This window comes from Halomonas sp. (assembly GCF_052095695.1).
Taxonomy (GTDB): domain Bacteria; phylum Pseudomonadota; class Gammaproteobacteria; order Pseudomonadales; family Halomonadaceae; genus Vreelandella.
The window spans coordinates 1-57,232 of the sequence record NZ_JBQDLQ010000002.1 but is presented as its reverse complement, the minus strand read 5'-3'; the positions used below and the strand labels follow the sequence as shown (position 1 = coordinate 57,232).

Below are 57,232 nucleotides of genomic sequence, written 5' to 3'. Positions count from 1 at the left end.
ATAAAGAGTCTTACTGCGATGCAACGCCGTTCTATCGCACTAAGGTGAAGCTCAAAAAAGAGATCGTGACGCTAGGCGTGCCGGATATTGACCCCAACGACACCGTCGGCACCTACGTTGAGCCAGAAGACTGGAACGCCGTTATTGCCGACCCGGAAGTGTTGGTGATCGATACGCGCAATGACTATGAAGTGGCCATCGGCAGCTTTGAGCGTGCTATAGACCCGAAAACCACGACTTTTCGGGAATTCCCTGAGTACGTGCGCGAGCACTACGACCCTGAGAAGCATAAAAAAGTGGCCATGTTCTGCACCGGCGGTATTCGCTGCGAAAAAGCCTCGAGCTTTATGCTTAAAGAAGGCTTTGAAGAGGTTTACCACTTAAAGGGCGGCGTGCTGAACTACCTGGAGAAAGTCCCTGAAGAGCAGTCGCTGTGGCGCGGAGAGTGCTTTGTGTTCGATAACCGCGTCACGGTACGCCATGATTTAAGTAAAGGTGAGTTTGAGCAGTGCCACGCCTGCCGTATGCCGATCTCTGCCGACGACATGCAGTCATCCACCTTTGAGCCCGGCATTAGCTGCCCCCACTGTATTGATTCGCTGCCCGAGAAAACCCGCGCCGCTGCGCGCGAACGCCAGCGCCAGATTGAGCTTGCCAAGGCGCGTGGCGAGCCCCACCCCTTAGGGCGCGACACGCGCAAAATGAAGAAGTAGCGACCAATACGCGCACCTTGTGCGCTAGACTGATGGGCCATGTGCTACTCAAATTGGAGTTCATCATGCCCATCATCTCTACCGGCTCATCGTATGCAGGTACCTCTGCCTCCCTTCTGCAACGCAGTGACCATCTAGGCGTCACAACGCTAACCATGCGCGCGCCTGAGCGTTTTAATGCGCTCTCTGAAACCATGCTGCAAGCCTTTCAGCAGGCGTTAGCCGAGATTGCCGACGATAGCAGCGTACGCTGTGTCGTGATCGCCGCAGAAGGCAAGGCCTTTTGTGCCGGGCATGATTTAAAGCAGATGCGCGCCAACCCCAATAAAGCTTACTACCAGGCGCTGTTTGCCCGCTGTAGCGAGGTAATGCAGGCCATTGTTAACCTGCCTGTGCCGGTGATTGCTAAGGTCCAGGGCATTGCCACTGCCGCTGGCTGCCAACTGGTGGCGTGCTGCGATTTGGCGGTCGCTGCGCGCAGCGCTCGTTTTGCCGTGTCGGGCATTAGTGTGGGGCTATTTTGTTCTACGCCCGCCGTGGCTCTGTCGCGCAACGTGGCGCGTAAACGCGCCATGGAAATGCTGCTCACCGGCGATTTTATCAGCGCCGAGCAGGCGGCCGAGTGGGGGCTGATTAACCGAGTGGCCGAAGATGACGCGTTGGATGAAGCTCTTGCGGCATTGACCACGAGCATCTGTGCTAAAAGCGCCGTGGCGGTGCGTACCGGCAAAGCAATGTTTGCTCGCCAGCTTGCCATGCCGCTTGATGAGGCTTATGCGTTTGCGGGTGAAACGATGGCCTGCAATATGCTGGCCGAGGATGTGGGCGAAGGCATTGATGCGTTTATCGGCAAGCGGCCACCGCAATGGCAGCATCGTTAACGTTACGCTGCTGCTTTAGTGGAATTCGTTTCCGTAAACGCGACAGCGGTCGCATTGGCACGTTATCCTGATGCCCTGTTTATGTTTAGAAATAGTATGTGTAGAAATAGTGTTTTCAGGAACGGTATTTTCCGAAATGCTGTTTTCAGGGACGGCGTCTTCAGGAAAGGCGCTTTTAAGATAGTCTTTTAAAATCGTTTTTTAAGAGAGCCTTTTAGGAGAGAGCCCGGTGAGTGAAGCCAAACGCAGGACGGTCGGTCGTCCGGCGAGTACCGCCAAAGCCAGCGGGGGCCATAGCCAGTCGCTAGTACGTGGCTTAACGCTGATGGAGCATCTCGCGGCCAGCCCGCTAGGCTTAGCGCTGTCAGAAGTGGCAGAGATGGCTGAGCTTGCGCCCTCGACGACCCATCGGCTGCTACAGGCGCTACAAAGCCAAGGCTTTGTGACGCAAGAAAATGAGCAAGGTCTATGGCGGATCGATGTCAAAACCTTCCGTATCGGCAACAGCTTTTTGGAAGCGCGCGACGTAGTAGCGACCAGCCGACCATTTTTGCGTCGGCTAACGGCTGAAACGGCCGAAACCGCTAACGTGGGCATTCGCGATGGGGCAACGGCCGTATTTCTTGCCCAGCACGAGTCGCCTCAGATGATGCGCATGATTACTCGTCTGGGCTCGCGTGCGCCGCTGCACGCCTCGGGTGTGGGTAAAGCGCTGCTGGCGTGGATGCCCGATGATGAGCGCCTGCAACTGCTGGAACAAGGCGAGCTTGTACGAGTGACAACGAATACGCTCTATCAGCCCGACACGCTGCAAGCCGAGATGGCGAAAATTCGCGCGCAGGGCTTTGCCTGTGACCGCGAGGAGCATGCCATTGGCCTGCACTGTGTGGCTGCCTGTGTGTTTGATGAACACGGCACACCGATGGCGGCGATATCCGTTTCAGGCCCGATGGCAAGGATTCCCGAGGCGCGTTTGCTGACCTTGGGCGAGCTAGTTCGTCAAACTGCCGATGAAATTACCCAGCAGTTGGGCGGGCAAGTGCCGCGCTAGCGTAGGCATACCGAGGCTATGATTGTACAACGATGCTGAGCCTATTTTTTGTCGCCTTGGTGAGCGCTACGCTGTTACCGGGTGGGTCTGAGGTGTGGCTAGCACGGCTTTGGTGTGTGGGTGAGCCGCCGCTGGCGCTGTGGTTCGTGGCGACAGCGGGCAATACGCTGGGCAGCATGATCAACGTTGCGATGGGGCGCTATGCTCGCCGGTTTCAAGACCGCCGCTGGTTTCCGGCATCGCCACGTAGCCTGGCCCGCGCCGAGGGTTGGTATCATCGGTTTGGTGAAATGAGCCTACTGGTGTCATGGGCGCCGATTATCGGTGATCCGCTCACGGTTCTCGCCGGCGTGTTTCGGCTGCCCTGGTGGCGGGCGTTAGCATGGATTGTGGTTGCCAAAGGCGCTCGTTACGCACTGGTGCTGCTATTGGCGAATCAATGGCTGGCACCGTACTGTCAGTGAAACACCTTGTTAATCAAGTCGTGTTACCCTGTACAGCTTTATAATCGGCTGAGTTGTTAGTGCCAGCAATATCGGTTGCGTAACACACTGCAGCCGTTAGATTGAAAAGAATACTCACCCAAAAGGAGGTTAAGGTGAAGCCACTTCGTTTATTACCCTGGCTAGGTGTCTGGTTGCTGGCAATGATTGCCTTAATGGCCACCCCAGCAATGGCGCAGAGCACGCCGAATGCATCGGCCAATGCCGATAGTTCAGCCTCATCGGCGCAGGCAGAGCCTACCTCCTACGAGGCGTTGGCGGGTCTCTTAGAGAATGAGCAGTCGCGACAAGAGCTGATTGATATGCTGCGCAATCAGGCCTCAGCGCTACCCGCTGATATTGCCGCTGAACTATCGCCTGAAGCCGCCGCAGAGGGCAGCCAGCTGGCGCCGGAAGATGTATCCCTACCGCGGCAATTGGCTGAACTCACTAGCCGCGTGGTGAGTGATGTGGGTGGGCAGTTTGAGCAAGTGGCAAGCATCTTAGGAGACCTGTTCACGGGGCAAGGGGCCGATAGCGTCTTTGATTTGGCGTCCTTCACCAGTGCAGCGATCAATCTGGGCATCGTGATTGTTGCGACATTTGCAATGTTTATGATTTTCAGGCGGTTAGCGAAGCCACTATTTACTAAGATAAGCGGTTTGTCGCTCAACGGCAGCAACTTAACACCCGTATTGCGCTTAATTGGCTGCGTGGTAATTGCCGCAGTTATCGATTTGCTGCTGATTGTCCTTGCCTATGTGGGTGGCAATTTGTTGGCCACTTTTGCGGTAGGTGAAACCGGTGAACTTTCCACCCGCGCTTCGCTGTTTTTAAATGCTTTCTTAATTATCGAATTACTTAAAGCCGCGGTGCGGATGTTGTTCTCTTCGCGCTATGAAGGGCTGCGCCTGCTGCCTATTTCGGCCCAGGAAGCATCCTACTGGAACCGTTGGCTGGCACGCTTGATTGGCATGGTTGGTTACGGTCTTATGGTCGTGGTGCCGCTGGTGAACTTTTATCTGGCCGCGTCGCTTGGTCAGGCAGTCGGTACGCTGATCATGTTAATGGCGTTCATTTACGCCGTCGGCTTTGTGTTTAAAAACCGTGCGCGCGTGCGTAATAATCTTAACGCGACCGCATCGAGAACAACGATGACGGCCAGCCGCGTCTCACTACAGCTGTTTGCACGCACCTGGCATCTATTCGCACTATTTTACTTCCTGATGGTGTTTGTACTGACGTTAACTCGCCCTGGTGATGCGTTGCCGTTTGTTATGTTCGCCACGTTGAAGACGTTAGCGGCCGTTGTGATCGGGCTATTGGTATCCACTTTCCTTACGCAGACAATTGGCCGCCGCATCACGCTGTCAGACGATCTGCGTCGTAAGCTGCCGCTGCTTGAAACGCGGCTAAATAGCTATGTGCCTAATGCGCTGCGCGTGCTGCGCACGATCATTTTGGTCGTGGTCATCATGCTGGTGCTAAATGCCTGGGGCGCCTTTAATTTAGCCGCTTGGTACGCCTCTGAGCGCGGCGCGAACTTAGTCGGTAACCTAACCGGCGTCGCCGTTATTTTGATTGTTTCACTTATAGTTTGGCTGTGCTTGGCAAGCTTGATTGAGCACAAACTTAACCCGGAAACGGGCATGGGTGAGCCTTCTGCACGGGCGAAAACGCTGCTCAGCCTGTTCCGTAATGCACTGGCCATTGCGATGGTGGCCATTACCGGCATGATTGTGCTGTCGGAAATTGGCATCAACATTGGCCCGCTGATTGCCGGTGCCGGTGTGCTCGGTTTAGCGATTGGTTTTGGCGCACAGAAGCTCGTTCAAGACGTGATTACGGGCGTGTTTATCCAGATCGAAAATGCGATGAATACCGGCGATGTCGTCACCGTGGGTGGCGTTACCGGTACTGCTGAAAAGCTTAGCATTCGCTCTGTAGGGATCCGTGATCTCTCTGGTACGTATCACATTGTGCCGTTCTCAAGCGTCGACACCGTCTCTAACTATATGCGTGAGTTTGGTAATCACGTTGGCGAGTACGGCATTGCGTATCGTGAAAGCATTGACGGCGCCATTGAGCAGCTCCAACTTGCCTTTGAAGATCTCAAAGCCAGCGAAGAGCATAGTCATCAACTGTTGGCCGATATGACGGTGGCAGGCGTAATTGCCTTGGCAGATAGCTCCGTGAACATCCGTGTAGTGATTAAGACCACGCCGGGCGATCAGTGGGGCGTTGGCCGTGCTTACAACCGCTTGGTCAAGCTGCGCTTTGATGAGGCGGGTATCGAGATTCCGTTCCCGCATACGACGCTTTACTTCGGGCAAGATAAAACAGGCTCTGCGCCGCCCGCGAACTTACGGGTTATGCAGCAAGCCTTTACGATTGATGGTAGCCCCGCTGGGCAGCCTAAAGCCGGTGATCTCTCTGCAACGGATGATCGGTTTGACCCTCGCAGCCTTCAATCAGCCCCTGAAACGTTTGAACATGAAAAGCCTGACCATGATGATGTGGGTGAAACCTAAGCCTCTGTTATCTTAACCCTCAGCGAGGCTGCCTAGGGGCGGCCTCGCTGCGTTGCGTAAGCGCGACTATTCCATTCCCTTGCCTCGACTGTTTGTTTTGAACGCTTCAGTGACAGTCACTTAATTCGCCATGCATTCCAATTTGGCATGCATTGAGCGTTTTTTTTCGTTTGTGATCTACCGCTTGAATTTGCTTTGATAAGGATATTAACCCCTGAATAACAGAAGCAATACGTTATCGAGAGCCGTGAAATGACTCAGACCCCTTTTTTAGCCACCAATGACGTACGCGACCGTTTCTCCACTGCTATGTCGGCGATGTATCAAACGGAAGTGCCCCAGTACGGCACGTTGTTGGAACTGGTGGAGCAGGTTAACCAAGAGACGCTGAACCAGCAGCCTGCGCTGCGCCGGCGATTGGAAGCTCAAGGAGAGCTGGCGCGACTGAGCGTAGAGCGTCACGGGGCAATTCGCGTAGGTTCCGCCGATGAATTATCCATGCTGCGCCGCCTGTTTGCGGTGATGGGCATGTACCCAGTCGGCTATTACGATTTGTCCGAAGCAGGCGTGCCGGTGCACTCGACGGCTTTTCGCCCTATCGAAGGTGAAGCGCTGGCGTGCAATCCTTTCCGCGTGTTTACCTCGCTGTTGCGCCTAGAGCTTACTGAAAGCGAGGCGCTGCGCCAGCGTGCTGAAGAGATTCTGACTAAGCGGGATATTTTCACACCTAAAGTGCGCGATTTGATCAAGCGCTTTGAAACACAAGGCGGATTAACTAGCGACGAGGCCGATCAGTTTGTTAACGAAGCTCTAGAAACGTTCCGATGGCACCAGGATGCCACGGTAGATCTAGACACCTACCAGGCGCTTAGCGCTGAACACCGTCTAATTGCCGATGTGGTGTGTTTTCGCGGGCCGCATATCAACCATTTAACGCCGCGCACGTTGGATATCGACGAAGTTCAGCGCCGTATGCCAAGCGTTGGCATGAACCCGAAAGCAGTCATCGAAGGCCCGCCGCGCCGTGAAGCGTCCATCTTGCTGCGCCAGACGAGCTTCAAGGCGCTTGAGGAATCGATCCGCTTTGCAGGCGATGCCCAGGGCACGCATACCGCCCGCTTTGGCGAGGTCGAGCAGCGAGGCATGGCGCTCACACCTAAAGGGCGGGCGCTTTACGATAAGCTGTTAAATGAAGGCCGTAAGGAGACGGCAGGATTGGATAACGATGCCCACCAAGCGGTGATGAATAAAGTATTTACAGCGCTGCCTGACAGCGATGAAGCGATGCGCCGCGAAGGACTCGCTTACTTCCACTATCACCTCACCGATGCTGGAAAAGTCGCTACAGGCAATACCAGTAGCGATATGGATGCCTTAATAGCACAGGGTTTGGTTGAGGCGCAGCCCATTACCTATGAAGACTTCTTACCGGTCAGCGCTGCGGGTATTTTTCAGTCTAATTTGGGCGGCAACGCCAGCGATGCCTATGCTGGCGACGCCAATCGAGAGGCATTTGAAGAAGCACTAGGTGCGCCGGTGACGGACGAGCTGGCGCTTTATGCCGAGCGGGAGCAGGCCTCTCAGCAGCGCATATTGGCAGCGCTAGCGGGCTAATTCGTCTTTCCTTGATGATGTGACCCCCCTCAGGCTGCCTTAAACGTGCGGCCTGAGTTGTTTATAGGCGACTCTCAATGGCTGTGGTCACAGCAGCACTTGCCGCCAGGTACTCGACAAAACGGCGAACTTTAGCCAGCTCGCCTAAATGCTCGGGATAGACCAAATAATACGCGCTTTCGCTATGCAAACGATGTGGCCAGGCCAGCATGAGCCGGTTGGCGGCCAGTTCTTCATCTACCACAAAGTGTGGTACCAACGCGACGCCACCCCCGGCCATGGCGGTACGCACCAGCATCGGGAAAGTTTCAAAGCGGGTGCCGTGATAGCTGCGGTCAGTCGCAATCTCCTGACCGGCAAACCAGTGGTGCCAGGCATCAGGGCGAGTGGAAAGGTGCAGTAGCGGCAGTTGAGCTAAGTCGTTGGCAGCCTCAACGGGATGCTGCGCCAGCAGAGTAGGAGCGGCAACGGCGACCATCTCTTCATCTACCAGTTTATGGCAGGCAAGATTAGGCCAGCTGCCGTGACCGTAAAACAGCGCGATATCGACATCTTGCTGCTCTAGATCAAAGTCCTCCACGCGGTCATGAAACTCCAAACTAATACCCGGGTTTGCGGCTAAAAAGGCCGGCAGTTTGTCGGCTAGCCAGCGGCTGCCAAAGCTTGGCAGCGTCGCAACTTTGAGTACCTCGCTATTGCCGCTATAGGTCATGATGGTATGGGTCGACATCTCAAGCTGGGCAAGCACTTTGCGTACGTCGCTCAGAAAGATAGCGCCTTCTGGCGTGAGCAGAAGGCTGCGTCTAACCCGACGAAAAAGCTTATGTTGCAAGATCGACTCAAGATGCGCGACTTGCTTGCTGACCGCGCTTTGCGTCAGGCTCAGCTCATCGGCTGCCCGGGTAAAGCTCATATGACGCGCCGCAGCCTCAAAACACTGCATGGCGGTAGTTGAAGGAAGATTACGTGATGCCAAGCGAGGAGCTCCTGATAACCTATGAACCGCCCCGATGCCTAAGCGCCGAGGTGATGTAAGGGGGTCATCATAGCTCATGAGGCGAGTGGAGAATTGATTGCCAAACGTCACTGCCCTTATCACCAGCGGCAACTTTGATTAACGGTCAATAATTCCCTGCTCACGCGCCATGGCATACGCCGCCTGCGGGCCATTCCATAGCGATGGCAGTAAGATCAATGACACCGGAATCGAGGTGATAACGATAAACTGCTGCAGCGCGCCAATTTGACCTGCGCCCATATGTAGCAGAACGGCGGCCATCCAGGTGCCGCCGGGCAATGCTTGGGCAACCGTTAACGTGGCAACGTCAAACTGAAAGTTAGTCCGCGCATCGGTTAAATCAAGCACGCCGTTTAGCTGGTAATAAATGCCCGAGCCGCCCAGTAGGGTGAACCACACGGTGGTCGCAATAGGCGCAAGAATCGCCACTGCATCCACCACGCCGGTGCGGTTTCTGCGGTCATGGTTGCCATCGTAAAGAAGTCGCTGATATAGGTGCCCATATCGGAAACATAGCCATTAACTAAAAATAGCGTCGGGCCAAAAACAATAATCACTGCACCAATAGCCAGCGCTAGCAGCACATTAAAGCGGCTAAGAATTTGAATGCCTTTATGGACACCGCTCATTGCAGAGAGCACGTACACGGTGCCAAGCACGGCAAGAATGATTAGCTGACCGGTAGCCCTCGGGCAAGCCGAACAATTCGTGCAGGCCATAGCTGACCTGTGTGGCCAGAAAGCCAATCGGGCCCACCGTACCTGCCACTAAGGCGATCACGCAGCAAGCATCGACTAAGCCGCCGAGCGGGCCACGCATGAGCCGCTCGCCCAGAATGGGATAAGGCTGTGTACGCGGCTGAAGCGGCTGGCCTTTCACGTAATGGGCATGGGCCAATACGACGGCGGTGAGGGAACCCAGCACCGCCCAGGCCATAAACCCCCGGTGCATAAACGACTGGGCCAATGCACCGGTAACGGCGTCGGGCGTGCCCGCTTCGCTATCAAAGGCGGGAGGCGTCACTACAAAGTGATACACCGGCTCACCAGCCGCAAAAAATACGCCACCGCCTGCGAGCAGCGTACACAGAATAATCGAGAGCCACTTAAATGTGCTCATCTCGGGTGTGGCTAGGTTGCCGATTTTAGCTTTGGCGGCCGGGGTCATGGCCAAGCCAATCGCAATAAGGAACATCATTAGCAGCAGTAGTTGAAAGTAGCTACCTAAGACCAGTGCGGTCCATGCAAAGCCTGCACTTATGCTATCGGCGACTAGATCAACGTCGTAAAGCGACGCGCCAGAAAGGCGATGATAAAGACGACGTTGAGGATCAGTACAATAGGATCGCCGAGGGGAGACCGCTTGGCGCCCTCAATGTTAGGGCCAGGTTGGTTAACTACCTTTATGGGGGCCAGGAGGCGGATAAGCCGCTATCAACGCACGTCGCTAAGGGGCTGACGCGTTTAGGTCGTCTGAAATCAGCTCAAAAAAAAGCGCCATTCAATGAATGGCGCGAGGACAGGAAACTGGACACAGTATATCGACAATATAGACCAACGTCGAACTCGTTTTATTTTGGTGCGTAAAAAAATAGCCTGCACGCTTTTGGCTCACCAGTGGTAAAGAAGAGACGCGCTTACGGTGCTGTCGGTACGCTCACTGGCATCGGCAGGCGGCTCGGAGTTGTGCTTGATTTCGTGTGAAAGACGTAGTGAAAGCTTTGAATTGAGTCGTGCGGTAAGCGCTGTTAGCGAGCGGGATGTGACATTTTGCTCGGTATACTCCAATGACATTTCCTGCTGAAGATCCGCATAGTCAGAAAATCCCCAACGGTAGTCGAGTGCGGTATAGGCCACTGCCAGTCGATCGTTATCGTCATCTCGCAAGCGGTCATGTCGGTAGCCCGGGCCTGCTTCTAGCGACAGCGTATGAGCATCGGTCTCAAAAATCTGTCGGCCATAGCCACCAACGACGGAGAGCTGCTGGTCATAGCCCGCGAAGCGGTCTTTTTCCCAGCGGGCGAATCCAAACAAATAGTGTGGGCCCTTTAAGTCATAGCGTTCGCGCCCGGCCACCAAATATTGCTCAGCGCTGGTTTCGTCATCTTTTGTCACGTTGCGGACTTCACCGCGCAGAGAATAGGTAAAGTTACCCGTTAGCCACGTTAACAGTGTTTTGCCAATAAGCGTTTGGCTGTCGGTGTTGCCTGAAAGGCGGGTAAAGCCGAGTTCAGCATCGCCACTGAACACCGGGGCGTCCTCTTTCGGCGCGGGTGGTGCATAGAACGGGCTGGCATAAGCTGCTGTTAGCCACAATGGCCAGCAGACCAGCAAGAGCATCCATCGAGTGATCGCCACAACGTCCCTCCTTGAGTAAGGCATTCAGCCATTATATCAGCGAACGATGACAGAAAGTGGCGACGTTCAACGCCGTTGGCCGACGCGTGTCATAATGACGCTGTCACGTATTTTGAGCGTATCTATGACCATTTCTCGCCCCCGCAACTTAGCTGACCTTCAGCGCTGGCGCCGTACTCGCGCTAGGCGCAGCTGGTATAAACGCAGCTTTCGTCTTCAGGTAATGCTGTTAGTCGGGCTACTGCTAGCTGGCATGCTACTGGCACAGGGTACGTATCTCAATCATCGTAAGGCAGAAATTATTAGCCAACAGATGGGCGAGCGGGCGCTGGCGGTGGCCAAAACGGTGGCGTCGATGCCGCAAATTATCAACGCATTTGCTATTCCTGACCCATCTTTCATTATTCAGCCGCTCGCAGAGCGCATTCGCCATGAAACGGGGGCGCGCTACGTGGTGGTCGGTGATGCGCAAAGCAGGCGCTACTCGCATCCGGTGCAGGAGCGGATTGGCGAGAAAATGGTGGGAGGAGACAACGACCAAGCGCTGATTTATGGTCAATTTTATGTCTCAGAGGCGACAGGCTCTTTGGGTACCGCCATGCGAGGAAAAGCCCCCATTTGGGACGAGGAGGGCAATATCATTGGCGTTGTTTCCGTCGGCTTCATGATGGATCGCGTTGCCATGGATGTGGGCAGATACACCAGCTTCGGCTGGTGGCTGGTCGGGCTAATGATTTGCCTAGGGTTTACCGGGGCTTATTGGCTGTCGCAGCATCTTAAACGAGTGATCTTGGGACTTGAACCCTATGAAATAGCCCGCTTAGCGATGGAAAAAGAGGCCATTTTGCAATCTATTCACGAGGGCGTGCTGGCGGTTAATCGTGAGGGCCATATCACCCTGGTCAATCAGCAGGCGCGGCGCTTTCTTAATCTAGACGATGCGCATGTGCTGCTCGGGCAGCCGATCCGCGGGGTGGTGCCTAATTCTCGGCTCTTAGAAGTCCTCAAGCACGGCGAGCGGGAGTTTGATCAGGAGATGTGGCTAGGCGATCATCCGGTAGTGGTGAACCGCGTGCCGATTCTGCATGAGGGCGAGGTCGAGGGCGCGGTGGCCACGTTTCGTAGTCGTCGCGAGATCATTGATCTGTCTCAAGCATTGACCCAGGCTAGCCGCGACGTGGATATGCTGCGTGCTCAGGCGCATGAGTTTTCCAATAAGCTTTACACTATTTCGGGCTTGCTACAGTTAAAGCGCACTGACGAGGCGCTGGCGCTGATCCACCAAGAAACGGAGCGTACCCAGGCGCAGATGAGCTTTTTAATGCGCCATGTGGCTGACGCCGTGCTTAGTGGCACGCTGCTGGGTAAACTCACCCGAGCGCGGGAGCTTGGCGTGGCGCTGGAAATCGACTCGCAAAGCTCACTTTCTTGCGCGCTTACGCCTACCGGGCAAGAAGTCATGATGAGTGTGGTCGGCAACCTGCTAGATAATGCCTGCCACGCCGCGCTTAATGGGCCGAGTAAGGAGCCTAAAGTGCGCCTGTTTTTCACCGACCTAGGCGAGCAGCTACTGATTGAGGTGGAAGATAACGGCCCAGGCGTGCCCGCTGAACTCGCCGAGTCGATTTTCCAAGATGGCTTTTCAACCAAAAACGGCAAGCATCAGGGCATTGGCTTAGCACTCGTCGCAAGGCTGTGTCGTCAAAACGGAGGAGCGGTGACGCTAGAGGAAAGTGAGCTTGAGGGCGCGTGTTTTATCGCCGTGCTAGATCGCTCGCTGTGCGCCGCTTCCCGCACCGTATGAACGCAGCACTTTGGGTTTAATCGATACAACCGAGCAACACCGGCGCCTGTTACCATCGCCACTACATATTGCCACTACAACAATGATGAAACATTGCTAGGGGAAAATGCATGTCTGCCAAGCAATACGGTATTTTGGTCATCGAAGATGATTTTCGCATTGCCGATATCCATAAAGCCTTTATTGAGCAAAGCGACGGTTTTTACGTCGTCGGTATGGCGCGCAATGGCAGTGAGGCTAAAGCGCTGATGGCCCAGCATGCCGATGATGTTCATCTGGTTTTGCTGGATGCCTACTTACCCGATGTAGAAGGGCTAGAGCTTTTATGGGCAATCCGGCGCGACTATGTGCATGTGGATATCGTGATGGTAACGGCTGCTCGCGAGGTGGAAACGATCAGCAAGGCGCTGCGCGGTGGGGTTTTTGATTACTTGATTAAGCCAATTGAAGCCGCCCGGATGAGTCAGATGCTCATTCGTTTTCGCCATGAGCGCGAAGTGCTGGCCAACTACGCAGAGCTGAGCCAGGATGAATTGGATCACGTACTGGCCCGATTACAACCCAGTAGTGCGGGGCGTTCGGCACAGAAAACACGCATGCTTCCCAAAGGTATTGATCGCCTAACCCTGCGTGCGGTGGTGGCTGCGCTTCAGGCATCATCTCAGCCTCAGGCTGCGATGCAGGTGGCGCGGGAGATGGGCACTAGCCGCTCCACGGCGCGCCGCTATTTAGAGTTTTTGGTCTCGGTGCAACTGGTAAACGCCGAGCTGGGCTACGGCGACGTCGGGAGGCCCGAGCGCCGCTATCGTTTGGTCGGTGACGCCTTGCCTTGGTGCGAAGAGGAGTAGCGTCGTAAGAGAAGATGGAGTCGTGTGAACAAAATGCACACAATGCCCAAAATGAATTTTTTGTTCATTATGTTCATAACGTTGAGAGGCGTTGTGCCAATCCTTTAATGTGCGCTCAGCACGCCAGCTTAGTAATGATTTCTTCACAAGAAGAGCGTCATGATCGTCAGAATCCCTGACATTAAGGCGTTTTAGAGGGTCTGGACTGCCTCAGATGTTCCTGACTGGACCTAGTGTCACCCTGAAGGTGAATGCGTAGGATCCTTCCCATTTCAGCCAATTTCTAACGCTAGTCAATTCCTAGGGCGGGGAGAATACCCCGACTCAGCTATTAGGCAACCAATGCTTGTCGCTATGCCCTCAATGGGGCTGAGCGCGATGCGGTTCGTCGCTAAGTCTATTAAGGTCTAAGGCGAGCGCGTGTTCGCCGTTGCTAGGGATGATTAAGCTTAAGAATTAAAGAAAAGGTTAATGACGAATGAGCTTAAGTGTCATTGGTTTTATCACCATCATCGTTATCGTCGGCCTCCTTATTAGTGGGCGCGTCTCTCCTCTGGTGGCAATGGTTATTCCGCCGGTAATCGCAGCTTTTGCGGCAGGCTTTGATGCGACGGATCTAGGTGAGTTTTTTAGTGCGGGGCTAAGCTCCGTGATGAATGTCGCAGTAATGTTCATTTTCGCTATTATTTTCTTTGGAATCATGCAGGACACGGGGCTGTTTGAGCCGGTGATCAATAAGATGATCGCCCTGTCGAGAGGCAATATTATTACTGTCGCTCTGATTACCGTGCTCATTGCCATGGTGGCTCAGTTAGATGGCTCCGGCGCATCCACATTCCTGATCACTATACCGGCACTGTTGCCGCTCTATCTGCGGCTACGCATGAATCCTTACTTACTATTGCTGCTTATTGCCGGCTCTGCCTCTATCGTGAATATGGTGCCGTGGGGCGGACCATTGGGGCGAGTGGCGTCGGTACTGGATGTAGATGTCACTGAATTATGGTATCCACTGATTCAGATCCAGGCCATCGGCATGGTGTTAATGCTGGCGCTAGCGGTTTTTATGGGAATTCTGGAAAAACGCCGGATTTTAAAAACCTACGGCACGCTTCATCCGGGCCAGGAGCATGACGAAGGCTCACTAACCCAAGGCGTCTTCTCAAACGATGTTGATGTTAGCCTACTGCGACCAAAGCTGATCTGGGTTAATGCCATCATCGCTATTGCCGTCATCACGATTCTGGTTGCCGGTATATTGCCTGCGGGGTTGGCGTTCTTACTGGGTGTTGCTGTGGCGCTGCTGGTGAACTATCGTACCCCAAAAGAGCAAATGGCGCGCATTCAAGCGCATGCGCCGAGTGCCTTAACCATGGCCTCTATCATTATCTCTGCAGGCCTGTTCCTAGGGGTCTTGAACGGTACGGGCATGTTAAATGCCATCGCCAATGATGTGGTGACGGTACTGCCGAGCGCCTTCTCTAACTACCTGCATATCATTATTGGGGTTCTGGGTGTGCCGTTGGACTTGCTGCTTAGCACGGATGCCTACTACTTCGCTCTGTTCCCTGTGGTAGAGCAAATCGGTCTCTCCTTTGATATCGATTCGTATTCGACAGCCTATGCCATGATCATTGGTAACATCGTGGGTACCTTCGTATCTCCCTTGGCTCCCGCCGTGTGGCTGGCGCTAGGTCTCTCCGGTTTAGAGATGCACAAGCACTTGCGCTATTCGTTCTTCTGGATGTGGGGGCTGAGTATCGTGCTATTGATGTGTGCTGTTTTACTCGGCGTGATAACCGTTTGATCCACGGATGCTTCACGGCTAAGCTGAATTGGGGCCGGTAGCAATGGAAGGCGGCGCATTTTGGAAGATGCGCCGCCGCGTTAATGAAGGGTTCATGTTGTGAACAGAATGAATAGAATGAACTTTTTGCCTTTTATGCTCACAAGCTTGTCGGTCAGGGGCACGTTCTTCTAACGTTCGCGGCGTGTCATCACATAATAAGACAACTATTTATACCAATACCCATACAACAACACTGAGATGTGGAGAAACGCCATCATGACCTCGCTTACTCTCAAGCGCTTATCTGTATTTGCTCTACCGCTAGCCGCATTTGCTGGAATGACGACCGCCGCACAGGCGCAAGAGTGGACGCCAAGTCGCTCGATTGAATTCGTCGCGCCAGCTAATCCGGGCGGTGGTTGGGACACGCTTGCTCGCACCATGTCCCGGGTGATCCAGCAAGAGGGGCTGGCCGATGAAAGCTTCGCCGCGATCAACGTACCAGGTGGTGGCGGTGCCGTCGCCTGGGCACAAGTGGCACGCGACACCGGCAATCCGCATAAGCTGTTTGCGACTAGTCCGCCGATGATTCTGGTGCCGCTGGCAGGCGCCTCACGCTATGACCACACCGACTTTACCCCGGTCGCTAGGATTAATACCGACTACTCGATCATTCTGGTCGCGGCGGACTCTGAGTATCAAACCCTTGAAGACCTGTTCAATGCGCTGAAAGAAGACCCTAGCTTGAGCGTTGGCGGTGGTAGTGCACCGGGTTCGATGGATCATATCTCTGTGGCAGGTTTGGCCTCAGCGGCGGGTATGGATGCTGCGGACATCAACTATATTCCGTTTTCGGGCGGCGGCGATGCCATGACCAACCTGATGGGTGGCCATATTGAAGCGGTCATCACCGGTGCTGGCGAGTCAGTCGGCCAATTGGGCGAAGGTAGCCAGCTTCGCGCACTGGGTGTTTCCTCTGAAGAGCGCCTGGGTGGTGGTTTGAGTGAAGTGCCCACCTATCAAGAGCAGGGCTTTGACTACACCTTCGATATCTGGCGCGGCATCATGGGCACGCCGGATATGCCGGAAGAAGCCGTGGCCTACTACGAAGATCTGTTCGCGGAAATGCTTGAAACCGACGCCTGGCGTGACGCGAGTGACCAGCTGGGCTGGATCGACGCCTACCAAAACAGCGAAGAATTTGGTGCCTTCCTGGATCAGCAGCAAGAGCAGTTCAGCGATGTGCTGGGCGAACTTGGTTTGCTGCGCCAGTAATCCTACTCCTGTATAACCCAGCCGCTTCAGTGCGGTTGGGGCGCTACTGCTGTTAACCACTTGTTTTTCAGTACCTGTTTTTAAGAACATGTTTTTAAGCAACTGTTCTTAAAGACCGAGACTAAAGCTGGTTGTTAACGACAGTCGGTGCGTTGGCTCCTTTGGAGAGATTCCTATGACTCGTTTAAATACCAATCAGTGGTTAGCGCTGGTATTGGCGCTATTGGCTGTCGCCTACATCGCGATGGCATGGCAAATCCCGACCTTCCCGCTACCGCGGCCGGTCGATTCGGACCTGTTTCCCAAAGTATTAGGGGTTTCTTTATTGATACTGTCGGCTTTTCTGTTTTTTGAGAAGCCTACGCCGATTGCCGGTGCTGACGAAATTGATCAAGAGGCACAACAAGGGCCGCTGCTATTAACGCCCTGGGCACGAGTCATCGTGACCTCGCTGGCAATTGCTGCCTATGCATTTTTGCTGGTGCCGTTGGGCTTCGTGCTCGCCTCGACACTGCTTTGCGTGGGCTTAACGGCTTACTACGGCTACCGCCGCCATACGGTTAACCTCGCTACGTCGCTGGGGGTAGTGCTAGCGCTCTATCTCACTATGACGCGAGTGATGGACGTCTATCTACCCACAGGCGTGCTGCCTTTCTAAACCAGCCGCTTTAGCCGAAATTAAGCTAGCAGGTCTTTAAGAGAGTAATTCCCATGGATGCCTTCAATAATCTGATGTACGGCTTTGGCATCGCGCTTGAGCCGATCAATATCGCTTACGTGTTTGCTGGCGTATTCGCCGGCACTATTATTGGCATGCTGCCGGGCTTAGGCCCTATTAGCGCACTTGCCCTCATGATTCCTATTACCTTTGCCATGGAGCCTTCGTCAGGTTTAATTTTAATGGCGGGGGTTTATTACGGCGCCATCTTCGGCGGCTCTACGTCTTCGATACTGCTCAACGCCCCGGGCGTGGCGGGTACGGTGGCGACCTCTTTTGATGGCTACCCGATGGCTAAAAAAGGGCAAGCGGGCAAAGCGCTGGCGATTGCCGCCTACGCTTCCTTTATCGGTGGCACTGTTTCCGTTATTTTCTTAATGCTGATCGCACCGCTGTTGTCGAAAGTGGCCGTCAGCTTTGGCCCTTCTGAATACTTTGCACTCATGGTGCTGGGCTTAACCGCCGTAGTCTCGCTGTCGGATAAGTCACTGGTCAAAGGGCTCATTGCCGCCGTGGTTGGGGTGATTATCTCGATTGTGGGTATCGATATGCAGACCGGCACCGAGCGCTATACGTTTGGCTCCATTCAGCTTCTCGATGGCATTGATTTCCTTGTCGTAGCGCTGGGTATTTTCGCGCTTGCCGAGGTGTTTTATATGCTGCTGCGCGGCGGCGGTGGCAAAGAAGTACCGCGTAATGCGATTGGCTCACTGAAGTTGACTCGCAATGAAGTAAAAGAGATTGCTGGCCCTATTAGCCGTAGCTCGGTGCTGGGTTTCTTTACCGGCGTGCTGCCAGGTGCGGGCGCAACTATCGGCTCATTTTTGGGCTACAGCATGGAAAAGCGTATTGCTAAAGATGGCCACACCTTTGGACAGGGCAATATCAAGGGCGTCGCGGCACCAGAGGCGGCCAATAACGCTGCTTGTACCGGCTCCTTTGTACCGCTATTAACGCTCGGGGTACCGGGCTCGGGTACTACTGCGGTTCTACTGGGCGCGCTTTTGGTAATGGGCGTGAACCCTGGCCCCATGATGCTTGAGCAGCGCCCGGACGTATTCTGGGGCGTGGTTGCCAGTATGTATATTGGCAATATCTTCCTGCTGGCGCTTAACCTGCCGCTGATTCCCTACATCGCCAAAATTCTCGATATGCCCCGGCCATTGCTGTTATCACTCATCCTAATCTTCTGCATGATCGGCGTTTACGGCATGAGCTTCAGCGTGTTTGATCTGCTGCTGCTGTTGGGCTTTGGCTTGGTTGGCCTGGGAATGCGCTTGTTTGGTTTCCCGGCGGCGCCGCTAATCCTGGCGCTGATTTTGGGTAATATCATGGAAGAGTCCATGCGCCGTGCGCTGCAAATCTCGGGTGGCGATTGGACAACCTTCATCGACAAACCGATTTCGCTGGGGCTGCTGCTGGTTGCCTTGCTGTCGCTTGGCCTACCGCTGCTGAAAAAACGCCGCAAGAAAAGTGCTGCTGTGTAACTTATTAGCGGTACGTTTTGGATGATTAATAAGGAGCCTTGGGGATATCCAGGCTCCTTTTTTGTATCTCACGCTTTTATCGGCTTTGTAACCAGATAGTGGGCTTAGCGTTGCTGTTGTGTATGGACGTCCGTTAAGTGCCAGATTGGTGCGCAGGGTTTTATTGGTGCATTGATAGCGTGCTTAAGCTCAAGCCTGATGCTTGATTTTGGTGCGCTCGACTAAGCTGTGGGTTTTTATAGTATCAATAAGTCATTGAATAAATGGCTGTAAAAAAGTGTTGTGCCAATCTGGCGCATCCCTTGCAAGTGTTAATGGCTAATGAACGTATTAGGGGGGAGCTAACACAACAGCCCTGAATGCGACGCCAATTAACAAGCCCCACACATAAGGGGTGCAAGGAGGTTAAAGTGATCACATTGCCATACAACACAAGCGCTCGCTCGAGACACCTAAGCGTAATCCGCTCTCCTGGCCGCTTTGCGACCGCCTTGCTCGCCGCTGCCGTCATGGGGGCCAGCGCTCAGGCCGTCGCTCAAGGCGCTGATCAGAGCGAAGACCCGATTAAGGTCGGCATTCTGCACTCGCTCTCCGGCACTATGGCGATCAGTGAAACCGTTCTTAAAGACACCGTCGAAATGTTGATTGAACAGCAGAACGAAGCGGGTGGCCTGCTGGGTCGCCAGCTAGAGGCCGTTGTCGTTGATCCTGCGTCTAACTGGCCGCTGTTTGCTGAACGCGCCCGTGAGCTGCTGGCTCAGGAAGACGTTGACGTTATTTTCGGTAACTGGACCTCTGTTTCCCGTAAAGCGGTGCTGCCCGTCGTGGAAGAGCTCAACGGCCTGCTGTTCTACCCGGTGCAGTACGAAGGTGAAGAGTCCTCAGAAAACGTCTTCTACACCGGTGCGGCGCCTAACCAGCAGGCGATTCCCGCCGTTGAATATCTAATCAACGAAGTGGGTATCGAGCGCTTCGCGCTGATCGGCACCGACTACGTGTATCCGCGCACGACTAACCGGATTCTTGAGGCGTTTCTCAAAGATGAGTATGGCATCGCCGACGAAGACATCATGGTCAACTACACGCCTTTCGGTCATTCCGATTGGCAGAATATTGTGTCTGAGCTGGGCCGTTTTGGCGAAGAGGGTAAGCGCACCGCCGTTATCTCGACGATTAATGGCGATGCCAACGTGCCGTTCTACACCGAGCTTGCTAACCAGGGCATTGATGCCGCCGACATTCCGGTCATCGCCTTCTCCGTGGGCGAACAGGAACTTACCGGTATCGATACGGGGCCGCTGGTGGGGCATTTAGCCGCTTGGAACTACTTCATGAGCGTCGATAATGATGACAATTATGACTTTATCGATGCATGGATCGACTACACCGGCGACGAAGAGGCGGTGACGAATGACCCGATGGAGGCGCACTACATTGGCTTTAATATGTGGGCTGAAGCGGTTCGTAAAGCAGGCACCACCGATGTCGACAGCGTAAAAGATGCGATTATTGGCGTGACGGTGCCGAATCTATCCGGTGGCTATGCGGCGATGATGCCCAACCATCACATCACCAAGCCGGTGCTGATTGGTGAAATTCAGGATAACGGCCAGTTTGATATTGTCTGGCAGACGCCGTCTACCGTGGCAGGCGATGCTTGGTCGGATTACCTACCCGGTTCGCGTGACCTGATTGCCGATTGGCGCAAGCCGCTTGAATGCGGCAACTTTAACGTCGTGAACGGCTCGTGCGGCGGCAGTACCGCCGTAGAAGAGGCCGAAGCGGCCCTCGCAGAATAACGATGATTTCCCTCTACGCCTGACTGAAAAGTGAGGCGTAGAGGAGCACGCTACCTTTCTCTCTCAGATAACCAAAGGAAGAACTCCATGAGGCGTTTCCTTTCCTTAGGGCTACTGTGCCTGCTGTTGTTGAGCATCACAGTCACCTCGCAAGCCCAAACGAGTTCTACAGCTAACGCTGACGCCGCCGCGCTTGAGCTGCTAGAAGCGCTGAACGTTGACTCTTATCCTGCCAAAGGCGACGCCATCACCGCGATTTTGCAAAGCGATGACGAGCGCGCCCGCGATTGGCTGCAGGCGCTATTAGATGGCCGCTTACAGAGTGCTGACGATGGCAGAATAGTGCTGGTGCTCGACAACAGCGGCCGCGAGTGGCCGGTTGCCGATGTACTAACGGGCGAAGCGCTGGGCCAGATGTCGCGCCGCGACTTAGATCGTATCGGCATAAATAACGCGCTGCGCAATCAGCTGCGCAGCGCTATTGCCGTGGTTGATCTTTACTCGCCTAACGTTGAGCGTCGTCGCCGCTCGGCAGAACGGCTACTGGGCGAAGTGGACGAAACGCTGGCCGAGCCGCTCAGTGAACTGATTGCCGACGAGCAGGATAGCCAGGTTGTCCGCAGGCTTTCCCAGGCGTTAGCGATCTACCAAGTGGAAAGCGGTGAGCTGGCGGGCGTTGAAGCGCTGCGTGGCAGTTTGCATCCTCGCGCACGGGTCGCGCTTAGCCGCGCCGTGAACGGGGATGACCCTATTGTGGCAGACGCAGCGGCGAGCGCTTTGGGCAGCATTGAACAAAATCTCAAGATTAATCGTGGCTTGGAAACGCTCTACTTCGGTTTAAGCCTCGGCTCGGTACTAGTGCTGGCAGCCATTGGCCTGGCGATTACCTTTGGCGTTATGGGCGTGATCAATATGGCCCACGGTGAACTGATGATGCTGGGCGCTTATACCACCTGGGGAATGCAGCAGCTGTTGCCCGGCCAGCCAGGGTTGGCGCTGATTCTTGCTATTCCTGCTGGCTTTATGGTCGCAGCGTTAGCGGGCATTGCCATCGAACGCGGCGTTATTCAGTTTTTAAAAGGCCGCCCGCTGGAAACCCTGCTGGCGACCTTTGGTATTAGCCTGATTCTGCAGCAGCTGGTGCGCACCGTTATTTCACCGCTTAACCGCACGGTGATTACGCCGGAGTGGATGAGCGGCTCTCTGGTGATTAATGATGCACTGTCACTCACGCTTAACCGCATGGTAGTGCTGGGGTTTGCGCTGGTAGTGTTTGCGGCGCTGATGCTGATTATGCGCCGCACACGGCTAGGGCTTGATGTGCGCGCCGTGACGCAAAATAGGGCGATGGCCCGCTCGATGGGCATTCGCGCTACCCGTGTCGATATTATGACCTTCGCGCTCGGTTCGGGCGTGGCCGGCTTGGCCGGTGTCGCGCTTTCTCAGTTGACCAACGTTGGCCCTAACCTGGGGCAAAACTACATCATCGACTCCTTTATGGTGGTGGTGTTTGGCGGCGTCGGAAACCTCTGGGGGACGCTGGTGGCGGGCCTATCGCTGGGGATTATTAATCAGGTATTAGAGCCTTGGGCGGGCGCAGTGCTGGCCAAAATTATCGTCTTGGTCTTTATCATCCTATTCATTCAAAAACGCCCGCGTGGACTCTTCCCGCAGAAGGGCCGGGCTGCGGAGGGCTAAGCGATGTCATTGACGACCGAATCATCGACCAATTTTTGGCTAACACGTCCGTTTAGTGAGCGCTCTACGCAGATTTTTTTAGGCGTGCTGGTCGCTGCGCTGGCGTTAGTCACGCTGCTACATGTGGTGATACCACCGGAGAATCCGCTGCATATTGGCGCGTATACGGTCAATCTGTTCGGTAAATATCTAAGCTATGCGCTGCTAGCCGTGGCGGTGGATTTAGTGTGGGGCTATCTGGGGATATTAAGCTTGGGCCACGGTGCGTTTTTTGCTATTGGCGGCTACGCCATGGGCATGTACCTGATGCGCCAGATTGGCGACCGCGGCACTTACGGTCACCCCGTCTTGCCGGACTTTATGGTGTTTTTAAACTGGGACAGCCTGCCGTGGTTCTGGCAGGGCTTCGACATGGCCTGGTTTGCCTTTGCCATGGTGCTCTTGGCCCCCGGGCTGCTGGCGTTAGTTTTTGGCTTCTTGGCGTTTCGCTCGCGAGTGACCGGGGTATATCTGTCGATCATTACCCAGGCGCTAACGTTTGCCTTAATGCTGGCGTTCTTTCGCAATGAGATGGGGTTTGGCGGTAACAATGGCTTAACCGACTTCCGCGAGCTGCTGGGATACAACCTGCGCAGCAACGATACGCGCCTGGGCCTGTTTATCGCCACCGGGGTTGCATTGGGTCTGGGCTATATTCTGTGCCGTGCCATAGTAACCAGCAAACTGGGCCGGGTCAGTATCGCCACGCGTGATGCCGAAGCCCGTACGCGCTTTCTTGGCTACCGAGTCGAGCGCTTTCAGCTGTTTGTATTTGTGGTGTCGGCGATGTTGGCAGGCTTGGCGGGGGCACTTTATGTGCCACAGGTAGGGATCATTAACCCTAGCGAGTTTTCACCGATTTTCTCTATCGAAATTGTGCTGTGGGTGGCCTTAGGCGGTCGCGCCACGCTTTATGGCGCGGTGATTGGCGCTATTTTAGTCAACTACGCCAAAACGTTTTTTACCGGCGTCATGCCGGATGCGTGGCTGTTTGCGCTAGGGGCGATGTTTGTATTGGTCACGGTATTTCTGCCCAAGGGCGTGGCGGGGCTGTTTCGCCATATCAAGCGGCGTAAGCGCGAAGATAATACCGCCAGACCAATCACGCCCAAGGAGGCTTCCGCATGAGCTTGCTGCAATCGCTAACTCAGCGTGATCGGGTATTCGATTTTATGGCGCCGCAGGATTCTCCGGTGGACGTGCGCCATGGTCCTATCCTGTATATGGAGGATGTCACCGTTAGCTTCGATGGCTTTAAAGCGATCAATAACCTCAATTTGACCATTGATGATGGCGAGCTGCGCTGCATTATCGGCCCTAACGGCGCAGGTAAAACCACCATGATGGATATTATTACCGGTAAAACTCGCCCTAATAGCGGCAGCGTTTGGTTTGGCAGCCGCCATAACCTGCTTAATATGAACGAGCCAGATATCGCAAGCTTAGGCATTGGTCGCAAGTTTCAAAAGCCCACGGTGTTTGAAGCGCTGTCGGTATTTGAAAACCTGGAGCTGGCCATGGCCGCCGACAAGCGAATTTTTCCTACGCTTACCGCGCGTATGACCGGCGAAATTAGAGACCGCATCGATGAAGTGTTGGAAACCATCGGCTTAACGGCGCTTCGCCATCAGCCCGCAGGGATTCTTTCCCATGGCCAAAAGCAGTGGCTGGAGATCGGCATGCTGCTAATGCAGCGCCCACGGTTACTGCTGGTAGATGAGCCAGTGGCGGGCATGACCGAGCAGGAGATGGAGCGCACCGCTGAACTGCTCACCGGGCTGGCTGGCAAGCAGTCCGTGGTCGTCGTGGAACATGATATGGGGTTTGTACGCTCGATTGCGCGCCAAGTCACTGTATTGCATCAGGGCAGCGTGCTGGCGGAAGGCACCATGGATCAGGTATCCAGTGATCCTAAGGTCATCGAAGTGTATTTGGGTGCTGATGATGAGGAGGCCGCCTGATGCTAGCCATTGAAAAGCTCAACCAGTTTTATGGCGAAAGCCACACCCTTTGGGATTTAGACCTGGATGTGCCCGCCGGCCAGTGTACTTGCGTGATGGGCCGCAACGGCGTGGGTAAAACCACGTTGTTGAAAGCAGTGATGGGCGAAGTCGCGGTGAAAAGCGGTGCGTTACGCTACACACGCGGAGAGGCGGGTGAGATCGAACTAACCCAAAAAGCCGTGGAAGCGCGTTCGCGACTGGGAATTGGCTATGTGCCCCAGGGGCGGCAGATTTTTCCGCTACTGACCGTGGAAGAAAACCTGCGCACCGGCTTAGCGGCGCGTCGGGACAGGCTGAAGAAAATCCCCGAACGGATATACGAGCTGTTCCCCGTGCTAAAAGAAATGAAACACCGGCGTGGAGGCGATCTTTCCGGTGGCCAACAGCAGCAGCTCGCCATCGGCCGCGCGCTGGTGATTGCACCCCAACTGCTCATTTTGGATGAACCGGGGGAGGGCATTCAGCCCAATATCGTCGCGCAAATTGGCCAGGTGATTCGTCAGTTGATCAATGAGGATGGTTTGACGGTGCTACTGGTTGAACAGAAGCTGCCCTTCGCCCGCAAGTACGCCGACCGTTTCGTGATTATGGATCGTGGTCGACCGGTCGCCAAAGGCGAGATCAGTGAGCTTTCTAACGAGCTTATTAAGCAGCACCTGACGGTCTAAGTTATCCACAGCCGGTTAGTCTTTATCTAGCCAAGCGCCTGTCGGTTGGCGGGCGCTTTCTAGCTGCCTTCTCTTCGTTAACATCTTCTAAGCACTGAAGGCTGATGCATATACAAAGACAAAAAAAGCAGCATATTTTGATAGCAATCTAGTGGGATTCTAGCTCCTGATAGAACGCGGGGTTGTCCTGAATGGTCGCGAGCACTTTAGCCGCTAAACCCGTGGGGTTACGCCGTTTTTTTTCCCAGCTTTTGATTGTATCAATGCTGGTCCCCATCGCCTTGGCGAACTCTGCCTGGGATACATTGAGGGTCGTCCGGATCTGTTTCACATCGGTGACTTCAAAACGCGTCACGCGTGAAGCAGGCGTTTTTTTCTTTTGAATATCCACCGCTTCTTCTAGAGAGTCTTTAAGCTCGTTAAAAATACTCACAGTGCGTGCTCCTCTTTCAACTGCTTTGTTAATTTTTTCAAAACCACCTTTTCTGACTGGGTTAAGCTATCTTTAGCGCTTTTTGGGTAAGCCAGTAGTAAATAGATGGCTTCATGCGTGGCCAAAAAGTAAATGACCCTAGCGCTACCGCTTTTTCCTTGTCTACCTGTGGCCATGCGCATTTTGCGCAGGCCTCCTGTCCCCTGAATCAAATCGCCTTTATCTGGCTGAGCAATCAGTTCTTTTTGAAGCTCCTTCAATTCATCATCAGTGGCCAGTAGCTGTATCTGCTTAGTAAATAGCGCGGTTTCGATGAAATCAATCGCATTACTCACACTGGTTTAGCTCCTCTTTTACATTGGGATTTTGGTGTACTATGTACTCTTTTTCAAGTTTTTTTGGCATTAGTCGCTAAGTTGTGAGGCAGTTTTCGAGAGTTGGTAAAATCAACTTCGATAATATTCAGGCATCACAGATCGCCGTGAGAAATGGACTGGACCTACTGGTGGCGCTATTTCACTACCTTTTAAGACAATCCCCGCTCCATTGGGTGTGGCAGATTGGCGCAATTGGCCACTCTCAATGGATAAATAGGCTTGCAACCGCTAGAGTCATTGTCAACGACGTTAACCTCAATGCGGACTACTGTTAAAAAGCCCACTATGCGTAAAAACCGTCCTTTCATACTGCTTGTCGCCATTCCCCTTATCGCCATCGTCATTTTGGGGGGGCTCATCTTTGGTAGTCAGGCGATGTCTGATCAAAATCAAGAAGGTGATATTCAGCGAGCATTAGCGACGGCGACAGCGCTTGAAACGTCTGATGACGTGGAGCTTCAGTACTTGCAGAGTGTTAACTACGGCTACGGTGTGTGCGGCTTATACAAAACGCCGTCAGCAGAAAAAGGTTTTGCGCCCTTCTTTTATGACACGACTAATCACGACCTCGTACTCGATATTAATTCGCGTCGATATAAGTCGAACTGTAGCCTTGGCTCTCTTTGTTAATAGCGCTTATTGACTAACGCCTGATTAGCCCCATGACAGCGTCAGCTAAGTTGTCGAATAGTGTCTAATCAGGCGGCTAATACCTTGCTGTCCACAACTAAACGTTAACAATCAGGGAAGCTAAAATGCTAAACGTGCGTACTAAAGCAGTGTGGGGGCTCTTAGCGTTAGCGCTGTCGGCAGGCAGCGTGCAGGCTGCTGGACCTGAAGTCACCGATGCGAGGCTGAGTCTACTGCCCGGCGACTTACCCGGTGCCGGCTACTTTAATATTACCAATACAAGTGATGAACCGCTCACCCTGGTGGGCGCAGAAAGCGCGGCGTTTCATATGACCGAAATGCACGTTAGCACCACCGAAAATGATATGGCGCGCATGGAGTCTGTTGAAAAAGTCGACGTCGCTCCTGGTGAGAGTTTTGCCTTTGCTCCCAAAGGTTATCATCTTATGTTCATGCACAGAGCTGAGCCGTTGGAGCAAGGCGACGAAGTGGATGTGCTGCTTCACTTTGAAAATCAGCCAGAGCTGCCGGTTACCTTCACCGTCGTTGCTCCCGGATCAATGTAAGACAGTTCTTGTGGTGGATGTTTAGCTATGATTAAAAGGCTATGTTTGTTTATCGGGCTATTGTTGCTAGTAGGATGTAGCGACGAAAGTTGGCGCACTAACGACGTTGCCGACATGCTGCCGGCACTCGATTTTGATTTAGTCAATGAGGATAGCGAGGCCGTCGATGAAACGGCCTATGCCGATAAAGCCACACTGGTTTACTTTGGCTTTACGAACTGCCCTGATGTTTGCCCTATCATGCTGTCAACCGTTGCATCAGCCATACGGCAATTGGATGAGGGTGATCGGGACAATCTACAGGTGTTGTTTATTTCGGTTGATCCTGAGCGTGACACGCCCAGCGTGCTGCAAACATATACCGATGCGTTTGGGCCCGAGTTTATCGGCCTGACCGGCGATAGAGCTGATATAGACGCGGTCGCTAGCCGGTATCGTATTGCCTACGAATACGGCGAAAAGGATGAGCACGGCAACTATGAGGTCACTCACTCCAGCGCCGTTTTTGCGTTTGATCGCCACGGTAAAGCAAAATTCATGATCCGCGACAGTGATTCGATGACGTCTATTGTTGCTGACCTTAAGAACTTGGCTTCAGACTCCTGATAATGCGTTTTTAACCAGGCGCTGTTGCTAAGAGCAATGTTGAAATACCTTCCGGCCCTTATGCTAGTGATAGCATCAGGGCCGGAGCGTTATTGAGCTTAGGCTAATTGTTTTTCCTGTCTTGGACGCACAATCAGCCAATCAAGCAGCAGCATCACGATTAGCGACGCGCCGACAAGCGGAAATAGCAGGCCACCGACCGCCAAAACGGCAATCAACCCTCGGAAAACGCGTTAATCGAGGGTTGTAACGCTAAGAGCATCTTTTTGGTGCGCCACATTATTTTTTTGAGCGCTATTGGTGCAGTTAGAGCTGATCAAGGATGCATTTTGAGACCTAAGCCTATGTAAGCGCTGCTTTAAGCTGTCTTTCACTATTTTGGCGCATTAATTGCACTTGCTATTGAAACGCCTATTAAAAAGAGAGCAGCCGCGCCTCATGATTTTGTGCGACACCACAACACCGACGCTGCATGCTGACTCCGGGCATCGCTTTGATGCAAGCCGCCGCTGGTCGGCCTCGCTGGCATTAACGTTTGCTCAGCGCGATGGCGCCACGCGCATGGTACAGGCTCGCCATCAGGGGCCGCTGCGAGTGCAGCGGCCTTTTTATCCAGAGGGTCGCTCTATTGAAGGCAAGAGCGGTGCATACGACGGCCCTTGCCATGTCTATGTGTTACATCCGCCCGGCGGGTTAGTGAGCGGTGATGCGTTAACCATTTCGGCCCAGGTCAAAAGCGGTGCCCATGCGCTGCTCACCACTCCCGCGGCCAACAAACTATATAAAGCCGACAGCCAAGGCGTTGCCTGGACTCAACACACTCAGCTAAGCGTGGAAGATAACGCGATTCTGGAATGGCTGCCCCAAGAAACCATCGCCTTTGATGGCTCGAAAGGTGAGCAGCGCATGCATATTGCCCTACACGGCAGCGCTCGCTGCTTAGGTTGGGAAATGATGGCGCTGGGGCGCCCGGCAAGCGATTTGCCCTACGTTTCGGGCCGCATTGAACAACACTTTCGGCTCACGCTAGATGGCAGGCCGCTGTGGTTAGAGCGCCAGCCACTTGACCCGTTACACCCACGCTTTGCAGGACGCTGGGGGCAAGGCGGCGCAACCGTACAAGCTACCCTCTGGGCGGTAGGTATTGCTGATGCTCCTGCCGCTATTGATACCCTGCGCGAGGCGTTGCCGGATAACCCTCGTTGGGCCGTCACCGTGCGTTACGGCGTACTGTTGCTGCGCTACTTGGGTCATTCACGCAATGAAGCCTGGTCGCTGTGCGAGCAGGCCTGGAGGCTACTGCGTCCGCGTTGGATTGAGCGTGAAGCGCATACGCCGCGTATCTGGTTAACCTGATAATCACGATTGTGCTACACCTGTGGAGAGGCCCCCAATGGAATTAACCCCGCGAGACAAAGATAAGCTGATGCTGTTTTCAGCCGCCCAGCTTGCCGAGCGCCGCAAAGCGCGTGGTTTGAAGCTCAACTATCCCGAGGCGGTGGCGCTGATCAGCTTTGAGATCATTGAAGGTGCTCGGGATGGCCGCAGCGTGGCGGATTTAATGAGCTATGGCCGTGAAATACTTAGCCGTGAAGACGTAATGGAAGGCGTTGCTGAGATGGTTGACGAAGTCCAGGTTGAAGCCACGTTTCCAGATGGCACCAAGCTGGTCACTGTGCATACCCCCATCAACTAAGCGCCCCTCTTGGAGAAGATACGATGATTCCTGGTGAGTATCAGTTAAAAGAGGGCGATATTGAACTGTGCGTGGGGCGTGAGCGCATTACGGTAGACGTTGCGAATACCGGTGACCGCCCCATCCAGCTAGGCTCTCACTATCATTTTGCTGAAGCCAATCCCGCGCTCATTTTTGATCGCGTCAAAACCCGCGGCTTTCGTTTAGACGTGGCAGCAGGCACGGCGATTCGCTTTGAGCCTGGCCAGACCCGTGAGGTCACGCTGATTCCGTTTGTCGGCAAGCGGGAAATCTACGGCTTCCGTGGCGATGTGATGGGCGCTTTATCTGCTACTGCGCTGCTTTCTGATGCGCCCGAGACTGCGCAAAGCGCGCGACATGCACAAAAACCAGACAAAGCAGGAGGCCAGTCATGAAGCCGACCAATAAGATCAGTCGGCGGGCCTACGCCGATATGTACGGTCCCACGGTGGGCGATCGTGTGCGCCTGGGCGACACCGAGCTATGGATTGAAGTCGAAAAGGACGCCACTCACTACGGTGATGAAGTGAAGTTCGGCGGTGGCAAAGTGATTCGCGATGGTATGGGCCAAAGCCAGCGTGTTGATGACTCGGTGATGGATACCGTCATCACCAACGCGCTGATCTTAGACTGGAGGGGCATCGTTAAAGCCGATGTAGGGCTGCAAAATGGCCGTATCGCTGCCATTGGCAAATCCGGCAACCCGGACGTACAGCCCGATGTTGATATCGTGATTGGTCCCGGCACTGAAATTATCTCAGGCGAAGGCAAAATTCTTACCGCTGGCGGCATCGACTCGCATATTCACTTTATTTGCCCCCAGCAGGTCGAAGAAGCATTGATGAGTGGCATCACCACTATGCTAGGCGGAGGCACCGGGCCGGCTACCGGTACCAACGCCACGACCTGTACGCCCGGCGCATGGCATATTGGTAAAATGCTGCAAGCCGTTGATGACCTGCCGATGAATATCGGCCTGCTGGGGAAAGGCAATGCCAGCCTGCCCGAAGCGCTTGAGGCCCAGCTAGAAGCGGGTGCCATGGGCCTAAAGCTCCACGAAGACTGGGGCACCACGCCGGCCTCCATTGATAACTGCTTAACCGTGGCGGAAAAGTACGATGTGCAGATTGCTATTCATACCGACACGCTAAACGAGTCGGGCTTTGTCGAAGACACCCTAGCAGCCTTTAAAGAGCGCGGTATTCACACCTATCACACGGAAGGGGCGGGCGGCGGCCACGCACCGGATATCTTGACCGCCTGTTCGAAAGAGTATGTGCTGCCGTCATCCACCAACCCGACACGGCCCTACACGATCAACACCATCGACGAGCATCTCGATATGCTGATGGTGTGTCATCACCTCGACCCCAATATTCCTGAAGATGTCGCCTTTGCAGACTCACGCATTCGCCGCGAAACCATTGCCGCTGAAGACATTCTGCATGACCTTGGCGTGATCTCGATGATTGCCTCAGACTCCCAAGCCATGGGACGTGTCGGCGAGGTGGTCTGCCGCACTTGGCAAACCGCGCATAAAATGAGAGTACAGCGCGGCTTACTGCCAGAAGATGAAGCGCTGGGCGCCGATAACTTTCGTGCCAAGCGCTATATCGCCAAGTACACCATCAACCCCGCGATCACTCACGGTATTGCTCATGAAGTTGGGTCGGTAGAAGTGGGTAAACTGGCTGATTTAGTGCTGTGGAAGCCTGCTTTCTTCGGCGTTAAACCGGCACTGATTTTAAAAGGCGGCATGATTGTGGGTGCGCCCATGGGCGACCCCAATGCATCAATCCCCACGCCCCAGCCGGTTCACTACCGACCCATGTTTGGCGCTTTCGGCCGTGCGACCAGTCAAATTCGACTCAACTTCGTTAGCCAGGCCGCGCTAGATGCCGGTATTAAGGAGCGCCTGGGCCTGCAAAGTACGCTGGCTGCGTGTAAAAACGTGCGCGGTGTGCGAAAGAAAGATATGAAGCTCAACGATGCCTGCCCCGAGCTTACCGTCGACCCGCAAACTTACGAAGTGCGCTGTGACGGCGAAATTTTAACCTGCGAGCCGGCCACCGAACTGCCGCTGGCCCAGCGCTATCACTTGTTTTGATTGAGTGAACTATCATCGCCACAGCCGGGTTAGCCGGGGTAGCTCGGAGTGAGGGCTTTTTGCCATGGATGGCAAAAGTAGCTTACAAGGATGTATTTACAGCGCCCTCATGCAGGGCTTCCCCGGCTAGGCTGCGGAAAATTTCAACGGGAAATAGCAATGCTGAAACTGATAGAACGTATAGGCCCCGTGGAGGAGAGTGCGGCTAATGACACACTCACGCTGCCCTTCGAGCTGCGAATTCGTGGGCGCCTGAAGGCCAAAAGCGATAGCGGCCGTGAGCTTGGGTTGTTTTTAGATCGCGGGCCGGTACTGCGTAGCGGTGAAGGCCTGAAAGCCGAAAGCGGCGAGGTGGTACGTATCTGTGCCGCCATAGAACCGGTGGTTACCGCGCGAGTGAGTACGGGCTTACCGCTGGCGCGGCTGGCCTATCATCTAGGTAATCGCCACGTTCAGCTAGCCTTGGGTGATGATGAAAAAGGCAGCTGGGTGCGCTTTCCGCCAGATCACGTGCTGGAGGAACTGGCCGTGCTGTTAGGCGCCACACTTGAGCACCATGACGCGACCTTCGACCCAGAACCGGGCGCCTATAACCAAGTAGGCGGTGGGCACTCCCATGGCCATGCGCACGGCCACGACCATACGCACGATCACGATCATGAGCATCACCATGCCCACTGAGCAAGCCGCATCCACCGGGCAGCACGACGATTTAGCGCTGTTGGGGTTGATGCAATTGGTTAGCCCGGCGCTGCCCATCGGGGCATTTGCTTTCTCGCAAGGGTTGGAAAGCGCATTTGAACTTGACTGGGTACGGGATGAGGCCAGCCTGACCGAATGGCTGTGCGGCGTCTTGGAAGATGGCATAACGCGCTGCGAACTACCGGTACTGGCGCGGCTGCACAAGGCCATGGATTACGCAGACCGTGATGCAATCAAGCGGTGGGATGAGTGGCTGGCTGCCACGCGGGAAACGGCGGAATTAGCCGCTGAAGATAGCCGCCTGGGCGCATCGTTAAAGCGCTTGTTGAATAGCTTAAACCTGATGTCGAGTGAAGACTTACTACCGCCCTTATTACCGGCTCACCCAGGCTATGTAACGCTATTTGCCTTCGCGGCCCGCCTGCGTGGCGCGTCTATTCGGCAAATGTTGCTCGGCTTTGCCTGGGCGTGGCTGGAAAACCAGCTAGCCGTGGCCTGCAAAGCGCTACCGCTTGGCCACACCGCTGCGCAGCGTATTATTGAGCAGCTGCGCCCCGCTTTGGTTGATGCCGTTGATTATGCGCTGACGTTAGATGACGACGAGCTAGGCCCTGTACTGCCCGGGTTGGCACTCGCCAGCGCATTACACGAAACGCAATATTCACGCCTGTTTAGAAGCTAGCATATTCACGTTTTTTAGACGTTAGGTAGCTCAGCAGTTAATCCGCTTATTGAGGACATGTTATGACGCACTGTTTACGTATTGGAGTAGGCGGCCCGGTGGGTTCCGGTAAAACGGCGCTGCTCAAGCAGCTTTGCTTAGCGCTGCGCGATTATTACGACATCGCGGTGGTAACGAACGATATTTATACCCGCGAAGACGCCGACTTTTTGCTCAAACACGATGCGCTGCCTGCCGATCGCATTTTGGGCGTGGAAACCGGCGGCTGTCCGCATACGGCTATTCGTGAAGATGCTTCGATGAACCTGGCCGCCATTGATGAGCTACAGGCGCGTCATCCTAAGCTTGAGCTAGTGATGGTAGAGTCGGGGGGCGATAATCTTTCAGCGACCTTTAGCCCTGAGCTTTCCGACCTAACGCTTTACGTGATCGACGTTTCTGCCGGCGACAAGATTCCACGCAAGGGCGGGCCAGGAATCACCAAGTCCGATTTGCTGATTATCAATAAAATGGATATCGCGGAACAGGTTCACGCGTCATTAGACATTATGGCGCGAGATTCCAAAAAGATGCGCGGCGAGCGGCCGTTTGTATTTACCAATCTTTATGATGGGGTTGGGCTTGAGGAGATCATCCGCTTTATTCTCGATAAAGGAATGCTTGACGAGCGTCGGCCTGATGTTGCGGCAGCCCTATAAAAAAAACGCCCTGACCAAGCGGTTTAAGTGGTCAGGGCAACTGAAAAATGTGGTTAGCAGCTTGCTAAAACGGGCCATCCTTGGCCACCACTCATTTACAGTAGAGCTAGTAGCCTTTTATGACCTTAACCCAGGTTATCAAAGAGTCTGAATGGCTTTAAAAAGTCGTTTATTACTTCGGAAAGGTTGATATCTAATATAAAAATTGATGAAAGGCATATTTAGTTAGCCAAATTCACACGGCATGGTCCATTGCTGGTGGCCGTATTTCTGTCATAAACGCCCCGGATTACGGTCAGAAAAGCCGTGCGCCTTATCTATGAGGAGCGTTAACTGGCCTGCCGCTCGGCAAGTTTATGGGCCAGTAGGGTGGCGGCGCGGTGCGCCAGCGGGGAAAGCCCAGTATCGCTCTGGGCAAGGCTGGCCACCAGACGCTGTTTCATGGGGCGCGCCCAGAAGGTTTCCAGGTGGTGGCATACGGCTGCGGCGGCGGCATCCTCATCACGGCCGCCGCCCAGATTAGTGGCGATCTGGTTGGTCATGCGAATCAGGTTGTCATCACTGTTGGTCGACACGGTGTTTCTCCTCAACCTTGTGCAGTAGCGGGGCGATGGTAGATCAGATGGCGGCCAGGGCGGGCAAACCCTGCCAGCAGCAGGTCAGCCGCCTGGGCCTGTTCCACGGCCAGGGCCGTTGCGGCAGATACGGCTACCAGCGCGCCGATACCCGCGCTTGCACACTTGTGCACCATCTCGTAACTGGCCCGGCTGGAAACCAGCACAAATCCTTTTTCAAGTGCTGCGCCGTCGCCGGCGAGCGAGCCGATCAGCTTGTCTAGGGCATTGTGGCGGCCTACATCTTCGCGCAGCCGCTGAATGCGGCCTTGCAAATTGCACCAGGCGGCGCCGTGCACGGCGCCCGTTGCCGCCTTTAACGGCTGGTAGGCATTCAGCTCGCCCAGCGCGTATTGAATGGCCGCGTCGTCAAGAGGCGGCGCACTCACCCGTGGAATTGGTCGGATCGCCTGATCGAGCGCTTCGGTGCCGCAAAGCCCGCAGCCGGTACGCCCGGTCATGCTGCGCCGGCGCTCTTTCAGTGCCATCAGGCGCTGGGTGGCAATGGTCAGGTGAACGGCCAGGCCGTTCACCTCTTCTTTCACCTCTCGGTCATAGCACTCGTGAGGGTGCGCGATAATGCCCTCAGTGAGGCTAAAGCCCAGCGCAAGGTCTTCAAGATCCGCCGGGCTTGCCATCATCACCGCATGGGAAATACCGTTGTAGATCAGCGCGACGGGGGCTTCGAGCGCCAGAGTGTCCTCTTGGCTATTGGCGACCCAGCCGTTTGCGCTGCTGCACATCTCGACCGGTTGGCGCGCCAGGGCGGTGGCCGGCCGGGTGGGGGCATCGAGTTCGCGCGCTGCGCTCATGGCACCTCCTGCTGCGCCTTCGCAAGATGACTCTTTTGAGCTTTGTCGAAGGTCGTAAAACGCTGCTGCCAGGCGGAGGGCTGGCTGACTTTTTCTACCTGCACGGCGGTCACCTTATATTCGGGGCAGTTGGTGGCCCAATCCGAGTTATCGGTGGTGATCACGTTGGCACCACTGCCGGGGTGGTGGAACGTCGTATAGACTACCCCAGGCTGCATGCGTTCGCTAAGCCGGGCGCGTAACACCGTCTGGCCCGAGCGGCTGCTGATGCCCAGCCAGTCGCCATCACGCACGCCGCGAAGCTCCGCGTCACTGGGGTGCAGCTCGAGGATGTCCTCGTCGTGCCAGCGCTGGTTGGCGGTGCGCCGGGTCTGGGCGCCCACGTTGTACTGGCTGAGAATTCGCCCGGTGGTGAGCAGCAGTGGGAAGCGGCGGTTGGTACGTTCTTCGGTGGCCACGTACTCGGTGATCGCAAAGCGGCCCAGCCCGATCGGGAAGCTGAACTCGTGCATGGTCGGCATGCCGCGCGGATTGTCGTCGTTGCACGGCCACTGCAGGCTGCCGTGTTGCTCGAGCTTTTCGTAGCTAACCCCGCTAAAGCTCGGCGCAAGCGAGGCGATCTCGTCCATGATCTCTGACGGGTGGGCGTAGTGCATCGGGTAGCCCAGGGCGATGGCCAAATCCTGTGTGACCTCCCAATCCTGCTTACCCGCTACCGGCGGCATGACCTTGCGCACCCGGTTGATACGCCGTTCGGCGTTGGTGAAGGTGCCGTCCTTCTCCAGAAAGCTCGAGCCCGGTAGCAATACGTGAGCGAACTTGGCCGTCTCGTTCAGGAAGATATCTTGCACGATCAGGCAGTCCAGCGAGCGCAGCGCGGCCTCGACGTGCTGGGTATTGGGATCGGACTGGGCGATATCTTCGCCCTGCACGTAGAGCGCCTTGAAGGTGCCTTCGATGGCGGCGTCGAACATGTTCGGGATACGCAGCCCCGGCTCGTCGTCGAGTTTCACGCCCCACACGTTCTCGAAGTGCCCACGGGCAATGGGGTCGGCAACGTGCTGGTAGCCCGGCAGTTCATGAGGGAAGGAGCCCATGTCGCAGGAACCCTGCACGTTGTTCTGGCCGCGTAGCGGATTCACGCCCACACCTTCGCGGCCGATGTTACCGGTGGCCAGCGCCAAGTTGGCAATGCCCATCACCATGGTGGAGCCTTGGCTGTGCTCGGTCACACCCAGCCCGTAGTAGATCGCGCCGTTGCTTGCGGTCGCGTAGGTGCGTGCCGCCTGGCGTACAGCCTCGGCGGGCACGCCGGTAATGGCTTTGCTCGCCTCCGGGGAGTGGCGCGGCTCAATAATGAACGCGCGCCAGCACTGATAGGCCTCGGTGTCGCAGCGTTTGGCGACGAAGTCCGTGTCCTCCAACCCTTCGGTGACCACCACGTGACCGAGTGCGTTGATCAGAGCGACATTGGTGCCCGGGCGCAGCGGCAGGTGCTGGGCCTCATTCATGTGTGGAGTTTTCAGCAGATCGATGCGGCGCGGGTCGGCGACGATCAGCTTCGCGCCCTGGCGCAGACGTTTGCGCATCATCGAGCCAAACACCGGGTGGGCATCGGTGGGATTAGCGCCGATCACGATGATGGCGTCGGATTTCATCACCGAGTCGAACGTCTGGGTGCCGGCGGATTCGCCCAGCGTGGTCTTCAGGCCGTAGCCGGTGGGCGAGTGACAAACCCGGGCGCAGGTGTCGGTATTATTGTTGCCGAACGCCGCGCGGATTAGCTTCTGCACCAGGTAGGTCTCTTCGTTGGTGCAGCGCGAGGAGGTGATGCCACCGATGCTCTCGCGGCCGTGCTCGGCCTGAATTGCTTTCAGGCGTTTCGCGGCAAAGCCAATGGCCTCTTCCCAGCTGGCCTCAACCCAGGGCAGGTCGATGGAATCGCGAATCATCGGCGTGGTCAGGCGGTCTGGGTGCGAGGCGTAACCGAAGGCGAAGCGCCCCTTCACGCAGGAGTGGCCGTGGTTGGCGTCGCCGCCTTTGTAAGGCACCATGCGCACCAGCTTGTCGCCCTTCATCTGGGCTTCGAACGAGCAGCCCACGCCGCAGTAGGCGCAGGTAGTGACCACGCTTCGATCCGGCACGCCGTGATCGATCACGCTGTTTTCCATCAGCGTGGCCGTGGGGCAGGCCTGAACGCAGGCCCCGCACGAGACGCAATCCGAATCCATGAAGGCGCCGTCCTGGCCCGCGGCCACCTTGGATTCAAACCCGCGGCCGTCGATGGTCAGCGCGAAGGTGCCCTGCACTTCCTCGCAGGCGCGCACACAGCGCGAGCAGACGATGCATTTGCTCGGGTCAAACGTGAAGTAGGGGTTGGATTCGTCCTTGACCGCGTCCAGATGGTTCTCGCCGGCAAAGCCGTAGCGCACTTCGCGAAGCCCCACGCTTCCCGCCATGTCCTGCAGCTCGCAGTCGCCGTTGGCAGGGCAGGTCAAGCAGTCCAGCGGGTGGTCGGAAATGTACAGCTCCATCACGCCTCGGCGCAGCTTGGCCAGCCGTTCGTTTTGTGTCGTCACTTTCATGCCTTGCACCACGGGCGTAGTGCAGGAGGCGGGCAGGCCGCGGCGGCCTTCGACCTCAACGGCGCACAGCCGGCAGGAGCCGAAAGCCTCTAAACTGTCGGTGGCGCAGAGCTTGGGAATACTGATATTGGCAAGTGCCGCGGCGCGTAGAACTGAGGTGCCTTCCGGCACGCTGATGGCGACGCCATCGATATCGAGGCTGACAAAGGTGGCATCGGCGTTTGGGTTGGCGGAGGGCGTGCCATAGTCTTTACTGAAATCGACACTGTTGGCCTGACGCCGTGGATCGAAATGTTCAATCATGATCTGTCTCCGTTCGCCGCCCGCTGGAAATCGCCGGGGAAGTGTTTCAGGGCACTCTGTACCGGGAAGGGGGTCATGCCGCCCATGGCGCAGAGCGAACCATCTACCATCGTTTCGCAAAGATCACCCAGAAGGGCAAGGTTGGCCTCGCGGTTGTCGTTGGCGCAGATGCGGTCGATCACCTCCACGCCGCGGGTCGAGCCGATACGGCATGGCGTACACTTGCCGCAGGACTCCACCTTGCAGAATTCCATCGAGAAGCGCGCCTGTTCGGCCATGTCCACGCTTTCATCGAACATCACCACGCCGCCATGACCCAGCACCGCGCTCTCAGCAGCGAAGGCTTCGTAGTCCAGCGGTAGATCCCACTGGGATTCGGGCAGGTAGGCACCCAGCGGACCGCCCACCTGCACAGCGCGCAGCGGTTTGCCGCTTAGCGTGCCGCCACCGAACTCTTCCATCAGAGTGCGCAGGGTGGTGCCGAAGGCCAGCTCCACCAGCCCGCCGCGCTGAACGTTGCCTGCCAACTGAAGCGCCAGAGTGCCGCGTGAACGGCCCATGCCGTGAGTAGCATAGGCTTCAGCGCCTTCGGCAAGAATAAACGGCACGGTGGCCAGCGAGAGCACGTTATTGACCACGGTCGGGCGGCCAAATAGCCCTTCGATGGCAGGCAGCGGCGGCTTGAAGCGTACCAGGCCCCGCTTGCCCTCCAGGCTTTCGAGCAGCGACGTCTCCTCGCCGCAGATGTAGGCGCCAGCGCCCAGACGCACTTCTAGGTGAAAAGTACGGCCGCTTTCGCGAATATCGCCGCCCAGGTAGCCGGCGGCCTCAGCGCGGGCAATGGCCTCATCGAGGATCTCTTTGGCCAGCGGATACTCCGAGCGCAGGTAGATATAGCCCTGAGTGGCAGCCACCGCGAGCCCGGCGATGGTCATGCCCTCAATCAGCATATAGGGGTCGCACTCCATCACCAGCCGGTCAGCAAAGGTGCCAGAGTCGCCTTCATCGGCGTTGCAGACGATGTACTTCTGATCCGAGGGCGCATCCAGCACCGTCTGCCACTTGATGCCGGTAGGGAACGCCGCACCGCCGCGCCCGCGAAGCCCTGAGGCCTTCACTTCCTCGACGATTTCCTGGCCTGAAAGCGTAAGTGCCGCTTCGAGCCCGGCAAAGCCACGATGGGCGCGATAATCCTCAAGGCAGAGCGGATCGGTGACGCCGATGCGTGCGAAAGTTAGGCGCTGCTGGCGGGCCAGGTACTCGATTTCCTCCACCGGCCCTAGCGCTAGCGGATGGCTGATGCTGCCTTCCAGCAGGCCGCTGTCGAGCAGCGTGGGCACATCAGCAGGCGCGACCGGCCCGTAGGCGACGCGGCCTTGCGGGGTTTCCACCTCGACCATCGGCTCCAGCCAGAAAAGCCCGCGGGAGCCGTTGCGCACGATGGCAATTCCCTCGTGGCGGGCGGCGGCTTCGCGCTCGAAGCGTCGGGCGACACTATCGGCACCCAGAGAAAGCGCGGTGGTATCGCGAGGAACGAAGACACGAATGCTCATGCCATCACCTCCAGCGGCCGGGTTTGCAGCTCATCCATCAGGTCATCGAACGCTTCCGGCGTCACGCGGCCGCGCACGCTATCGCCCACGCGAATCGACGGCCCACAGGCGCAGTTGCCTAGACAGTAAACGGCCTCTAGCGTGATTTCACGATCCGGCGTGGTCTGGTGGTAATCGACGCCTAGGCGCGTCTTGGCGTGAGCTTCGAGCGCTCGCGCGCCGACGGACTGGCACGCCTCGGCGCGGCAGATCTGCACCACGTGGCGACCCGGCGGCGTAGTGCGAAAGTGATGATAGAAGCTGATCACGCCGTGCACCTCCGCGCGGGTCTGTGTCAACGACTCGGCGATCAACGCTATGGCGTCGGAAGGAATAAAGCCAAAGCGATCCTGGAGGGCATGAAGAATCGGCAGCAGCGCGCCGGGCTTGTATTTTAGCGCATCGATCTCGGCCTGTATCGACTGCAACGACCATTCTGGAGACTGATTCATCATGTCTCTCCCGGTACTGATTGTTTATTATAAATATGCACGCTTATACCTATTTTAAATATCTATTAATTAGAAGAGGCGTGCATCACGGTCAATGCCAAGCTAGCATCAAGCCTACAGCGATAAAATATGAAGAATCATGCCAATGAAGAAAATTACCGTGATTCCCACCTGGTACTTTCGTGACGACGTGGGTAATCAGCTGGATTTACAGCTACTTCGCCTCTTGGACGCGATATATCGTCGGGGTAAATTAACCCATGCCGCCGCAGATGTGGGTATCTCATACCGGCACGCCTGGAACTTATTGCGCCAGGGTGATGCATTTTTTGGGGTGGCGCTTGTGGAGCTGCAGCGCGGCCGGGGAGCACAGCTATCAACGCTGGGAGAAAAGCTCTTGTGGGCCGAACAGCGCGCCATCGCGCGGCTGGGGCCGCAACTCGAGAGCCTGGGCTCCGAGCTGAACCTGGCCATTCAGCGCGAGCAGCAGGGCGTGCTCTCGATACTGCGTCTGCACGCCAGCCACGGTTTTGCCGTGGAGCTTCTGCCCAAACACCTGGAAGCGCTGCCGCTGGACCTGCAGTACTGCAGCCCACATGAGTCGCTGGCCGCGCTCAACCGGGGCACGTGTGATGTGGCAGGATTTCACCTGCCGCGCGGTTCGGTCGGCGAGCGCGTTCGACACACCTACGAAGGCCTTTTAAAGCCCCATCACCACCGCGTGATCGGCTTCATTACCCGTACCCAGGGCTTGATCGTTGCGGCGGGCAACCCTCTGGGCATCGAGGCCATCACTTCGTTGGGCGCGAGCGGTGTGCGCTTTGTAAACCGCCAGCTCTCGTCAGGCACGCGTTCGCTGCTGGACTGCTTGTTGAAAGAGGCGGGGGTATCCAGCAAGCAGATTCGCGGCTTTGAAATAGAGGAGTACACCCACTCCGCCGTGGCCGCCTACGTGGCGGCGGGCATGGCGGACGTAGGCTTTGGCGTGGAAGCCGCCGCCCAGAAGTTCGGGCTCGACTTCATTCCGCTGGCTACCGAGGATTACCTGCTGGCCTGTCACCACCGCTCCTTGAAAGAGTCACGCTTTCAAACCTTTCTGGACATCCTGCGTGGCGCCCCTTTTCAGGACGCGGTAAGTGGCCTGCCGGGATACAGCCCCAGCCGGTGTGGTGAGGTGATGGATATCGCCGAGATCGTGGATGCTAAGGAGTGACCTACGTATATGCATATTATCAATGCAATATGGAAAAAGCCCTTTCCGAGGTTAAGGAAGAGGGCTTGGTCGAGAGCGCTAGATTGCCAAAAGGCCGTTAATCTAGACTGTGCTCTCCGTTAGCCAGACAGGCTCAGTGCTGAAGTGCTTCCACCAGGCACATAAGCGACATCGACTGACCATAGGCAGTGGGATGAATCGGAATATCCCGATAAAACTGCAGCGTGTGCCCCATCCTCGTGCCGTAGGAGACGTTGGCAACCGTGCCATCTTCCTTGATGTTATCGCTCACTGCCTGCAGTGCCAGCCTGCCGGCACGCTCCCAACGCTCGTCGCCATAACCGAGCCGTGCCCCTTTCAGAAAAGCGTAACCGAACGCCGCCGTGGCGGAGATCTCTTCATAGGAGGTTTCATCGTCTACCAGCGTTCGCCAAGCGCCGCTGGAACACTGGTATTCGAGCAGCGTTTCCATCTGGGCGCGCAGCACCCAGCCAAAATAACGTTCGAGCGACGGCGTCAGGTCGGCCGTTTCGAGGAAATCCAGCAGGCCGGCGGAAATCCAGGAATTGCCCCGCGCCCAGCGGGCCCGCGCGAAGCTATGGTGGCCGTCGAACGTCCACCCATGAAACCACAGGCCGGTCTCGCGCTCGCTCAAGTAGTGAGTGTGTAACAGAAACTGTAGACAGGCCTCCTCGGACAGCTCCGGGCGATCGGCGGCCCGGCCATAGTTGGCCAGAAAAAGTGCAACCATGAACAGTGTATCGTCCCAGAGCTCATTGTCATTGATCTTATCTGACACGTTGTGCTGAAACCCGCCGCAGCGTGTGCGTGGCATCTCCGCCATCAACTGCTCGGCCCAACTGGCGAGGGCGCTCTCCCAGCGGGGATCGCCGGTCTCCGCCCATAGAATCGACAGAGCAAGCATAGGTGCAGTGGTATTGACGTTGAGGGGGGGCAGTCCGGAGGACAACTGGGCGTCGTACCAGTTTTCCAGCAGCTTTTTCGTCTCTTCATCGCCGGTATGCTGCCAGAGCCTGGCGATCCCGTAGAGTCCGACACCCTGTGGCCACTCCCAACTGTTGAAACTGACGTAATCGCCTGCAGTGCCATCAAGGTTTGGCTCGTGAAAGCGACCGTCGTGGCGCAGTTCGGTTAGTCCTTTGATAACGAGCGCGATATCGCGTTTAAGTTCATCTTTCGAAATTTCTGGCAGAGCGCCCATGACAAAACCATCTCCATGTAACCGAGAACACTGTGAGCTGAACAAGAGGAGTAAGCCGCTTGGGGAGACGCCTCCACCCTTCAAGGAGTCAAGGTGATGACATCTCTTCAACAGCTCACTCCGGTTAGGCGGGGTCAATCCGAAATGATTTGCTCCAGTAGAGGGCCGAACAGGTCGTCTTGGTGATACTCATCAATAAGCGGCTGAACGGCGTGACGAAACGGTTCCTGGTCAGGCCGGTTAATCTCCACTCCCATCTCGCGAGCATCGGCAAGGGCCTTGCGCACCGCTTCGCCCCACAGGTCGCGATAGGCTTCCGTGGCATGGACAGCCGCCTCACGGACGATGCTCTGCTGATCGTCGGTCAGCTTCTCCATGGCACGGTTGGAGATCACTAGAAAGTCGGGAATACGCTGATGCTGATCGAGGGAGTAGTATTTCGCCACCTCGCCATGTCGTCCGATGGTGAGGGCGGTGGGGTTGTTTTCAGCGCCATCGATTACGCCCGACTGCAGCGCGGTATAGGCCTCTCCGTAGGGAAGCGGCGTCGGTGTCCCACCCAACAACTCCACCATGCGGATGGATGTATTGGAATTGATGACCCGGAGTTTGAGTCCCTGAAGATCCTCGGGGGTCTCGATCGGCTTGGAGATGTTGTAAAAAGAGCGGGCACCGCTATCGAAAAAAGTCAGCCCCTGGAAACCATCGTCCCTGGTCGCCTCATAAACAGTAGAGGCGACAGGCCCTCTCATTTTGTCGTAGAAATCGTCCTCATCCTTGAAAATGTAAGGAAGTGAGAAGACGCGGAAAATAGGCGCGAAGTTTTCCAGGCTTGCTGCGCTTACGCGGGTGATATCAACGGCGCCGTTTTGAAGCTGCTCAAGGACTTCTCGCTCGGAGCCCAATACAGCATTGACGAAAAGTCGGATCGACACCTCGCCATCCGTTTTTTCATGGACTTCGTCGGCGAACTGCTGAAGCACAACGCTACTCGGATGATTGTTTGACAGTGTATTGGCTAGTCGCATGCGTACATCAGCATTGGCGCTGGCGATACCTAACGTTACCACCGAGAGTGCTGTGAGAGCTGTTGTAAATATTTTCATGCTTTTCTCCCGTAAATCCATTTGCAGACTCGACGGTTTACAACCCCGTTTCTGCAAGGTTCGGATCGATTCTGCCCGGGATGAAAAATAATATCTATATGAAAAAAAATTTCATATCTGGGACTTTAGTCCTGACGAAGCGCGCACGACGAGTTCACAGGCAAGCTCGACGCGCCTGGCAATGAAGTTTTCGTCGAGCACATGATCGCGCATCAGCTTGACCGCAGCCTGCCCGATGCTATGCATAGGAACATGCACCGAGGTCAGCGCGGGTATCAGAAATTCTCCCTGGGGGAGGCCGTCGATACCGACCACCGAAATGTCCTGCGGAACCCGTAGCCCACGGGCGCGGAGTTCCAGCACCACACCGATGGCGAGGCTGTCGCCGGCGCACAGCACGGCGGTGAAATTGTCGCCCTGATCGAGCCTTGCCGCGATTCCTGCCCTTGCTGCTTCCGGCGTCCACTCATCGACCTCGACGACGAGTTCATCCCGATCTGCCTGTGCCTCGATCGGCAGTGACTCGAGCCAGCCCTCGCGGCGCCGCTCGATGGTGCGACGCCCTGGGTTGGTGCAGAACAGAATGCGCTGATGCCCCAGATCGACAAGATACTGGGTGGCGGCGGCGGCCGCTGCCCGGTTGTGCGGCGCCACACTCGAGAGCTGCATCAACGGGTCGTCGCCATTGACCAGCACGATGGGCTTGGCCAGCGTTCGCGCCTGTGCCAGCACGACTTCGTCGTCCACCGCCAGGAACAGCAGCCCGGCCACTTCCTTCGATGCTTCGGCCTCTTTCAGTAATGCCAGCTCGCTCTCGCGGTCGGGCGCGCTCTGCATTTCGAGCTCCATGCCCAGCAGCTTGGCCTGGGCCTTGATGCCGTATAGCACGTGAGTCGTGAATTGATTGCGCTGGTAGTCCACCAGCGCTCTGGCGCTGGCCAGCACTACGATGCGCATACCGGCCAGCGTGCTGGGCTGTTGATAGTTCAGTTCACGCGCCGTGGCGAGAATTCGCTCACGCAGGTCGGCACGTACTCCCGGTGTACCCGATAGCGCCCGCGATGCGGTGCTGATCGAAACATTGCAGTGAGCTGCCACATCGGCAAGTTTCAGTCGTCTTCCCTTTTTACTCATCGCACCACCCCCTGTGGATCGGCCAAGACATTCATGACTATTGTATAAGAAATGAAATTTTTTTTCATATTGCAAATTTTAGTTCTGGTATTCAGTATTTGGATGCTGCTCCAATAAAATTGTTATTCAAGAAACAGCACCCTCTATTTCCGTGGTTCGATCCCGGAGTGATCTCATGCTTTCGTTCAAGAAATGGTTGGAAAGAGTTCTTTTGGTTTTGATGGCGATGATGCTGATCGCCATGGTCTGTTTGATGCTCTGGCAGGTAGCAGCACGATACTTGTTGGGGGTTCCTGCTCTGTACACTGAGGAGAGTCTGCGCTTTGTGATGATCTGGATGGCGCTGACAGGTTCGGCTTACTGCTTTGGCGCCAACAAACACCTCTCCCTGGATCTGATTCCTTCTCTTTTACCAGACAAGGCCGGTCGGATTCTGTATCTCATCAATGCTCTCGTGGTGTTGGCTTTTGCCGGACTCGTTCTGCTATGGGGAGGGTGGAAAGCCAGCATGTCGGCGCTGAATCAGGTGTCGCCCATCATGCAGGTTTCAATGGGATACATTTATTTGATCCTGCCGATATCGGCGGTGCTCATCTCTGCTCTGCAGCTCATCAACGTCTTTCTGATCATGACAGGCCGCCTGCGCTTGCCTTACGCCAAATCCAGTGTTGAGGAGTCCTGACATGATGGCCTTGATGAACTTCATGGCAGATCCGCTTAACGCCGCCTTCGTCCTCTTCGGTGTTTTCTTCCTGCTGCTTTTCATGGGGTTGCCGATATCGGTAGTGATCGTCTTCTCGTCCTTGCTGGTGGGTATCGCCTACCTTCCTCCAGAAACCGCGCTTTTTATCTCTACGCAGAAGATGTTTTCCGGGCTGGACAGCTTCACCCTGCTCGCCATCCCTTTCTTCATTCTGGCCGGTGACATCATGAACAAGGGCGGTATCGCCATCCGGCTGATCGACCTGGCTCGCCTGGTGGGAGGGAGACTGCCTGGCTCTCTGGCGCATACCAATGTCATTGCCAACATGCTCTTTGGGGCGATTTCCGGCTCGTCGATTGCCGCCGCAGCGGCGGTTGGCGGCACCATGGGGCCATTGCAGCGCAAGGAGGGCTACGCGGCCAACTACTCCGCTGCCGTCAATATCGCCTCCGCGCCGACCGGCATTCTGATTCCCCCCAGTGGTCCGCTGATTCTGTTTTCGCTGGTCTCTGGCGGAACCTCTATCTCGGCACTGTTCATTGCTGGCTACATCCCGGGCATGCTGATGGGCCTGACCGTCATGATCGTGGCGGGCATCATCGCCAGGAAGCGCGGCTACCGGAGCAGCGTTCGAAGCACGCCTGATGAAGCGCTAAAAATCGTTCTTCGCGCTTTACCGGCACTGGGAATGATCGTGGTAATCATCGGCGGTATCGTCATCGGTGTCTTCACCGCGACGGAGGCAGCGGCGGTTGCCGTACTCTATGCACTGGTTCTCTCGCTGGCCTACCGCATGACCACGCCCCGGGAATATCTGCGAATCGTTTGCCGCTCGGCGGTCCTGACCGCCTCCATTCTGTTTCTTATCGCAGCGTCGGGGGTCATGTCCTATGTCATGACGATCGCGGGCATCCCCGACATGATTGCCGATACGATCCTTCAGTTCGACAACCTGATTATCATTTTTCTGATCATGAACCTGTGTCTTTTGATCATCGGCTTTTTCATCGATCTGACCCCTGCCGTGCTCATCTTCACGCCCATCTTTCTGCCTATCGCCCAGCAGATGGGCATGGACCCGGTACAGTTCGGCATCATGCTGATCTTCAATCTCGGGGTCGGCTCGATGACACCTCCGGTGGGGAGTGTGCTGTTCGTAGGCTGTTCGGTCGCCGGGCTGCGTATCGATCAGGTCGTGAGACCGATTCTGCCGTTCTTTTTCGCGTTGGTGATCGCTCTGCTGATGGTCACCTACATTCCCTGGTTGTCGCTGGGGCTGCCACGTCTTTTCGGCCTGATGTAACGCGTTTGAATGGACGATCCGACCCAATGGAAAGACAGACAAAGTAGAGGAGTTCCCATGTCACGATTTTCACTCACAGGACACACGGCACTGGTCACTGGCGCCAACACCGGTATCGGTCGTGCCATCGCCATCGCCATCGCCGAGGCGGGTGCCAGCGTCATCTGCGCCGGGCGTCGCTCGACGCAGGAGACTGTCGATACCATCACCGGGAATGGCGGTAACGCCGAGGCCATGATCATCGACTTCGCCGACCCCATGGCGGCCACCGATCTCTTCCAGTCACGGCGGATCGATGTGCTGGTCAACAACGCCGGCATGATTCGCCGCGCCGCCGCTATCGACTTCTCCGAACAGGACTGGGATGAGGTGATAGACGTCAATCTCAAGGCGCTCTTTTTCACCTCTCAGGCGTTCGCCAAAGCGCTGCTGGAGCGCGGGGCCACAGGCAAGATCGTCAATATCGCTTCTCTTCTGAGCTTCCAGGGCGGTATTCGCGTGGCCTCCTACACCGCCGCCAAGCATGGCGTGGCGGGACTGACCAAGCTGCTCGCCAACGAGTGGGCGGCCTCTGGCATCAACGTCAATGCTATCGCGCCGGGCTATATCGCCACCAACAACACCGAGGCGCTGCGCAACGACCCCGAGCGCTCGGAAGCGATCCTCGCCCGTATTCCCGCCGGCCGCTGGGGCGAACCCCGCGATATCGCCGACAGCGCCGTCTTTCTCGCGTCGCCGGCCGCCAACTACATCCACGGCACCGTATTGAACGTGGACGGCGGCTGGCTGGCGCGTTGATTTCTTATTTTTCCATCCATCAGGGAGCAACATCATGAGCATGACAACACGATACGGCGCCGGTCCCAATCAGATCGATTCCATGGATACTGCAGCGCTACGTGAAACCTTCATGGTCGAGGGCCTTTTCACCCCCGGTGAGATCGTCTTCACCTATACCCATCTGGATCGCATGATCGTGGGCGGCGCCGTGCCTCTTCAGTCGCCGCTGACCTTCGGCGACGGCAGCGATGTCGGCACCCCCTATTTCTTCGATGCCCGCGAGATGGGCATCGCCAACCTGGGCCAGCCGGGCTGGATCGAGATCGACGGGGAGCGCCATGCGCTGGCCAACCGCGATGTGCTCTACGTCGGCCGTGGGGCGAAGGAGATCACCCTGGGCAGCGACGAGGCCGACGCACCGGCCCGCTTCTACATGAACTCGGTGCCCGCCGGCGCGGACATCCCCCATCGCCTGATTCCCAAATCGGAAGCGAAGGTCATCACCATGGGCGACGCGGCCAGAAGCAACGTCCGCTCGCTGGCGATGTACGTGCACCCCAAGGTGGCGCCCTCGTGCCTGCTGCTGATGGGCATCACCGACCCGGCCCCCGGGTCGCTGTGGAACACCATGCCGCCGCATCTGCACGAGCGTCGCATGGAGGCCTACTGCTACTTCGATCTGGCCGAGGAGGATCGTGTCATGCATTTCATGGGGCGCCCTGACAACACCCGCCATCTGGTAGTGGCCAACGGCGATGTCGTGCTGTCGCCGGCCTGGTCGATCCACATGGGGGCGGGTACCGGCCCCTACGCCTTCGTCTGGGGCATGACCGGGGAAAACCAGGCCTACGAAGATGTCGATCCCGTATCCATTGCGAGTCTGCGCTGATGAACCTTCGAACCGGAGAGTCGCTCACCTACTGGCAGGTGCTACCGCTGGTGGAGGCGGCCTACGATGTGGCCGACACCACCATGGAAGGCGAGATGGATTCCACCTTCTTCCTGACCAAGGAGAAGAACTGGATCCCGCACACTTACCCCTGCCGTACCGCCTACATAGCCGAACGTCGCGATCAACCGCTCGAGCCGCAGCCGCTGCCCGACTGGTGGCAGGCCCGCAACGTGCTGCCGATGGGCTCGCCATGGCTGGATCTGTCAGGATTCTGGTTCCGCCCGACACGCATCCGCGGCTGGGCGCGGACCGCCATACGGGCCGAACAGGCGGGCACGGCACGCCTGCGCGCGGGAATCTGCGGCGCGGCACGCATTTACGTCAATGGCGAAAGCGCCGGCTGGCTCTCGCCGGCGACCCGCAACGCCATGGACGAGACCGAGTTCGAGGCCGAGTTGCAGGCTGGCGATAACGATATCGTCTTTCAGTTCGAGGATCTGTGCGAACGCGACGCGGTGATTCGCCTCTCGCTGGTCTGGCTCGACGGCCCCGATGCCCAGGTCGGCTACCCCTTCACGGCCGCCCCCGAGACAGTGCGCGAGGTCGAGCGCGCCCTGGAGGCAATGCACCTCGATCGCGCCGTCTACGACGGCGAGGCGATCGAACTGGTCTGCCCCCAGCCGTTCACGCGGCCCGTGACGGCCAGCGTGGAGGTCGCCGGGCATTTCATGTCCCACGGCCGCCAGCGATATCAGCTCGAGATCCCCGCCGGCGCGCAGCGGGCACCTCTCTGCGAGTCCCGTGAACTGCCCGCCGACTACCGCTATTTCGATATCACGTTCGACCACGATGGCTTTGTCACCGACCTGCGGCTGGGCGCGGAGATCACCCGTCGTTCCGCGCTGGGCACCCCCGCCGCGGAGCTGCACGACCGCATCGATGAGACGCTGGGCTGGATCGCCGCCAACGCCGAGTCGGATACCGAGCGGGCGCTGGCCTGTCTCGACGAGGGCAGCGAGGCGATGCGCGCTACCGCCGAGAGGATCATCGAAGCAGAGTTACCGGCCATTGAGCAGTGCTACGACTGTGCTGACTTCTCGCTGGTGCCGCTGCTCTGGTCGCGTATCAATCACGGCCATCGGCTGTCGCCGGCGCTGTTGGCGCGCATCGATGCCGCCATCCTCGACTACCGCTACTGGATGGACGAGCCGGGCAACGATGTGCAGTGGTACTTCTCCGAGAACCACGCACTGCTTTTCCACACCGCCTGCTATCTCGCCGGCCATCTGCACCCGGAAGCGCGCTTCCGGCGCTCGGGGCGAACCGGTGCCGAGCAGCGTGAGACGGGCCGGCAGCGGCTGATGGCGTGGTTCGATCATTTCGAGAGTGCGGAGATGGCCGAGTTCAACTCAGCGCCTTACTTCCCGATCGATCTCAAGGGCTTTACCGCGATTTTCGCCCTCGGCCCCGACGACGAACTGCGCCAGCGGGCGGCGCGGGCTATCGAGCGGCTGGTGACAATCGTGGCCAACTCCGCCCACCAGGGAGTTCTCACCGGGGCCCAGGGGCGCAGCTACCAGCACTCACTGTGTGTCGCCGACACCCTGGAGCTGACCGGGCTGGCGCGTCTGCTGTGGCGCACCGGCAGCTTCGGCGCCCATGTCCACTGCCTGGCGCAACTGGCGCTGTGCCTGCGCGATCACGCTCTGACGCTGCCCGAGACACTGGGCCAGAGAGCCTGTTGGCAGGGCGACGAGGGTCAGGAGTGGATCTATCAGCAGGGCGAGAACGGCTTCTCTCGGCTCTACCACTACAAGACCCGCGACACCGCCATGGGCAGTACCGCTTGTTACCGTTGGTTCGAGTGGGGGTATCAGGAGACGCTGATTCAGGCGCGTATCGGTGCTGATCCGCACGCTCAGATATGGATCAATCATCCTGGCGAACGGGTACAGGCGGGCTTTGGACGACCCTCGTTCTGGGGTGGCTCGGCCAGCATTCCCCGCATCCAGCAATACCGCAACCTGGCCATTGTGGTGTTCGAAGGCCATGCCAGTCAGCCGGATTTCACCCACTGCTGGTTCCCCACCCCGGTGTTCGACGAGTGGCGACTCAACGAGCGCGGCGCCGCCGCCCGTTCGGGGTCCGGCGTACTGGCGCTGACCACCAGCGAAGCCCCGCGACTGATGCAGCGCGGCGCTTCCGCCCACCACGAAATACGTGTTCCCGGGCAGCGCAGCTGGTGGGTTGTGAGGCTGGGGCGCGACTCCTCGGCAGAGGACTTCCTGGCGCGTCACCAGATCGAGCCTGTGCGCGAGCAGCAGGCCTGGGTCGTCGAAGACCCTGATTACGGTCGCGTACTGTTCCACGACGACGGCCGGGTGGAGGCCGAAGGGCGCTTAGTAAACCCTAGTGCTTTCACACTGATGGGATACCGTGAGCTGCTCGCCTGACGCGTGCTCGGTGGTTATGACAATCCGGAAAGCCTAGGCGGGGGGCTGTCGTTGGTTTAACCCCCCGACCAGCCCAGCATAATCGGCACATAAACCACCAGTAGCAGCACGCCAATCAGCCCCAATAAATACGGCACGATGGCGCGGGTGATGCGCTCAAGCGGCAGCTGCGTGATCGATGACGCCACGTAAAGGTTAATCGCCACCGGCGGGGTAATCATGCCAATCGAAAGCCCCACCACAATGATCAAACCAAAGTGGATAGGATCAATCCCCAGCTGAAGCACCAGCGGCAGCAGTACCGGCGTGAGAATAATCAGCGCGCTGGCCGTTTCAATAAACACCCCAGTGAGCAAAATAACGCCGACCACCAGCAGCATAATCACGTAGGGGTCGGTCGAGAGCGATAGCACGGCTTGGGCAATGGCGCCCGGCACCTGCCAGCTGGAGAGCGTCCAGCTCAGCACCGCTGACATCGCAATCACCAGCATAATCACCGCCGTGGTCATCGCAGAGCGAATCAACAGCTTATAAACCTGCATTAGCGTCAGGTCACGATACACAAGCAGCGATACCAGCATGGCGTAATTGACCGCGACGACCGCTGCTTCTGACGGTGTGAATAGCCCCGTGAAAATACCGCCCAGGATGATCACTGGCGTCATCAGCCCCCAGCTGGCATCTTTAAAGGTGCGCAGAATAGTGGCTAGCGATAGCGGCGTACCTTTAGGGTATTGGCGCTTATAGGCCTGGGCAATGGCGATGGCCATTAGCCCTAATCCCATTGCTAGCCCTGGCAAAAAGCCGTTTAAAAACAGCTTGGATACCGACTGCTGGGCGATGACCGCATAGATAATCATCGGCACCGAGGGCGGAATGACCACGCCAATGGTGCCGCTGGCGGCGATCAGGCTAGCCGCCGAGGCCGGGTCGTAGCCCTTGCGTTTAAGCTCTGGTACTAGGCTTGACCCTACGGCCGCCGTAGTAGCGGCCCCTGAGCCGGAAATCGCCGCAAAGAACATGCCCGCCATCACGGAAACCACCGACAGCCCGCCGCGCATAAAGCCCACTAGCGAATCGGCAAAGCTGACCAGTTTTTCGCTCACCTTACCCTGCGCCATTAAATCACCGGCCAGAATAAACATCGGGATCGCGACCAGCGCAAAGGAGTTAATACCCTGGAACATCTGCTGGGTGACGACCATCAGCGGTACGCCCGACTGATACAGGGCATACAGGGCGCTTGCGCCAATCGCAAAAGCGATCGGCACGCCCAGCAGCATAAACAGGAAGAAAAGCCCAAATAGCAGTAGCGTCATAGCGGTTCCTCCTGGTGATGGGAGGACTCGCCGTTAAGCAGCAGCTCTAGAATATCGACCAGCGCATACCACGCCATGATGGCCGCGCAGATTGGCATCACCGCATACACATAGGTCATCGACAGGCGCAGCGAGGCGGATTTCTGAAAGCTCTGCACCTGCATATAGCGGTAGCCAATCACAATCAGCGTGATCATAAAGGCCAGCACGATGAGCAGGGCGATAACCTTTGCCGCTTGGCGCAGACGGCCGGGTAGGGCATCTACCGCAAAGGTCACGGCAATATGCCGCCCGCGCTGAAATGCCAGGGTGCCGGCCAAAAAGGTGATCCATACCAGTAGAAAGCGGGCGACTTCTTCGGTCCAGCCAACGGCGCTAAATAGCACCCGAGAGACAATTTGCAGCGTGATCACGCCAATCAGGGCGGCCATGCCAAGGAACACGATGGGCTGGAGAATCTTATCCAGCCCGCGCTCAATGCCTCTTAATAGTGATAATAACGATTGCGACAAAGTGGCCACGTTACTGCAGCGCCTCCTGAATACGGGGGAGATAGTCACCGAACTGACTGCCGTATTTTTCGTAGACCGGGGCTACCGCGGCCTGAAACGCGTCAATATCCGGCGAGTCGTTGATTTCCATGCCGGCGGCTTCAAGGGCGACTAACTGCTCGGCTTCCATTTCCGCATTTTGTTCGCGTGCGTAGGTGGATGCCTCACGTGATGCCTCAAGCACTAAAGTCTGCACGTCTTCGGGTAGTGAATTCCATTTGGGCAGGCTCATAATAAACAGCGCCGGTGCGTAAATGTGGCGGGTCATGGTCAGGTAACCCTGAGTTTCCGCCAGATTGAACGCAGAGATTGCATTGATGGGGTTTTCCTGCCCATCAATAGTGCCTTGCTGTAGGGCGGTCAGTGCTTCGGTCCAGGCCATCGGCACGGCGTTGGCACCCAGCGTGCGGAAGGTATCCACATACACTTCGTTTTCGATCACGCGTAGCCTTAAATCATCAAGATCGTCAGGGGTATTAATCGCGTTGCGGCTATTGGTGATGTTACGAAAACCGCGCTCGGCGTAAGCCAGCCCTTTGAGATTGACGCCTTCCAGCTTGTCGAGGATCTCCTGGCCGATGTCACCATCTAACACCGAGTAGGCGGCTTCGGCAGAAGGAAACAGAAACGGCAGCTCAAAAACGGAAAACTCATCAACGAAGTTAGCCACCGGCCCGTTGGTAATAACGCCCATATCGACGGTACCAATCTGCATACCTTCCAGCAGCGTACGCTCATCACCTAGCGAAGCATTCGGGAAAATTTCGATGCTGATCGCACCGTCGCTCTTTTCGCTGAGCAGTTCCTGCAAGCGCGTTGCCGCAATGTGGTAAGTATCATCGCTATTAACAACGTGCGCCAGGCGCAGCGTGGTGGCGGGTAGCGTGTCAGCATGAGTGGCCAGCGAAAGCCCCAGAAGGCTGGTGCAAACCATGGCTAGCGTCGCGCGCTGAAGCAGTTGGTAAGGCATATTGGAACGGGTGGCGTTATCCACGTGATCTCCTTGGAATGGGCAGTTTTTTTATAGTGAGACAAGGGGGCTATCTGTGACAGGGGCGTCATCTATAGCATATTGGTTTTAGCGCACAAATAAATGATTCTACTCCTGTGATTTATCATAGAAAGAAAAAAGTGCTAGAACGCGGGCTCAAGAGGTAATCCTATCGACACCAGAAATGCGATAGGCCAAGATCGGTCAAAAGTGGACGTTTTTGGCAGGAGAAAGTTTGCCGATCAAGCCTCGCGCTTGATCGGCACTAAGTGATCGAAAATCCACGTGAACACGAAGGTGAAGACCAGGAAGAACACCAGTAGCGCCACTTCCATTTTAAGTGCATCGAGCGGTCCCACTTGGTACCACCACATGAACAGAGGGATTAGAATGATGACCAGGCCAACTTCAAAACCAACGGCATGGGCAACACGCAGGCCAAGGGAACGGGCCTCGATACTGCGGCTCACCTCCCACCGTTCGAAGAGCGTGTTATAGATAAAATTCCAGATCACAGCGGCAAGGGAGCTTGCAGCTGCAACTGGTAGCGAACTGTGTGCTTCACCCCCGCTGAGAGCCATGAGAAGTAATGTCGCAAGAGCGATTGCGAATGTTTCAAAAACTACCACGTAGGTGGCCCGGCGAGCGAGTGGAGAGAGAGTCATTTACATTCGATCCTGCTTGATTGAAAAATTGCGGCATTAGGTATGCTAGTATATGAATACGATCGTATCTTAACAGGGTGAGAAGGGAAATAGTATGGCTAGACCGAGATTGATCGATCGTGAACAGTTGCTCGATTTGGCGGAAGGTGTGATTGCCAGCGGAGGCGCCGTTTCGTTGTCGTTCGGATCATTAGCTAAAGCAGCTTCCTTGTCGAAGGCAAGTGTGCAGACAGTCTTTGGCACTCGCGAGGCGATGGTCGAGGCGTTACTGGCGAGGTGGATGGTCCGCGAGGCCGAGAAGTACCAAGCCATTCTCGGGGAGGACAGAACTGCTGATGCCCGCTTGAAAGCCCACCTCCAGTCTACACAACGAGAAGAGAGTCACGTCGGCAGGACAGTCTCCGCGATGCTCGCTACGCTAGCAAGCAGCGGCTACGCCAGCTCAGAAATGCAGAACTGGTACCGGGTTCGCATAGACGATCTGGACGCAAATGATTGGGAGAGTCGACAGCGCAGACTTGCCTATTTGGCGGCAGAGGGCGCATTTCTTCTACGCAACCTCGTTGGTTTGGAGATAGACGACGATAAGTGGGCGTTAATCTTTCGCGACATCGAAGAGATGGTCGGCTGAAGCAGTTTCGCTTCCATTATGTCCTAGCCGCCTTATTGAAGCGGTTCAGGAATATGCAACGCGATGGTCATGGACCTACAATCACGAACGACCGAACATGGCGCTTGGGGGTATACCCCCGCAACAGACACTGACCACTGTGGCCTGAACCTACTTTTGAAGCCCTCTAAGCATGGGGGATTACCGAGCAAGCGCCCCGTTGGCGATAGCCTTCACAGCCCAGCGAATCGAAAGAGGGGCGTTGCGGTATGCTTGCCCAAGATCGCCAGATTGCTCACTGCGCTGACTGGCCATAATAGGAACAGATAATGGACACGCTGATTAACGATCTTTTAAACATCGTAGGCAAAACAGGTGTGCTGCTAGGTGACGATATCGCGCAGCGAAGCGTCGATTGGTTCACCAAAGCGCCTTGCGAAGCGAAAGCGATCATCAGACCGCAATCGACCGAGCAACTCAGCCAAGTCATGGCGAAATGCCATGCCGCCAAGCAGCCAGTGGTGACGCACGGCGGGCTAACCGGCATCGTGCACGGCGCCGTGGCCAGCCCCAATGAGCTGGTGGTATCGCTAGAGCTGATGAATCAGATTGAGACTATCGATGCGATCGGTTCGACGATGCAGGTACAGGCAGGCGTGACGCTTCAGCGTGTCCAGGAAGCTGCCCAAGAGATCGATATGCAGTTTGCACTCGACCTGGGCGCGCGTGGTTCTTGCACCATTGGCGGCAACATCGCTACCAATGCGGGCGGTATCCGGGTTATACGCTACGGTATGATGCGCCAGCAGGTGCTGGGGCTAGAGGTGGTATTGAGTGACGGCACCGTGGTGAGTTCGATGAATACCATGCTGAAAAATAACGCCGGTTATGATCTCAAACAGATGTTCATCGGCAGCGAAGGTACGCTAGGGATCGTTACGCGCGCCGTGCTGCGCCTGCATCCCAATATGCCCAGCGAGCAAACGGCCCTGGTCGCCGTGCCCTCGTTTGACGCGCTGACATCGCTGCTGAAGCTCGCGTCTAAAGAGCTTGCGAATAGCCTGAGCGCTTTTGAAGCGCTGTGGAACAATCACTACGCGTTGATGACCTCAGCCACGACCAAACATACGCCGCTGTTGGCGACCGACTCACCGTTCTATGCCATCATCGAAACCCTGGGCTCCGATGAAAAGCAGGAAGCCGAGGCGTTCGCCCGCGTGTTAGAAAAAGCGCTGGAAGCTGGGCTAATCACCGATGCCGTGCTGGCTAACTCCAGTACGCAGCGCCAGGGTATCTGGGATGTGCGCGAGGATATCGAAACGCTGGTGCATGAGCTTAATCCCATGTTTTCCTACGATATCAGCCTGCCGATCACGCATATGAATGGATACGTAACGGCATTAGAGGGCAAGCTGAATGCGCAGTGGCCGGAAACCGGCACGATGGTCGTGTTTGGCCATTTGGGCGATGGCAACCTGCACATTATGATTACGGTGCGCGATGCCAGCCCGCACAGCCGCCGCGAAGTGGAAGAGCTGGTGTACGGTTCGCTAGTACACTACAACGGCTCGATTTCCGCCGAGCACGGCGTGGGGCTTGAAAAACGCGACTATCTGGCGCTTTCACGCTCGCCAGAAGAAATCGCGCTAATGAAGCGCATGAAGCTGGCGCTAGACCCTAAGAACCTGCTCAACCCAGGTAAAATTTTAGCCTAAGCGCGCCACGTACAATTTGTTTTGAGCTAAGCAAAAGGCCACCGAACGGTGGCCTTTTGCGTTAACGAATTAAGCGATGCCTAAGGAGCTGCTTATTCGTTCAGTGCTTCGCGAATGCGGGGAAGATAATCGCCAAACTGTTCGCCGTACTTCTCATAAACAGGCGCAACGGCGGCTTGGAACGCTTCAATATCCGGCGTTTCGTTGATCTCCATACCCGCTTCGCGCAGCGCTGCTAACTGCTCGGCTTCCATCTCGGCGTTGACCTGGCGCTCATACTCCGCCGCTTCCTGCGCCGACTCTTTCAACACCACCTGCACGGGCTCGGGTAGCTGATTCCAGACCGGCATACCCATCACAAAAATGGCCGGTGCATAGGTATGGCGCGAAAGCGTCATGTAATGTTGGGTTTCATCGAGCTTGAACGAATGGATCACGTTCACGGGGTTTTCCTGCCCATCGATGGTGCCCTGCTGCATCGCGGTGAGGGCTTCGGTCCAAGCCATGGGAATAGCATTGGCGCCAAGTTCACGGAAAGTATCGGTATACACCGGATTTTCCATCACGCGCATACGCAGGCCGTCCAGGTCTTCCGGCGTGTTCACCGCGCGCTCGCTGTTGGTCAGGTTACGAAAGCCGCGCTCGGCGTAGGCCAAGCCTTTCAGATTGACGTCTGATAGCTTATCCAGCAGCTCCTGGCCAATCGGGCCATCGAGCACTTCATAAGCGGCGTCTGGCGAGGGAAACAGGAACGGCAGTTCAAACACTGCCATCTCTTCGACAAAGTTGGCCACCGGCCCGTTAGTGATCACACCCATATCCACTGTGCCGATCTGCATGCCTTCCAGCAGCGTGCGTTCGTCACCGAGGGTGGCGTTGGGGTAGATCTCGATATCCACCTTGCCGTCGGTGCGCTCTTCCACC

The 57,232-nt window shown here is 56.3% G+C and carries 51 protein-coding genes and 3 pseudogenes (1 of these 54 cut by a window edge); 36 read left to right on the top strand and 18 right to left on the bottom strand.

Annotation, left to right across the window (positions count from 1 at the left end; translation table 11 throughout):
* From trhO to hglS, 6 genes are all read left to right on the top strand, one after another.
* Window positions 1-713, top strand: the 3' portion of a protein-coding gene (gene trhO / locus ACTH5D_RS00780) for an oxygen-dependent tRNA uridine(34) hydroxylase TrhO (protein WP_441667758.1). Its footprint begins 250 nt before the window's first position; the window shows 713 of its 963 coding nt (coding positions 251-963); its start codon lies off the left edge, out of view; it ends in the stop codon at window positions 711-713.
* Window positions 714-778: 65 nt separating this feature from the next.
* Window positions 779-1,594, top strand: coding sequence for an enoyl-CoA hydratase (locus ACTH5D_RS00775; RefSeq protein WP_441667757.1), 816 nt, complete (start codon window positions 779-781; stop codon window positions 1,592-1,594).
* 229 nt (window positions 1,595-1,823) lie between these two features.
* Complete coding sequence (locus tag ACTH5D_RS00770) at window positions 1,824-2,645, top strand: IclR family transcriptional regulator (protein ID WP_441667756.1); 822 nt, start codon at window positions 1,824-1,826, stop codon at window positions 2,643-2,645.
* 32 nt (window positions 2,646-2,677) lie between these two features.
* Window positions 2,678-3,109 carry a YqaA family protein gene (locus tag ACTH5D_RS00765; protein ID WP_441667755.1) on the top strand — a complete coding sequence of 144 codons (432 nt, stop codon included), beginning with the start codon at window positions 2,678-2,680 and terminating at the stop codon, window positions 3,107-3,109.
* A 134-nt stretch (window positions 3,110-3,243) separates the two neighbouring features.
* On the top strand, window positions 3,244-5,658 hold the full coding sequence (gene ybiO, locus ACTH5D_RS00760; RefSeq protein ID WP_441667754.1) for a mechanosensitive channel protein: 2,415 nt from the start codon (window positions 3,244-3,246) through the stop codon (window positions 5,656-5,658).
* Between the two features lie 252 nt (window positions 5,659-5,910).
* Window positions 5,911-7,272 carry a 2-oxoadipate dioxygenase/decarboxylase HglS gene (gene hglS, locus ACTH5D_RS00755; protein ID WP_441667753.1) on the top strand — a complete coding sequence of 454 codons (1,362 nt, stop codon included), beginning with the start codon at window positions 5,911-5,913 and terminating at the stop codon, window positions 7,270-7,272.
* Between the two features lie 61 nt (window positions 7,273-7,333).
* Here hglS and ACTH5D_RS00750 read toward each other — a convergent pair whose 3' ends face one another.
* From ACTH5D_RS00750 to ACTH5D_RS00740, 3 genes and pseudogenes are all read right to left on the bottom strand, one after another.
* A complete protein-coding gene (locus tag ACTH5D_RS00750; protein ID WP_441667752.1) occupies window positions 7,334-8,248 on the bottom strand; it encodes a LysR substrate-binding domain-containing protein in 915 nt (304 codons plus the stop codon).
* Window positions 8,249-8,386: 138 nt separating this feature from the next.
* A pseudogene (locus ACTH5D_RS00745) lies at window positions 8,387-9,696 on the bottom strand (BCCT family transporter).
* Window positions 9,697-9,900: 204 nt separating this feature from the next.
* Window positions 9,901-10,629, bottom strand: a complete 729-nt coding sequence (locus tag ACTH5D_RS00740; RefSeq protein ID WP_441667794.1) for a DUF481 domain-containing protein — start codon at window positions 10,627-10,629, stop codon at window positions 9,901-9,903.
* Window positions 10,630-10,771: 142 nt separating this feature from the next.
* On the opposite strand from ACTH5D_RS00740, the gene ACTH5D_RS00735 reads away from it, so the two are divergent.
* From ACTH5D_RS00735 to urtE, 11 genes are all read left to right on the top strand, one after another.
* Entirely contained in the window at window positions 10,772-12,451 is a 1,680-nt protein-coding gene (locus ACTH5D_RS00735) for an ATP-binding protein (protein ID WP_441667751.1), read from the top strand.
* Window positions 12,452-12,561: 110 nt separating this feature from the next.
* Complete coding sequence (locus tag ACTH5D_RS00730; RefSeq protein ID WP_441667750.1) at window positions 12,562-13,299, top strand: response regulator; 738 nt, start codon at window positions 12,562-12,564, stop codon at window positions 13,297-13,299.
* Window positions 13,300-13,777: 478 nt separating this feature from the next.
* Entirely contained in the window at window positions 13,778-15,106 is a 1,329-nt protein-coding gene (locus ACTH5D_RS00725; protein WP_441667749.1) for a CitMHS family transporter, read from the top strand.
* Between the two features lie 258 nt (window positions 15,107-15,364).
* Window positions 15,365-16,363 carry a Bug family tripartite tricarboxylate transporter substrate binding protein gene (locus ACTH5D_RS00720; protein ID WP_441667748.1) on the top strand — a complete coding sequence of 333 codons (999 nt, stop codon included), beginning with the start codon at window positions 15,365-15,367 and terminating at the stop codon, window positions 16,361-16,363.
* Between the two features lie 175 nt (window positions 16,364-16,538).
* Window positions 16,539-17,021, top strand: a complete 483-nt coding sequence (locus ACTH5D_RS00715) for a tripartite tricarboxylate transporter TctB family protein (RefSeq protein WP_441667747.1) — start codon at window positions 16,539-16,541, stop codon at window positions 17,019-17,021.
* Window positions 17,022-17,074: 53 nt separating this feature from the next.
* Window positions 17,075-18,568 carry a tripartite tricarboxylate transporter permease gene (locus ACTH5D_RS00710; protein WP_441667746.1) on the top strand — a complete coding sequence of 498 codons (1,494 nt, stop codon included), beginning with the start codon at window positions 17,075-17,077 and terminating at the stop codon, window positions 18,566-18,568.
* A 509-nt stretch (window positions 18,569-19,077) separates the two neighbouring features.
* The gene (gene urtA, locus ACTH5D_RS00705; protein WP_441667793.1) at window positions 19,078-20,367 is read left to right on the top strand and encodes an urea ABC transporter substrate-binding protein; all 1,290 of its coding nucleotides are present in this window, start codon (window positions 19,078-19,080) and stop codon (window positions 20,365-20,367) included.
* Between the two features lie 87 nt (window positions 20,368-20,454).
* On the top strand, window positions 20,455-22,065 hold the full coding sequence (urtB, locus tag ACTH5D_RS00700) for an urea ABC transporter permease subunit UrtB (RefSeq protein ID WP_441667745.1): 1,611 nt from the start codon (window positions 20,455-20,457) through the stop codon (window positions 22,063-22,065).
* 3 nt (window positions 22,066-22,068) lie between these two features.
* Window positions 22,069-23,232, top strand: a complete 1,164-nt coding sequence (gene urtC, locus ACTH5D_RS00695) for an urea ABC transporter permease subunit UrtC (protein ID WP_441667744.1) — start codon at window positions 22,069-22,071, stop codon at window positions 23,230-23,232.
* Window positions 23,229-24,065, top strand: a complete 837-nt coding sequence (urtD, locus tag ACTH5D_RS00690) for an urea ABC transporter ATP-binding protein UrtD (protein WP_441667743.1) — start codon at window positions 23,229-23,231, stop codon at window positions 24,063-24,065. The genes urtC and urtD overlap by 4 nt, the downstream gene beginning before the upstream one ends.
* Window positions 24,065-24,775, top strand: coding sequence for an urea ABC transporter ATP-binding subunit UrtE (urtE, locus tag ACTH5D_RS00685; RefSeq protein ID WP_441667742.1), 711 nt, complete (start codon window positions 24,065-24,067; stop codon window positions 24,773-24,775). Before urtD ends, urtE begins: the two co-directional genes overlap by 1 nt.
* A gap of 148 nt (window positions 24,776-24,923) precedes the next feature.
* On the opposite strand, the gene nadS is transcribed toward urtE, so the two are convergent.
* Together nadS and ACTH5D_RS00675 are read right to left on the bottom strand one after the other, a co-directional pair.
* Window positions 24,924-25,208, bottom strand: a complete 285-nt coding sequence (gene nadS / locus ACTH5D_RS00680) for a NadS family protein (RefSeq protein WP_441667741.1) — start codon at window positions 25,206-25,208, stop codon at window positions 24,924-24,926.
* A complete protein-coding gene (locus ACTH5D_RS00675; RefSeq protein WP_441667740.1) occupies window positions 25,205-25,543 on the bottom strand; it encodes a type II toxin-antitoxin system RelE/ParE family toxin in 339 nt (112 codons plus the stop codon). Before ACTH5D_RS00675 ends, nadS begins: the two co-directional genes overlap by 4 nt.
* Window positions 25,544-25,843: 300 nt before the next feature.
* On the opposite strand from ACTH5D_RS00675, the gene ACTH5D_RS00670 reads away from it, so the two are divergent.
* The 10 genes and pseudogenes from ACTH5D_RS00670 (at window position 25,844) to ureG (ending at window position 33,293) form a co-directional block, all read left to right on the top strand.
* On the top strand, window positions 25,844-26,215 hold the full coding sequence (locus tag ACTH5D_RS00670) for a hypothetical protein (RefSeq protein WP_441667739.1): 372 nt from the start codon (window positions 25,844-25,846) through the stop codon (window positions 26,213-26,215).
* 125 nt (window positions 26,216-26,340) lie between these two features.
* Entirely contained in the window at window positions 26,341-26,781 is a 441-nt protein-coding gene (locus tag ACTH5D_RS00665) for a copper chaperone PCu(A)C (protein ID WP_441667738.1), read from the top strand.
* 27 nt (window positions 26,782-26,808) lie between these two features.
* Window positions 26,809-27,387, top strand: coding sequence for an SCO family protein (locus tag ACTH5D_RS00660; RefSeq protein WP_441667737.1), 579 nt, complete (start codon window positions 26,809-26,811; stop codon window positions 27,385-27,387).
* A 438-nt stretch (window positions 27,388-27,825) separates the two neighbouring features.
* Window positions 27,826-28,743 (top strand): urease accessory protein UreD, encoded by a 918-nt coding sequence (locus tag ACTH5D_RS00655; RefSeq protein ID WP_441667736.1) that lies wholly within the window; start codon window positions 27,826-27,828, stop codon window positions 28,741-28,743.
* Between the two features lie 37 nt (window positions 28,744-28,780).
* The gene (locus ACTH5D_RS00650; protein ID WP_235040691.1) at window positions 28,781-29,083 is read left to right on the top strand and encodes an urease subunit gamma; all 303 of its coding nucleotides are present in this window, start codon (window positions 28,781-28,783) and stop codon (window positions 29,081-29,083) included.
* A 23-nt stretch (window positions 29,084-29,106) separates the two neighbouring features.
* Window positions 29,107-29,409 (top strand): annotated as a pseudogene (locus ACTH5D_RS00645) (urease subunit beta); the annotation flags it as partial.
* Between the two features lie 86 nt (window positions 29,410-29,495).
* Entirely contained in the window at window positions 29,496-31,211 is a 1,716-nt protein-coding gene (ureC, locus tag ACTH5D_RS00640; protein WP_441667735.1) for an urease subunit alpha, read from the top strand.
* Window positions 31,212-31,370: 159 nt separating this feature from the next.
* Window positions 31,371-31,892: an urease accessory protein UreE gene (ureE, locus tag ACTH5D_RS00635; RefSeq protein WP_441667734.1), complete on the top strand. Its 522-nt coding sequence runs from the start codon at window positions 31,371-31,373 to the stop codon at window positions 31,890-31,892.
* Window positions 31,882-32,595, top strand: a complete 714-nt coding sequence (locus ACTH5D_RS00630) for an urease accessory protein UreF (RefSeq protein ID WP_441667792.1) — start codon at window positions 31,882-31,884, stop codon at window positions 32,593-32,595. Before ureE ends, ACTH5D_RS00630 begins: the two co-directional genes overlap by 11 nt.
* A gap of 62 nt (window positions 32,596-32,657) precedes the next feature.
* Window positions 32,658-33,293, top strand: a complete 636-nt coding sequence (gene ureG, locus ACTH5D_RS00625) for an urease accessory protein UreG (protein ID WP_096277291.1) — start codon at window positions 32,658-32,660, stop codon at window positions 33,291-33,293.
* Between the two features lie 329 nt (window positions 33,294-33,622).
* On the opposite strand, the gene ACTH5D_RS00620 is transcribed toward ureG, so the two are convergent.
* Genes ACTH5D_RS00620 through ACTH5D_RS00600 form a run of 5 tightly spaced genes read right to left on the bottom strand, consistent with a single transcriptional unit; the run spans window position 33,623 to window position 39,651 of the window.
* A complete protein-coding gene (locus tag ACTH5D_RS00620; protein WP_441667733.1) occupies window positions 33,623-33,868 on the bottom strand; it encodes a formate dehydrogenase subunit delta in 246 nt (81 codons plus the stop codon).
* An 11-nt stretch (window positions 33,869-33,879) separates the two neighbouring features.
* Entirely contained in the window at window positions 33,880-34,719 is an 840-nt protein-coding gene (gene fdhD, locus ACTH5D_RS00615; protein WP_441667732.1) for a formate dehydrogenase accessory sulfurtransferase FdhD, read from the bottom strand.
* Window positions 34,716-37,607 carry a formate dehydrogenase subunit alpha gene (fdhF, locus tag ACTH5D_RS00610; protein ID WP_441667731.1) on the bottom strand — a complete coding sequence of 964 codons (2,892 nt, stop codon included), beginning with the start codon at window positions 37,605-37,607 and terminating at the stop codon, window positions 34,716-34,718. The genes fdhD and fdhF overlap by 4 nt, the downstream gene beginning before the upstream one ends.
* Window positions 37,604-39,160 (bottom strand): formate dehydrogenase beta subunit, encoded by a 1,557-nt coding sequence (locus ACTH5D_RS00605; RefSeq protein WP_441667730.1) that lies wholly within the window; start codon window positions 39,158-39,160, stop codon window positions 37,604-37,606. Before ACTH5D_RS00605 ends, fdhF begins: the two co-directional genes overlap by 4 nt.
* Window positions 39,157-39,651 (bottom strand): formate dehydrogenase subunit gamma, encoded by a 495-nt coding sequence (locus ACTH5D_RS00600; RefSeq protein ID WP_441667729.1) that lies wholly within the window; start codon window positions 39,649-39,651, stop codon window positions 39,157-39,159. The genes ACTH5D_RS00605 and ACTH5D_RS00600 overlap by 4 nt, the downstream gene beginning before the upstream one ends.
* A gap of 145 nt (window positions 39,652-39,796) precedes the next feature.
* On the opposite strand from ACTH5D_RS00600, the gene ACTH5D_RS00595 reads away from it, so the two are divergent.
* A complete protein-coding gene (locus ACTH5D_RS00595) occupies window positions 39,797-40,864 on the top strand; it encodes a substrate-binding domain-containing protein (RefSeq protein ID WP_441667791.1) in 1,068 nt (355 codons plus the stop codon).
* Between the two features lie 133 nt (window positions 40,865-40,997).
* On the opposite strand, the gene bglB is transcribed toward ACTH5D_RS00595, so the two are convergent.
* The 3 genes from bglB to ACTH5D_RS00580 form a co-directional block, all read right to left on the bottom strand.
* On the bottom strand, window positions 40,998-42,086 hold the full coding sequence (bglB, locus tag ACTH5D_RS00590; RefSeq protein ID WP_441667728.1) for a beta-galactosidase BglB: 1,089 nt from the start codon (window positions 42,084-42,086) through the stop codon (window positions 40,998-41,000).
* A 134-nt stretch (window positions 42,087-42,220) separates the two neighbouring features.
* Window positions 42,221-43,192, bottom strand: a complete 972-nt coding sequence (locus ACTH5D_RS00585; protein ID WP_441667727.1) for a TRAP transporter substrate-binding protein — start codon at window positions 43,190-43,192, stop codon at window positions 42,221-42,223.
* Window positions 43,193-43,303: 111 nt separating this feature from the next.
* The gene (locus ACTH5D_RS00580; RefSeq protein WP_441667726.1) at window positions 43,304-44,326 is read right to left on the bottom strand and encodes a LacI family DNA-binding transcriptional regulator; all 1,023 of its coding nucleotides are present in this window, start codon (window positions 44,324-44,326) and stop codon (window positions 43,304-43,306) included.
* A gap of 175 nt (window positions 44,327-44,501) precedes the next feature.
* On the opposite strand from ACTH5D_RS00580, the gene ACTH5D_RS00575 reads away from it, so the two are divergent.
* Genes ACTH5D_RS00575 through ACTH5D_RS00555 form a run of 5 tightly spaced genes read left to right on the top strand, consistent with a single transcriptional unit; the run spans window position 44,502 to window position 50,457 of the window.
* The gene (locus ACTH5D_RS00575; RefSeq protein WP_441667725.1) at window positions 44,502-45,008 is read left to right on the top strand and encodes a TRAP transporter small permease; all 507 of its coding nucleotides are present in this window, start codon (window positions 44,502-44,504) and stop codon (window positions 45,006-45,008) included.
* Between the two features lies 1 nt (window position 45,009).
* Window positions 45,010-46,332, top strand: a complete 1,323-nt coding sequence (locus ACTH5D_RS00570) for a TRAP transporter large permease (RefSeq protein ID WP_441667724.1) — start codon at window positions 45,010-45,012, stop codon at window positions 46,330-46,332.
* A gap of 57 nt (window positions 46,333-46,389) precedes the next feature.
* Window positions 46,390-47,130 carry a 2-dehydro-3-deoxy-D-gluconate 5-dehydrogenase KduD gene (gene kduD, locus ACTH5D_RS00565; protein ID WP_441667723.1) on the top strand — a complete coding sequence of 247 codons (741 nt, stop codon included), beginning with the start codon at window positions 46,390-46,392 and terminating at the stop codon, window positions 47,128-47,130.
* Between the two features lie 34 nt (window positions 47,131-47,164).
* A complete protein-coding gene (gene kduI, locus ACTH5D_RS00560) occupies window positions 47,165-48,001 on the top strand; it encodes a 5-dehydro-4-deoxy-D-glucuronate isomerase (RefSeq protein ID WP_441667722.1) in 837 nt (278 codons plus the stop codon).
* On the top strand, window positions 48,001-50,457 hold the full coding sequence (locus tag ACTH5D_RS00555) for a hypothetical protein (RefSeq protein ID WP_441667721.1): 2,457 nt from the start codon (window positions 48,001-48,003) through the stop codon (window positions 50,455-50,457). Before kduI ends, ACTH5D_RS00555 begins: the two co-directional genes overlap by 1 nt.
* A 56-nt stretch (window positions 50,458-50,513) precedes the next feature.
* On the opposite strand, the gene ACTH5D_RS00550 is transcribed toward ACTH5D_RS00555, so the two are convergent.
* The 4 genes from ACTH5D_RS00550 to ACTH5D_RS00535 form a co-directional block, all read right to left on the bottom strand.
* A complete protein-coding gene (locus ACTH5D_RS00550) occupies window positions 50,514-51,776 on the bottom strand; it encodes a TRAP transporter large permease (RefSeq protein ID WP_441667720.1) in 1,263 nt (420 codons plus the stop codon).
* Window positions 51,773-52,297, bottom strand: coding sequence for a TRAP transporter small permease (locus ACTH5D_RS00545; protein ID WP_441667719.1), 525 nt, complete (start codon window positions 52,295-52,297; stop codon window positions 51,773-51,775). Before ACTH5D_RS00545 ends, ACTH5D_RS00550 begins: the two co-directional genes overlap by 4 nt.
* A gap of 1 nt (window position 52,298) precedes the next feature.
* A complete protein-coding gene (locus tag ACTH5D_RS00540) occupies window positions 52,299-53,297 on the bottom strand; it encodes a TRAP transporter substrate-binding protein (RefSeq protein WP_441667790.1) in 999 nt (332 codons plus the stop codon).
* A gap of 263 nt (window positions 53,298-53,560) precedes the next feature.
* Window positions 53,561-53,983: a PACE efflux transporter gene (locus ACTH5D_RS00535; RefSeq protein ID WP_441667718.1), complete on the bottom strand. Its 423-nt coding sequence runs from the start codon at window positions 53,981-53,983 to the stop codon at window positions 53,561-53,563.
* Between the two features lie 109 nt (window positions 53,984-54,092).
* On the opposite strand from ACTH5D_RS00535, the gene ACTH5D_RS00530 reads away from it, so the two are divergent.
* The 3 genes and pseudogenes from ACTH5D_RS00530 (at window position 54,093) to ACTH5D_RS00520 (ending at window position 56,308) form a co-directional block, all read left to right on the top strand.
* Window positions 54,093-54,614, top strand: coding sequence for a hypothetical protein (locus ACTH5D_RS00530; RefSeq protein ID WP_441667717.1), 522 nt, complete (start codon window positions 54,093-54,095; stop codon window positions 54,612-54,614).
* Window positions 54,615-54,648: 34 nt separating this feature from the next.
* A pseudogene (locus ACTH5D_RS00525) lies at window positions 54,649-54,762 on the top strand (IS3 family transposase); the annotation flags it as partial.
* A gap of 160 nt (window positions 54,763-54,922) precedes the next feature.
* Window positions 54,923-56,308 carry an FAD-binding oxidoreductase gene (locus ACTH5D_RS00520; RefSeq protein ID WP_441667716.1) on the top strand — a complete coding sequence of 462 codons (1,386 nt, stop codon included), beginning with the start codon at window positions 54,923-54,925 and terminating at the stop codon, window positions 56,306-56,308.
* Between the two features lie 92 nt (window positions 56,309-56,400).
* Here ACTH5D_RS00520 and ACTH5D_RS00515 read toward each other — a convergent pair.
* A partial coding sequence (locus tag ACTH5D_RS00515; protein WP_441667715.1) for a TRAP transporter substrate-binding protein occupies window positions 56,401-57,232 on the bottom strand: 832 nt, incomplete at its 5' end.

Excerpts from the sequence above, each read along its gene's own strand:
- ACTH5D_RS00775 (WP_441667757.1), top strand. The coding sequence starts at position 779 with ATGCCCATCATCTCTACCGGCTCATCGTATGCAGGTACCTCTGCCTCC.
- ACTH5D_RS00765 (WP_441667755.1), top strand. The coding sequence starts at position 2,678 with ATGCTGAGCCTATTTTTTGTCGCCTTGGTGAGCGCTACGCTGTTACCG.
- hglS (WP_441667753.1), top strand. The coding sequence starts at position 5,911 with ATGACTCAGACCCCTTTTTTAGCCACCAATGACGTACGCGACCGTTTC.
- ACTH5D_RS00740 (WP_441667794.1), bottom strand. The coding sequence starts at position 10,629 with ATGCTCTTGCTGGTCTGCTGGCCATTGTGGCTAACAGCAGCTTATGCC.
- ACTH5D_RS00735 (WP_441667751.1), top strand. The coding sequence starts at position 10,772 with ATGACCATTTCTCGCCCCCGCAACTTAGCTGACCTTCAGCGCTGGCGC.
- ACTH5D_RS00730 (WP_441667750.1), top strand. The coding sequence starts at position 12,562 with ATGTCTGCCAAGCAATACGGTATTTTGGTCATCGAAGATGATTTTCGC.
- ACTH5D_RS00725 (WP_441667749.1), top strand. The coding sequence starts at position 13,778 with ATGAGCTTAAGTGTCATTGGTTTTATCACCATCATCGTTATCGTCGGC.
- ACTH5D_RS00720 (WP_441667748.1), top strand. The coding sequence starts at position 15,365 with ATGACCTCGCTTACTCTCAAGCGCTTATCTGTATTTGCTCTACCGCTA.
- ACTH5D_RS00715 (WP_441667747.1), top strand. The coding sequence starts at position 16,539 with ATGACTCGTTTAAATACCAATCAGTGGTTAGCGCTGGTATTGGCGCTA.
- ACTH5D_RS00710 (WP_441667746.1), top strand. The coding sequence starts at position 17,075 with ATGGATGCCTTCAATAATCTGATGTACGGCTTTGGCATCGCGCTTGAG.
- urtA (WP_441667793.1), top strand. The coding sequence starts at position 19,078 with ATGGGGGCCAGCGCTCAGGCCGTCGCTCAAGGCGCTGATCAGAGCGAA.
- urtB (WP_441667745.1), top strand. The coding sequence starts at position 20,455 with ATGAGGCGTTTCCTTTCCTTAGGGCTACTGTGCCTGCTGTTGTTGAGC.
- urtC (WP_441667744.1), top strand. The coding sequence starts at position 22,069 with ATGTCATTGACGACCGAATCATCGACCAATTTTTGGCTAACACGTCCG.
- urtD (WP_441667743.1), top strand. The coding sequence starts at position 23,229 with ATGAGCTTGCTGCAATCGCTAACTCAGCGTGATCGGGTATTCGATTTT.
- urtE (WP_441667742.1), top strand. The coding sequence starts at position 24,065 with ATGCTAGCCATTGAAAAGCTCAACCAGTTTTATGGCGAAAGCCACACC.
- ACTH5D_RS00670 (WP_441667739.1), top strand. The coding sequence starts at position 25,844 with ATGCGGACTACTGTTAAAAAGCCCACTATGCGTAAAAACCGTCCTTTC.
- ACTH5D_RS00665 (WP_441667738.1), top strand. The coding sequence starts at position 26,341 with ATGCTAAACGTGCGTACTAAAGCAGTGTGGGGGCTCTTAGCGTTAGCG.
- ACTH5D_RS00660 (WP_441667737.1), top strand. The coding sequence starts at position 26,809 with ATGATTAAAAGGCTATGTTTGTTTATCGGGCTATTGTTGCTAGTAGGA.
- ACTH5D_RS00655 (WP_441667736.1), top strand. The coding sequence starts at position 27,826 with ATGATTTTGTGCGACACCACAACACCGACGCTGCATGCTGACTCCGGG.
- ACTH5D_RS00650 (WP_235040691.1), top strand. The coding sequence starts at position 28,781 with ATGGAATTAACCCCGCGAGACAAAGATAAGCTGATGCTGTTTTCAGCC.
- ureC (WP_441667735.1), top strand. The coding sequence starts at position 29,496 with ATGAAGCCGACCAATAAGATCAGTCGGCGGGCCTACGCCGATATGTAC.
- ureE (WP_441667734.1), top strand. The coding sequence starts at position 31,371 with ATGCTGAAACTGATAGAACGTATAGGCCCCGTGGAGGAGAGTGCGGCT.
- ACTH5D_RS00630 (WP_441667792.1), top strand. The coding sequence starts at position 31,882 with ATGCCCACTGAGCAAGCCGCATCCACCGGGCAGCACGACGATTTAGCG.
- ureG (WP_096277291.1), top strand. The coding sequence starts at position 32,658 with ATGACGCACTGTTTACGTATTGGAGTAGGCGGCCCGGTGGGTTCCGGT.
- fdhD (WP_441667732.1), bottom strand. The coding sequence starts at position 34,719 with ATGAGCGCAGCGCGCGAACTCGATGCCCCCACCCGGCCGGCCACCGCC.
- fdhF (WP_441667731.1), bottom strand. The coding sequence starts at position 37,607 with ATGATTGAACATTTCGATCCACGGCGTCAGGCCAACAGTGTCGATTTC.
- ACTH5D_RS00605 (WP_441667730.1), bottom strand. The coding sequence starts at position 39,160 with ATGAGCATTCGTGTCTTCGTTCCTCGCGATACCACCGCGCTTTCTCTG.
- ACTH5D_RS00600 (WP_441667729.1), bottom strand. The coding sequence starts at position 39,651 with ATGAATCAGTCTCCAGAATGGTCGTTGCAGTCGATACAGGCCGAGATC.
- ACTH5D_RS00595 (WP_441667791.1), top strand. The coding sequence starts at position 39,797 with ATGAAGAAAATTACCGTGATTCCCACCTGGTACTTTCGTGACGACGTG.
- bglB (WP_441667728.1), bottom strand. The coding sequence starts at position 42,086 with ATGGGCGCTCTGCCAGAAATTTCGAAAGATGAACTTAAACGCGATATC.
- ACTH5D_RS00585 (WP_441667727.1), bottom strand. The coding sequence starts at position 43,192 with ATGAAAATATTTACAACAGCTCTCACAGCACTCTCGGTGGTAACGTTA.
- ACTH5D_RS00580 (WP_441667726.1), bottom strand. The coding sequence starts at position 44,326 with ATGAGTAAAAAGGGAAGACGACTGAAACTTGCCGATGTGGCAGCTCAC.
- ACTH5D_RS00575 (WP_441667725.1), top strand. The coding sequence starts at position 44,502 with ATGCTTTCGTTCAAGAAATGGTTGGAAAGAGTTCTTTTGGTTTTGATG.
- ACTH5D_RS00570 (WP_441667724.1), top strand. The coding sequence starts at position 45,010 with ATGATGGCCTTGATGAACTTCATGGCAGATCCGCTTAACGCCGCCTTC.
- kduD (WP_441667723.1), top strand. The coding sequence starts at position 46,390 with ATGTCACGATTTTCACTCACAGGACACACGGCACTGGTCACTGGCGCC.
- kduI (WP_441667722.1), top strand. The coding sequence starts at position 47,165 with ATGAGCATGACAACACGATACGGCGCCGGTCCCAATCAGATCGATTCC.
- ACTH5D_RS00555 (WP_441667721.1), top strand. The coding sequence starts at position 48,001 with ATGAACCTTCGAACCGGAGAGTCGCTCACCTACTGGCAGGTGCTACCG.
- ACTH5D_RS00550 (WP_441667720.1), bottom strand. The coding sequence starts at position 51,776 with ATGACGCTACTGCTATTTGGGCTTTTCTTCCTGTTTATGCTGCTGGGC.
- ACTH5D_RS00540 (WP_441667790.1), bottom strand. The coding sequence starts at position 53,297 with ATGCCTTACCAACTGCTTCAGCGCGCGACGCTAGCCATGGTTTGCACC.
- ACTH5D_RS00535 (WP_441667718.1), bottom strand. The coding sequence starts at position 53,983 with ATGACTCTCTCTCCACTCGCTCGCCGGGCCACCTACGTGGTAGTTTTT.
- ACTH5D_RS00520 (WP_441667716.1), top strand. The coding sequence starts at position 54,923 with ATGGACACGCTGATTAACGATCTTTTAAACATCGTAGGCAAAACAGGT.